Source organism: Paenibacillus sp. GM2FR (assembly GCF_002803325.1).
Taxonomy (GTDB): domain Bacteria; phylum Bacillota; class Bacilli; order Paenibacillales; family Paenibacillaceae; genus Paenibacillus_AQ; species Paenibacillus_AQ lautus.
In genome coordinates, this window is record NZ_MKZM01000010.1 from 461,373 (window position 1) to 519,043 (window position 57,671).

General features: G+C 50.4%; 43 protein-coding genes (2 of these 43 cut by a window edge). 31 read left to right on the forward strand and 12 right to left on the reverse strand.

The window, feature by feature from the left end:
- The 4 genes from PAEVO_RS27140 to PAEVO_RS27155 form a co-directional block, all read left to right on the forward strand.
- Positions 1 to 987, forward strand: partial view of a sensor histidine kinase gene (locus PAEVO_RS27140; protein ID WP_100540607.1) — the 3' portion only. It extends 147 nt beyond the left edge of the window; 987 of the gene's 1,134 nt are visible here — the last part of the coding sequence; the start codon falls outside the window, past its left edge; the stop codon is at positions 985 to 987.
- On the forward strand, positions 984 to 1,586 hold the full coding sequence (locus PAEVO_RS27145; protein ID WP_100540608.1) for a response regulator transcription factor: 603 nt from the start codon (positions 984 to 986) through the stop codon (positions 1,584 to 1,586). The genes PAEVO_RS27140 and PAEVO_RS27145 overlap by 4 nt, the downstream gene beginning before the upstream one ends.
- 368 nt (positions 1,587 to 1,954) lie before the next feature.
- Entirely contained in the window at positions 1,955 to 3,175 is a 1,221-nt protein-coding gene (locus tag PAEVO_RS27150; protein ID WP_100540609.1) for a cation:proton antiporter, read from the forward strand.
- Positions 3,176 to 3,256: 81 nt separating this feature from the next.
- Positions 3,257 to 3,745 carry a cation:proton antiporter regulatory subunit gene (locus PAEVO_RS27155; RefSeq protein WP_071221197.1) on the forward strand — a complete coding sequence of 163 codons (489 nt, stop codon included), beginning with the start codon at positions 3,257 to 3,259 and terminating at the stop codon, positions 3,743 to 3,745.
- A 181-nt stretch (positions 3,746 to 3,926) separates the two neighbouring features.
- On the opposite strand, the gene PAEVO_RS27160 is transcribed toward PAEVO_RS27155, so the two are convergent.
- Positions 3,927 to 4,673 (reverse strand): class I SAM-dependent methyltransferase, encoded by a 747-nt coding sequence (locus PAEVO_RS27160; protein ID WP_100540610.1) that lies wholly within the window; start codon positions 4,671 to 4,673, stop codon positions 3,927 to 3,929.
- Positions 4,674 to 5,160: 487 nt separating this feature from the next.
- On the opposite strand from PAEVO_RS27160, the gene PAEVO_RS27165 reads away from it, so the two are divergent.
- The 13 genes from PAEVO_RS27165 to PAEVO_RS27230 all read left to right on the forward strand — a co-directional run bounded on the left by PAEVO_RS27165 (position 5,161) and on the right by PAEVO_RS27230 (position 22,007).
- Positions 5,161 to 6,345, forward strand: a complete 1,185-nt coding sequence (locus tag PAEVO_RS27165; protein WP_100540611.1) for an acyltransferase — start codon at positions 5,161 to 5,163, stop codon at positions 6,343 to 6,345.
- A 154-nt stretch (positions 6,346 to 6,499) separates the two neighbouring features.
- Positions 6,500 to 7,192 carry a response regulator transcription factor gene (locus PAEVO_RS27170; protein WP_100540612.1) on the forward strand — a complete coding sequence of 231 codons (693 nt, stop codon included), beginning with the start codon at positions 6,500 to 6,502 and terminating at the stop codon, positions 7,190 to 7,192.
- Positions 7,193 to 7,213: 21 nt separating this feature from the next.
- Entirely contained in the window at positions 7,214 to 8,431 is a 1,218-nt protein-coding gene (locus PAEVO_RS27175; protein WP_100540613.1) for a sensor histidine kinase, read from the forward strand.
- Positions 8,432 to 8,683: 252 nt separating this feature from the next.
- Positions 8,684 to 9,004, forward strand: a complete 321-nt coding sequence (locus PAEVO_RS27180) for a hypothetical protein (RefSeq protein WP_100540614.1) — start codon at positions 8,684 to 8,686, stop codon at positions 9,002 to 9,004.
- Between the two features lie 186 nt (positions 9,005 to 9,190).
- Entirely contained in the window at positions 9,191 to 11,458 is a 2,268-nt protein-coding gene (locus tag PAEVO_RS27185) for an outer membrane protein assembly factor BamB family protein (protein WP_243390975.1), read from the forward strand.
- Between the two features lie 160 nt (positions 11,459 to 11,618).
- Positions 11,619 to 11,861, forward strand: coding sequence for a hypothetical protein (locus PAEVO_RS27190; RefSeq protein WP_243390951.1), 243 nt, complete (start codon positions 11,619 to 11,621; stop codon positions 11,859 to 11,861).
- A gap of 180 nt (positions 11,862 to 12,041) precedes the next feature.
- The gene (locus PAEVO_RS27195) at positions 12,042 to 14,000 is read left to right on the forward strand and encodes a copper amine oxidase N-terminal domain-containing protein (RefSeq protein WP_100540616.1); all 1,959 of its coding nucleotides are present in this window, start codon (positions 12,042 to 12,044) and stop codon (positions 13,998 to 14,000) included.
- 219 nt (positions 14,001 to 14,219) lie between these two features.
- Positions 14,220 to 16,529 (forward strand): helix-turn-helix domain-containing protein, encoded by a 2,310-nt coding sequence (locus PAEVO_RS27200; protein ID WP_100540617.1) that lies wholly within the window; start codon positions 14,220 to 14,222, stop codon positions 16,527 to 16,529.
- 190 nt (positions 16,530 to 16,719) lie between these two features.
- Positions 16,720 to 17,640, forward strand: coding sequence for an ABC transporter permease (locus tag PAEVO_RS27205; protein ID WP_100540618.1), 921 nt, complete (start codon positions 16,720 to 16,722; stop codon positions 17,638 to 17,640).
- Between the two features lie 12 nt (positions 17,641 to 17,652).
- On the forward strand, positions 17,653 to 18,513 hold the full coding sequence (locus tag PAEVO_RS27210; RefSeq protein ID WP_100540619.1) for a carbohydrate ABC transporter permease: 861 nt from the start codon (positions 17,653 to 17,655) through the stop codon (positions 18,511 to 18,513).
- A gap of 59 nt (positions 18,514 to 18,572) precedes the next feature.
- Positions 18,573 to 20,123, forward strand: a complete 1,551-nt coding sequence (locus PAEVO_RS27215; RefSeq protein ID WP_100540620.1) for an ABC transporter substrate-binding protein — start codon at positions 18,573 to 18,575, stop codon at positions 20,121 to 20,123.
- Positions 20,124 to 20,151: 28 nt separating this feature from the next.
- A complete protein-coding gene (locus PAEVO_RS27220) occupies positions 20,152 to 21,207 on the forward strand; it encodes an amidohydrolase family protein (protein WP_100540621.1) in 1,056 nt (351 codons plus the stop codon).
- A 428-nt stretch (positions 21,208 to 21,635) separates the two neighbouring features.
- The gene (locus PAEVO_RS27230) at positions 21,636 to 22,007 is read left to right on the forward strand and encodes a Rieske (2Fe-2S) protein (RefSeq protein WP_100540623.1); all 372 of its coding nucleotides are present in this window, start codon (positions 21,636 to 21,638) and stop codon (positions 22,005 to 22,007) included.
- A 585-nt stretch (positions 22,008 to 22,592) separates the two neighbouring features.
- Here the strand turns inward: PAEVO_RS27230 and chrA are convergent.
- Genes chrA through chrS form a run of 3 tightly spaced genes read right to left on the reverse strand, consistent with a single transcriptional unit; the run spans position 22,593 to position 24,239 of the window.
- Positions 22,593 to 23,135: a chromate efflux transporter ChrA gene (gene chrA / locus PAEVO_RS27235; RefSeq protein WP_100540624.1), complete on the reverse strand. Its 543-nt coding sequence runs from the start codon at positions 23,133 to 23,135 to the stop codon at positions 22,593 to 22,595.
- The gene (gene chrB / locus PAEVO_RS27240) at positions 23,135 to 23,704 is read right to left on the reverse strand and encodes a chromate efflux transporter ChrB (RefSeq protein ID WP_100540850.1); all 570 of its coding nucleotides are present in this window, start codon (positions 23,702 to 23,704) and stop codon (positions 23,135 to 23,137) included. Before chrB ends, chrA begins: the two co-directional genes overlap by 1 nt.
- Before the next feature lie 52 nt (positions 23,705 to 23,756).
- Positions 23,757 to 24,239, reverse strand: coding sequence for a chromate efflux transcriptional regulator ChrS (chrS, locus tag PAEVO_RS27245; RefSeq protein ID WP_100540625.1), 483 nt, complete (start codon positions 24,237 to 24,239; stop codon positions 23,757 to 23,759).
- 501 nt (positions 24,240 to 24,740) lie between these two features.
- Between chrS and PAEVO_RS27250 the strand changes: the two genes are divergently transcribed.
- From PAEVO_RS27250 to PAEVO_RS27275, 6 genes are all read left to right on the forward strand, one after another.
- Entirely contained in the window at positions 24,741 to 25,784 is a 1,044-nt protein-coding gene (locus tag PAEVO_RS27250; RefSeq protein WP_100540626.1) for a CapA family protein, read from the forward strand.
- Positions 25,785 to 26,264: 480 nt separating this feature from the next.
- Entirely contained in the window at positions 26,265 to 32,351 is a 6,087-nt protein-coding gene (locus tag PAEVO_RS27255) for a phosphodiester glycosidase family protein (protein ID WP_100540851.1), read from the forward strand.
- A 172-nt stretch (positions 32,352 to 32,523) separates the two neighbouring features.
- Positions 32,524 to 32,850, forward strand: coding sequence for an antibiotic biosynthesis monooxygenase family protein (locus PAEVO_RS27260; RefSeq protein WP_100540627.1), 327 nt, complete (start codon positions 32,524 to 32,526; stop codon positions 32,848 to 32,850).
- A 39-nt stretch (positions 32,851 to 32,889) separates the two neighbouring features.
- Entirely contained in the window at positions 32,890 to 33,885 is a 996-nt protein-coding gene (locus PAEVO_RS27265) for a Gfo/Idh/MocA family protein (protein ID WP_100540628.1), read from the forward strand.
- A gap of 333 nt (positions 33,886 to 34,218) precedes the next feature.
- The gene (locus PAEVO_RS27270) at positions 34,219 to 37,158 is read left to right on the forward strand and encodes a family 10 glycosylhydrolase (protein ID WP_100540629.1); all 2,940 of its coding nucleotides are present in this window, start codon (positions 34,219 to 34,221) and stop codon (positions 37,156 to 37,158) included.
- A 207-nt stretch (positions 37,159 to 37,365) separates the two neighbouring features.
- On the forward strand, positions 37,366 to 38,004 hold the full coding sequence (locus PAEVO_RS27275) for a TVP38/TMEM64 family protein (RefSeq protein ID WP_100540630.1): 639 nt from the start codon (positions 37,366 to 37,368) through the stop codon (positions 38,002 to 38,004).
- Here the strand turns inward: PAEVO_RS27275 and PAEVO_RS27280 are convergent.
- Positions 37,999 to 39,672: a PH domain-containing protein gene (locus PAEVO_RS27280; protein WP_100540631.1), complete on the reverse strand. Its 1,674-nt coding sequence runs from the start codon at positions 39,670 to 39,672 to the stop codon at positions 37,999 to 38,001. The genes PAEVO_RS27275 and PAEVO_RS27280 overlap by 6 nt on opposite strands.
- Positions 39,665 to 40,147, reverse strand: coding sequence for a PH domain-containing protein (locus PAEVO_RS27285; protein WP_076322918.1), 483 nt, complete (start codon positions 40,145 to 40,147; stop codon positions 39,665 to 39,667). Before PAEVO_RS27285 ends, PAEVO_RS27280 begins: the two co-directional genes overlap by 8 nt.
- Positions 40,148 to 40,388: 241 nt before the next feature.
- On the opposite strand from PAEVO_RS27285, the gene PAEVO_RS27290 reads away from it, so the two are divergent.
- Together PAEVO_RS27290 and PAEVO_RS27295 are read left to right on the forward strand one after the other, a co-directional pair.
- Entirely contained in the window at positions 40,389 to 41,339 is a 951-nt protein-coding gene (locus PAEVO_RS27290; RefSeq protein ID WP_100540632.1) for a helix-turn-helix transcriptional regulator, read from the forward strand.
- Positions 41,340 to 41,393: 54 nt separating this feature from the next.
- Positions 41,394 to 41,903: a GyrI-like domain-containing protein gene (locus PAEVO_RS27295; RefSeq protein WP_100540633.1), complete on the forward strand. Its 510-nt coding sequence runs from the start codon at positions 41,394 to 41,396 to the stop codon at positions 41,901 to 41,903.
- Between the two features lie 140 nt (positions 41,904 to 42,043).
- On the opposite strand, the gene cpaA is transcribed toward PAEVO_RS27295, so the two are convergent.
- The 5 genes from cpaA to PAEVO_RS27320 all read right to left on the reverse strand — a co-directional run bounded on the left by cpaA (position 42,044) and on the right by PAEVO_RS27320 (position 46,995).
- On the reverse strand, positions 42,044 to 42,529 hold the full coding sequence (gene cpaA / locus PAEVO_RS27300; protein WP_100540634.1) for a capreomycin N-acetyltransferase CpaA: 486 nt from the start codon (positions 42,527 to 42,529) through the stop codon (positions 42,044 to 42,046).
- A 150-nt stretch (positions 42,530 to 42,679) separates the two neighbouring features.
- Complete coding sequence (locus tag PAEVO_RS27305; protein ID WP_100540635.1) at positions 42,680 to 43,504, reverse strand: carbohydrate ABC transporter permease; 825 nt, start codon at positions 43,502 to 43,504, stop codon at positions 42,680 to 42,682.
- A gap of 1 nt (position 43,505) precedes the next feature.
- Positions 43,506 to 44,459 (reverse strand): carbohydrate ABC transporter permease, encoded by a 954-nt coding sequence (locus PAEVO_RS27310; protein ID WP_100540636.1) that lies wholly within the window; start codon positions 44,457 to 44,459, stop codon positions 43,506 to 43,508.
- Between the two features lie 91 nt (positions 44,460 to 44,550).
- A complete protein-coding gene (locus PAEVO_RS27315) occupies positions 44,551 to 45,861 on the reverse strand; it encodes an ABC transporter substrate-binding protein (RefSeq protein ID WP_100540637.1) in 1,311 nt (436 codons plus the stop codon).
- Between the two features lie 201 nt (positions 45,862 to 46,062).
- Positions 46,063 to 46,995: an AraC family transcriptional regulator gene (locus PAEVO_RS27320; RefSeq protein WP_100540638.1), complete on the reverse strand. Its 933-nt coding sequence runs from the start codon at positions 46,993 to 46,995 to the stop codon at positions 46,063 to 46,065.
- Between the two features lie 182 nt (positions 46,996 to 47,177).
- On the opposite strand from PAEVO_RS27320, the gene PAEVO_RS27325 reads away from it, so the two are divergent.
- Complete coding sequence (locus PAEVO_RS27325) at positions 47,178 to 48,380, forward strand: acyltransferase family protein (protein ID WP_100540639.1); 1,203 nt, start codon at positions 47,178 to 47,180, stop codon at positions 48,378 to 48,380.
- 136 nt (positions 48,381 to 48,516) lie between these two features.
- Here the strand turns inward: PAEVO_RS27325 and PAEVO_RS27330 are convergent, their stop codons facing one another.
- Positions 48,517 to 50,784, reverse strand: coding sequence for a helix-turn-helix domain-containing protein (locus tag PAEVO_RS27330; RefSeq protein ID WP_100540640.1), 2,268 nt, complete (start codon positions 50,782 to 50,784; stop codon positions 48,517 to 48,519).
- A gap of 362 nt (positions 50,785 to 51,146) precedes the next feature.
- Between PAEVO_RS27330 and PAEVO_RS27335 the strand changes: the two genes are divergently transcribed.
- The 5 genes from PAEVO_RS27335 to PAEVO_RS27355 all read left to right on the forward strand — a co-directional run.
- Entirely contained in the window at positions 51,147 to 52,037 is an 891-nt protein-coding gene (locus PAEVO_RS27335; RefSeq protein ID WP_243390952.1) for an ABC transporter permease, read from the forward strand.
- 16 nt (positions 52,038 to 52,053) lie between these two features.
- Positions 52,054 to 52,935: a carbohydrate ABC transporter permease gene (locus PAEVO_RS27340; RefSeq protein WP_100540642.1), complete on the forward strand. Its 882-nt coding sequence runs from the start codon at positions 52,054 to 52,056 to the stop codon at positions 52,933 to 52,935.
- Positions 52,936 to 52,968: 33 nt separating this feature from the next.
- Entirely contained in the window at positions 52,969 to 54,588 is a 1,620-nt protein-coding gene (locus tag PAEVO_RS27345; RefSeq protein WP_100540643.1) for an extracellular solute-binding protein, read from the forward strand.
- A gap of 165 nt (positions 54,589 to 54,753) precedes the next feature.
- Complete coding sequence (locus PAEVO_RS27350) at positions 54,754 to 54,963, forward strand: hypothetical protein (RefSeq protein ID WP_100540644.1); 210 nt, start codon at positions 54,754 to 54,756, stop codon at positions 54,961 to 54,963.
- A 233-nt stretch (positions 54,964 to 55,196) separates the two neighbouring features.
- Positions 55,197 to 57,671, forward strand: partial view of a choice-of-anchor I family protein gene (locus PAEVO_RS27355; RefSeq protein WP_100540645.1) — the 5' portion only. It continues 2,640 nt past the right edge of the window; only the first 2,475 of its 5,115 coding nucleotides appear in the window; the start codon lies at positions 55,197 to 55,199; its stop codon lies off the right edge, out of view.

Here is a 57,671-nt window from a genome sequence, read left to right on the forward strand (position 1 = left end):
TTCGCCTTCTATGTGCTTTCATTTCTGGCCAAAGGCTGGCTCGTCTACTTCTGGACGAGTCTGCAAATTTTAATATCGATAACGATGTCATTGGTATTCGGGTATATCTATTTCTCGTTGTTCCTCGCATTTTTCATCGGGAACATCAAGAATAAAGCCGGGTTTATCACGCTGTACTCCATCCATCTGGTCACGACCATCATTACGGTCAATTATGGATTGTTAACGCGGAATCCGTTCTTTATCACGCAGCTCCCATTTATGCTTGTCAGTGTAGTCGGGGTGATTCTGCTGCCCGTGACGAACTATAACCGGAATAAGAATGATCAGCTGCAGGGTCAGCTGGAGGATGCCAACAAACGGATTTCGGAACTAGTGAAGCTGGAGGAACGTCAGCGGATAGCCCGCGATTTGCATGATACACTCGGACAGAAGCTGTCTCTCATCGGCCTCAAAAGTGATTTGGCCGGTAAATTGATGACGCAAGATACGGAAAGAGCTCAGGCCGAGATCAACGATGTGCGCCAGACGGCCAGAACGGCACTCCAGGAAGTGCGTGAGATGGTGACACGGATGCGGGGGACCCGGCTCACGGATGAAATTTTCCGCATTCAGCAAATTCTAAAGGCTGCCCAGATTGAATTGAACTTTGAGGGAACGTTGGAGCCGGAAAATCTGTCGTTAATGAATGAAAATGTGATCAGCATGTGCCTGAAAGAGGCCGTGAATAACATAGTGAAACATAGCAATGCTACGGCGTGCTCCATTGTGATCGAATCCACGGAAACAGATCTGGTTGCGAGGGTGAAGGACAATGGAACAGGGTTCGTGACCGATGCGAGAAACCGCGGAAATGGACTGCGGGGAATGAGAGAGCGGCTTGAATTCGTAAACGGAAGCATGGAGCTCACTTCCGGCGAGGGGACTACGCTGGTCCTTCGTGTACCTAATGTGCTCAGAATGCCGGATAAGGAGGCGGGAATATGATCCGAATTGTCATAGCCGAAGATCAGCGATTGCTGCTTGGAGCCCTGGCCTCACTGCTTGATCTGGAAGAAGATATGCAAGTGGTCGGGACGGCAGGGAACGGGAAGGATGCCGTACAGCTTGTCAAACTTCATAAACCGGATATCTGTATCATGGATATTGAGATGCCGATGATGAACGGACTTGAGGCTGCCGAAGCATTAAAGGGCTTTGGCTGCAAGGTAATGATCTTGACGACCTTTGCCCGGCCGGGGTATTTCGAGCGTGCCGTGAAGGCCGGCGCCAACGCCTACCTGCTTAAGGACAGCCCAAGCGAGGAACTGGCTGCATCCATTCGGAGCATTATGGCAGGCAGACGAATATACGCCTCCGAGCTGGTGGATGAAGCGTATTCCGGTGAAGAGAATCCGCTGACGGAGCGGGAAAAGGAAGTGCTGGGCCTGATAGCGGACGGCAAGAATACGAAGGAAATTGCCAACCAGCTGTTTATTACGACAGGTACCGTGCGGAATTATATTTCCGTTATTCTTGATAAGCTTGGCGTCAGCAACCGGATCGAAGCGATCACGCGTTTTAAAGAAAAAGGTTGGTTTAAATAATCATTTGAAAATAGCCGGAAGCCCCGTGGTTGCAGCCACCGGGCTTCTTTTTCGTGTGAAATAAGAGAAAGGTGATAGTCCAGAAGGCCGTTTGATTCGCGCAATATATGGATTTTTTTACCTGGTATTGTATTCATTATAATGCATAAATATTCATCTTCTTTCGTGTGGTAAAGAATTTGGATATAATTTATATTTTTTGGAAACCATAAAATCGATAATAAAATTAAGCCTGTACTTCATGTGTATAATTTAGCATGCAATGGGTGTTCAAACAAGAATATTGCCGTTGCTTTGTAAATGTATGCATTTTTATGTATAATAGAAATGATTGCCAGAAGTCAAATTTGAGGAGGAGGAGGTCTTCTATGGACCATATGATGTTTGAGGTTGGAACTGCTCTGATTCTGGTTGCTATAGCCTCCATAATTGCAGGAAAGCTCAAGTTCTCGATTATACCGTTCTTGATTGTACTCGGGATGCTTGTAGGTCCGCATGCACCAACGATAGGAATTCTAGACTTTAAATTTATTGAGAGCCAGGGAATCATAGATTTTCTGGGACAGATCGGTATTCTATTCCTGCTCTTTTACCTTGGTCTTGAATTCTCCGTTCAGAAATTAATCAAGTCCGGGCGAAACATCGTGGTAGGCGGAACCGTATATGTCATATTGAACTTTGCCCTGGGCCTGGCTTACGGATTTGTGATCAACATGCCGCTGTACGAGACGTTAATCATAGCAGGGATGTTGTCAGTTTCCTCTACTGCGATTGTGGCCAAAGTACTGGTGGATCTGCGGCGCACCGGTAATGCGGAGACGGAGCTAATACTCGGCATGATTTTGTTCGATGATATATTCCTTGCGGTGTTCTTATCGATTATGTCCGGACTGCTGTTGGGCGGGGCCACATCGGTAGGGGCAACGATTATCTCCGTGTGTATATCCATTGGTTATATGCTGTTGTTCTTTGTTATTGCGAGAAAAGGTCCACCTATACTTAACAAATTGCTGAATATAACGTCCAGCGAAATTTTCATTATCGTTGTTTTCTCATCGATGTTCTTTATTGCTGGATTTTCTGAGACGCTGCACGTAGCTGAAGCGATTGGCGCGCTGCTGTTCGGACTAGCCTTATCCGAGACGGATCATAGCGAACGGATCGAACAGCTGGTCATTCCTTTCCGTGATTTCTTTGGCGCGATCTTCTTCTTCAGCTTCGGTCTCGGCATCGACCCGACCACGCTGGGGAATGCGTTATGGCTGGCACTCGGTGCTGTGGGACTGACCATTATTGGTAATCTTGTAGCAGGCATGATCGCGGGACGCAAGGCCGGACTGTCGCATAAGTCGTCGCTTAACATCGGATTGACTATCATGGCACGCGGGGAGTTTACGATCATCGTTGCGAATCTGGGACTCGCTGGCGGACTGTCCGCCGTGCTGAAACCATTCTCGGCGCTTTATGTTCTGATTCTTGCGATCCTCGGGCCTCTTCTAGCCAAGGAATCAAAACGTGTCTACCGTGGAGTGAATAAAATATTCAAATGGAGCGAACCTGTGGAGAAAGTAAAAAAAAGGAAAGTGTAAGGATGCCGGGATGATTTACTTTCTTCCAACTAATCTATATAATCTAGAGATTGAATTAACCCCAGAACGGAGGATTTTCACATGAGTATTATTCGCGAATCTGATCTGCCGGGTATCGGGAAGAAGTTCCTTATTCAGGCGAGATCAGGGGATAAGCTGGTTATTGTTATTCATGACGATGGCCGTAGAGAGCTGTACCATTTTGAAGATGACGATCCTGAGGAGACCATCTCCCAGATTACATTAGAGGATGATGAGGCTAGACAAATCGCCGGCATCATCGGAGGCATGACGTATAAGCCGAAAGCGCTGGAGACCATCGAGGTGACACTTGAAGACCTGATCATCGAATGGGCTCGCATCGAGCCGCATTACAAATGCGTGGGACAATCCATTGCAGGGCTTCAGGTTCGTCAACGTACAGGTGCTAATGTATTAGCGATTGTGAACAAGAAAGAGCAGAAAATCAATCCGGGTCCGGACGACATCCTGACAGCGGGATCGACGCTGGTACTAGCGGGCGAACGTAAGCAGATCAAGCAGCTGAAAGAACTGCTGGTCAACGGTTAATAGCGCTCCTTGGTCGATGAGATGATAACCATACCGAAAGCAAGCTCCTCCTTTTGCGAGGGACTTGCTTTTTTATGTGCTGGGAAACCTCTCTAAAAAAAGCGCCAAGGGCTTCGACCCTTGTGCGCTTTTTCTGTTTACCAGCGGAATGCTGCGGGTTATGGATTTCCAGAGGAGCCGGTTATTTCCGTGCCACTATCATAAACCGTGCGGAATTCGTTCGGATTCCGCGATCTGTGCGATGGTCTCTGATGAACTGCTGCAGGATGCGAAAATCCGATTCCTCCTGTCCAAACCCGGGGATGATGGGCGTGTGCTTGAGCAGAAAGATGAGATCCTCTTCACGCTCATAGTATTCGACCGCATCGTACTCGGCATATTGGATATCGCGGAACCCGGCAAGCCGAAGTTCCTTCATATATTGATCCTTTAAGGCACCGTCTTCACGGGAGGATTGTCCTCTGCCAAAGGCTTGAGCCAGATTGGCTTTATCACATTCGCGAACCTGCTGTGTCAAAAACACGCCATCCTCTGCTAATACTCTTGCCGCCTCTGATGCACGGAAAGGGGAGTGTCTGCATGAGATCAAATTGAAAAACGCCTCCGGGAATTGAAGCGCCTCTGCATCCATCTGCATAAAGCGTACATTGGAAGCCGATACGTTCCGTTCATTCCGCCGGGCTGTCTCGATCATCGCATGCGAAAGATCGATTCCAACCAGCGATGCTGCTTTGTCAGCGATGGATAACAAGCTTTCTCCGCCGCCCGTTCCGATATCGAGCACAACGTCGGATGGTTGGCATAATTTGCCGACCTGATCGTAAAAATCCCACTTTACACCTTCCGAGATACATCGGACCTGGCTGAAGTCCCACCCGTTTGAGGCTCCTACGATATCATAAAACTGCTTGTATTCCTGTGAATTCATTTATATTGTCCACCTTCCACATTAGATAAAATGGGATGCTGTAAACAGATTGACCCTCATTCGTTCGAAGCCAAAATGGCGACGAGTTATAACTTGGACATGGCCCGGTCCTCTATGAACCCGAGCCTAGCTACTTCGAATGATACGGATCAAGTGCAACATCCAATTCCCCCCAATTCGGAAAAGATTATTATTTTTAAGAGATAAGAAAGTATAAACTTCAGAGGCTTACCATCCTTATCTCGCAAGAAAAACTTCCGCTATACGCGGTTTGTCTTCTGAGAAAGTACGTCGATAGATGTTTTTCTTATTGTAAGTCCAAGGATTCTTTATGATCAAGGAGAATTTTATTAGGAGGAAGGACCATAATCTTAAGCAAATGATAAGAATTTGGAAGTATGGCGTTAAGAACTGTCTACTATACTAGATGAATCTGTTTCGCGAAGAACGAGAATAATCGGATTTTAAAAGATGAGAGGGTACTGCCATGAACAAAATAAACGCTTTACCAAGGGAACGTCTTCCCGAGCTGCAATTGGTACGCGCATTCGCCATCATCGGCGTGCTGTCCGTTCACTCCACATCGTATGCCGTATCTGCGATGACGGACTCCAAATACTTTTTTTTGTACAATTTCATGAACATCTTCATGAAATACGGAACGCCGACATTTATATTTTTGAGCAGTCTGGTACTCTTCTATAATTACTATGACCGTCCCACGACAAAGAAGCTGATCGGCGGATTTTACAAAAAAAGACTGCTGTATATTATCATTCCGTATACGCTGTTCTCCGTGTTCTACTTCGCACTCCTGCACTATTTATATTATCAGGGCAGGCCGTTCGGCGAGACGATGGAGAGCTTTGTTCAAAAGCTGTTGACTGGCAAAGCGTACACGCATCTATATTTCGTATTTATCAGCATTCAGTTTTATGTGCTGTTTCCGCTTGTATTGTGGCTGTTCAAGAAGGTCCCCCAGCTTGCAAAATGGGCGATACCGATTGGACTGGTGATCCAGTGGACGTTTATACTGATGAATAAGTACTACTGGCAGGTACCGAATAAAGGGAGCTGGGCATTGTCCTACATTGCCTATTTCATGCTGGGCGCCTTTATCGGCATCTATTACCCGAAACTGAAGGCCTGGCTTGTGATCAGCCGTGCCAACGCACAGCCTTACCGCATCGCTGCTTGGACGATGCTGTGGATGGCATGGGCCGCTGCCGGTCTCGGCCATGTTTACATTTATTACAACAACCGCCTTCACGGAACCGGATATAATTCAACGCTGTATGAGCTGCTGTGGAATATGCATACTTACTTTGGGACGCTTGTCCTGCTCCAGTTCGCCATTTTGTTCTACCGGGCCGGAGTACGCGGATGGACGCCGGCGCTGGAGAGACTGGGGGCCGTGTCCTTCGGGATTTATCTTATTCATCCATTCTTTCTGCTCGTCTACCGTCAATTCCCGCTAACCACGGGGAACTCGATGCTGACCCATCTATGGTATGCAGGCGGTTTTGCGGCAGCCTTAGGATGTTCATGGATCGTCGTGGAATTGACGGTTCGATATATACCGGGTTCATGGGTGATATTCGGTAATATTCCGAAGGCGAAGAGATCGGTTAAACCAACCGATACGCCGGCTGTGCCGCTTTCCGGTTCATAGTCTATGGCGATAGCCAACAAGGATGTATACCTGACGAGGGCATGGCCGTGGCGAAGAAAAACCAAAACAGCAGCAACGCACAGTCTGCACATCCATGGTGCAAGACGACGTAAAAAGCGTTATGCTGACTGCCGCTTTTAATCAAGGAGGAGCCATGTCTGGAGTTACGATATTGATGGTTGATGATGAAACCGAAATTTTGAAACTGATGGAGATTTACGTCAGGAATGAGGGCTATACGCTCCTCACCGCATCTTATGGCCTGGAAGCGCTGGAGATTCTAAAAAAACATAAAGTGGATTTGATCATCCTCGATGTCATGATGCCGAAGATGGATGGCATTGAGGCATGCATGAGAATCCGGGAGGAGAACAACACGCCGATCATTATGCTGTCCGCCAAGAGTCAGGAGATTGACAAGATCGCCGGGCTCAGCATCGGCGCGGATGATTATGTGACCAAGCCGTTCAGCCCGCTGGAATTGATCGCTAGGATCAAATCACAGCTCCGCCGATACAAACAGCTGAACAGCAGCTCGGTGAGGGATGAGAACGAAATTCAGATTGATGAGCTGATTATAAATGTCGCTTCCCACCGGGTAACGGTGGCAGGCGTTGAGATTAAGCTGACGCCGCGCGAATTTGACCTGCTGCATATGCTGGCCATCAATCGCGGACTCGTGCTTAGCATGGACAAGATTTATACCGAGGTGTGGAATGAACCGTTCATGGAATCGAAAAATACGGTCATGGTACATATTCGCAAGCTGCGCGAGAAGATCGAGAAGGATCCGCAGCAGCCGGAATATATTAAGACAGTGTGGGGGATCGGCTACAAAATAGAGTAAACTTAAGCAGAGGTGACTAACTTGAAAGTAATGAAGCTTCATAGCATCCGCCTGAAGATGCTGCTTATGCTGCTTACCAGCATCGGCATCACGGCAGCCCTGCTTATCATACTCTATGCGTTAAGTACGCTGATACTCTCTATTCCGGCAATCAAGCCGCCGCTAGTCTGGATCATTAACCATATTGGCTCGGATCCGGTTATGCTGGTTGCGGGCATCCTTCTCTTTTTTGTCAGCTATTATATGAGCACGAAGTGGTTTGTCCTTGATCTGCAGAAAATCCAGACCGGTCTTCAGGACATCACGGCGGGACGATTCGATTCCAGAATCGAGCTCAAATCCCAAGACGAATTAGGCGTCGTCGCTTCCAGCATAAACCGCATGACCGAACAGTTGAACGTTTATCTGGAGGAAATCAGGAACGGGCTTCGCGAGATTGCCAAGGGGAATTTCGACACCGACATCCCGGTTCAGTCAGGCAGCCAGTTGGGTGAGGTGGCTGAGAGCATCAACCAGATGAGCAGGCAGCTTCACCAATCCATTCTGGAGGAGCGCAACGCGGAGAAAACAAAGAATGATCTGATTACGGGAGTTTCCCATGACTTGCGGACGCCGCTTACATCGATACTGGGTTTTCTGGAGGTGATCGAGGAAGACCGGTACCAGGATGAAGTGGAGCTGCGATATTACGTGAATATCGCTTATGAGAAAGCGCAAAATCTGAAGAAGCTGATTGATGATTTATTCGAGTACACACGGATTAATAACGGGCTTCCGCTGGATATCCGGGAGATCGATATGGCTCAGTTCATGAGACAGCTGATCGAGGAATTCGTTCCCGCCCTGGAGAAATCCGGGATGGAATGCAAGCTTGCGGCAGAGGAAGACCTCGTTATTCGGGCAGACGGCGCCCAGCTCGTCCGGGCTTACGAGAATTTGATAACCAATGCGATCCGTTACGGTGAGTCGGGCAAAAGGATCGACATCGCCGTCCGCAGCGATGGCAATCAGGTGAGCATCAGCTTCACCAACTATGGCGATCCGATTCCCGAGCGGGATTTGCCGTTCATCTTTGACCGCTTCTACCGTGTGGAGGCTTCCCGTTCGAAGCAGACAGGGGGCACCGGCTTGGGATTGGCCATTACGAAGAGCATTGTCGAAGTCCAGGGCGGCGAAATCCGGGTGCGGAGCGATCGGCAGAGGACGATTTTTGAAACCCGATTTCCTAAAGTCGTATAGTGGCTGCTTCTTCAAGTTTGCCGCGCGGTGGTTTTTCTACCTTTGCATAGCAGCAGAGGATATCCAAGCGAACGCTCCCTCGAAGGGGGCGTTTTTTTATATGATTCTAAGACGGAAGTCCCGCCTGCTTCTGCGTGGTCCATATGGAATTGTTCAGCTTTATTTAAGCATTCGTTAAGAACTTGGACCATGGATTGATAAGATGTGTTCCTTATACTTTCCTTTAGGAACGTACATAAGGAGGCAGTCGGGATGGAATCCATACAACATGTGAAACGGAGCATTAGGATTACGATGGCATGGCCGGCAATCATTGTGATGGTTGGTGTCATATTGCTATCGGGATGCGCAGAGCTCAAGATGTCCGTCGAAGATCCGCGGATTGAGAATCGATCCATTGGCGGGACGGCAACAGCAATCCATAGAAGCACGTCGATGGCTCCAGCATCCTTTCTGGGGGAGTTATGGGGGGAAATAGCAAACGGGGTGACAAACCGCACCAGAAAAATGACAGGCAGGCAAACGGAGGGCCATACCCTATCCGAAGCAAGTTGGCGTATGGAGGTTCGATAATACAGGGAAGACGGCTGATTGTGAAGTTGTAGCAGAAATTATTTTAACGAGAACTTTTCGTGAATGTAGACGACCATAAAGAGATTTAGGATAGGCTCCTTTCCTGGAAGGGAGTTTTTTTGTTTTGATTTTGGAACAGATTGCCTTATAATAGCGTTTACATTATATATGCTTGTATGGGAGAGGATGGTTTCTGTGAGTTTACGCGTATCGATCCGAAAGCGACTATTTATCGGAATAACGGCAGCCGTCTGTATTTCACTTGTTGGGATTCCGGCTCAGCAGACGCAGGAGAGCGCTCGTACCGTATTCGCCGATGCTGCCGGAGCCGGGGGCTTTACATCCGGTCAACGCGTCATGCTTCAGCAAAAGGCAGCTTTTTTCCCTAATGCGCTTAATAAGAACAGCAATCCGACAAATCTCAAGGTCAGTTATTATGGGGCCAAGGGAGAATCGCTCCGACTTCACTCCGTGAAGGGGGAAATGGCGTTAATCAAATCCGATTCCCGGGGAGACCTGTGGCTCCCGACATGGTATGTTTCCAAGGAAGCTGCCCAAGTGAAACCAATTTCCCCGCTCTCGCTTCAACTGCGCAGCAGCGGCAGTATATATCTTGCTCCCGGAAGCACAGTGAAATGGCCGATATCCCAAACCGGAACGTCACTCATCGCCGTAGCCCAGTGGAAGGACTGGTACGGCGTCATGATTAGTCCTGCCAAGTGGAAGGAAGATTACCGGATCTACCGTTCGGCCATGATGTGGGTACGGGGCAAGGACACGACCGCCAAGAAGGCGATGCCTGACGGGCTTCTCGATGGAAATTCGGAAGTAACGACCGATGCGGTACGCAACTTGACGGAGTTTCTTTTCAAGAAAGGCACCCCTTCTTCTTATGTGAAAAAGCTGCTTGGCGAACCGCAGGCGAGGGAGACATCGCGGAATCAGGAGATGAGCTCCAATAAACCGATGATACTCGGGGAGACCTGGAGATATGAGCAGCGGGATGCCCATTATACCGTGACGTTCTCTCCGTCCGGAAAGCTGACGGCCAGCGAATGGACGATTCCGGGGACCGATTCCTTTGAGCGGAGTTACAGTCCTGGCGATGATTACGAGTTTACCTATCGTTTTGCCGCCGTACCGCCGCTGAAGTCTCTAGAAGCCGAGCCCGACTGGCGAAATCAGGGCAATCTGAATTTCACCTTCCTGCTTGAGGCAAACGACGAGGTTTTGCTCCTCAAGGGGGATGATGGTGGATATAGCGGAATGCATGATAACTCTTCCTTGTATGCGATAGACCGCGGCAACGGTAAGAAGCTGTGGCAGGAGGATGCGGGATTTGGCTGGTATACGGCTGTCACGGACAAGGAGCGGGAGCATGTTACCCTGTACTCGGCTTATAACCCGGAGGTTAAGGATTATGTAGCCCGCGTGCGGCATATCCGGTTGTCGGATGGACAAGTGTTATGGGAGGTTAAGCCGAAGCATGAATTTGGCCTGACGATGACGGCTGCAGCCGATACGATTATTCTGGATGAAGCTTTGAACATGAACGAAACCAAAAGCGTGCTAAGTGTGCTGGATCAGGAAACCGGAAAGCTGCGTTGGAAAAAAACGTTGTCCGGTGAACATCGCCTGTTGAACCAAGGCACGGATGATCCGTACGTGCTCATCGAGCAGAACGGACAGCTTACCGCTTACGATCCCGTAACCGGCAAAGCGGCATGGGATATTAAAGTCGGGAACAAGTTCATGGACGATCCGTCCCGAGATCCCTATTTTACCGGAGGCTACCGCTACGATCCGGTATCTCCTGCGGATATGACCACAAGATGGGTTCTGCTTGGCAAGGAATGGGTTCTGCTCCATACGGAAACCGGCGAGCGCAAAAGCGTATATCCAGCACGTGAGATGGAACGGTTCGAGGTGCTGAATGAGCGGTATCTATTGGTGCAGCGTGCACTGAATGGGGAGTATTTCAGCGGGGCTACCGCTTACGAAAGCGTATTGTATGACAGCCTGGAAGATAAGGAATTATGGACCGTGAAAGGCAAGGCCGCCCGCGGCGTCATCGAGGGGGAGCGAGTCTATCTTACCTTGAACGGCATTCCGGCAGCTGTAGATAAAGAGAGCGGCAGCATTATATGGAAGATGGAGACTACTGCCAAAGCCAGTGACGATCTGTCCCATTTGGTCGGCAGCAGCTATGGAATCCTGGATCAGTACCTGCTTCTGAGTTGGGGAAGCGATCTTGTGGTGTTGAACAAGGAGGACGGCAGAAGCTTGGGAAGATTGCATAACGTGATCACCGGAAACGTCGATTTGCGAGAGTTATATGCCAGAAACGGTGCGCTGAACGTAACGGATCATGAAGTGCTCGTCGGTACGGTGAATGGAGCCTTTATTCGCTATGATACGCAAAGATTGAAGGAACGCCTGGATGAGCTGTTATAGCCTGGCTTTTATCGATAGATGATGAGACCGTATGGATGATGCCGCAAGGGAGGAAGACTTATGGGCAAGAGGCTTAAGATAACAGGGATTCCGGTCATCAGCCTATTGTTGATCCTGTGCATGGGCTGCGGCAGTAAACCGTCGGCCAGTTATGCGTCTTTTGTTAAAGTACAATGATGAAGAGTATATAGGAAAAGGCATCGAGGGTGCGGAGGCTTTTGCAGAGGCGAATTTGACCTTGGCAGGCACCATCCAGAAGCAGCTCGAGCCGGACCAATATCCGGATACGCATTTATCATCGAATGAACTGCTGGTAGGCACGGAAATCTACGTAGTGGATGATGATATGTTGGTGGCTTTGCAGGAAGATCGAAGATTCAAGGTGTTTGAACGCATGGAATAAGTGGATGATGAACGATAAGCGTCCCTGGCGTCTGGAAACAGATGCTGGGGGTGTTTTTTTGTGGATTGCAATCTTGCGAAATTTTGATATTGTTTCATTTCTATTGAATGGTATAATATTCCTGGTTCAAATTAACTAGATTTGAAAGACTTACATTCTGAGAAGAGATGAGGTTCGTTCATGTTCAAGAAAATGTGGGTTCTGCTGTTGGCGGTTTGCGTGATGATCCCGACCGCGGCCGGGGCAGCATATGGCCAGCAGGATAAGGCAAGCTCGAAGATTGCAATGCTATTGCCGGATGGCACACCCTTGATGAAGGATGGCACAGTCTGGGTTGCGTACAGCCGCCTTCCGATCACCCAAATCCCGATTCCGATGGGTGGAGATCTGAAGTTAATCGCAGGCTCCAGCGGATACGGATTCGGCGTTAATAACCAGGGTGGCCTGGTTAAGTGGGGGGAAACGGGATATCAGGTTGTGGCGGGTGTGAATCATGTAAAGCAGGTTGGACAAGGTTACTGGCTGACCACTGACGGCATCGTTCAACGCATGGTTGACTCCAAGCCTCAAGCGGTAAAAGGCTTTGAGGGAATATCCGTTTTTGATGAGAATAAAGGAATTATCGGCGGCGTTACCCAGTCGGGGACAATCTTATACCACAATAGTGCCTATACGCCGGAGCCTGTGACTCTGGGTCAAGCAGTGGACGTGAACGCGATCCGCAAAATCAAGGTTGCCGGCGATTACGCCGCTATTTTATACAATGATGGAAGACTTGTGCTGTTCAGTACACTTCGTGTCAACGGCAGCACGACTTACCTGTCCCAAAACTTGATTAGCGACGGGGCTGACATTTCTTTTGGTAAAGAACAGAAACTGATTTTCGTCAAAAAAGACGGAACGGTGTGGAATGCCAGATTGGATGTGTTCTCGCAAACATTTGAAACGAGCCCGTTGAACGGAATCAGCGGAGTTCAAGAGATCGTGGGAATTGAAGGTTCCAAAAGCTTTTTTGCAAGGTTATCGGATGGTACTTGGACGGAGTATGATCATGGACAGCTATACGATGTGACGGTACCGAGCATTACTACTGTCACTTTAAAGGTATCGAACAGCAAGCCGAAGGTGGGGAGTTCCATCACGCCAACGGTCGAATTTCAGTACGGCAGCGGAGAGAAGCACAAGATTCCGGCGAATATGATCGCTTTGTCCATAGATAAGCCGCATTTAATCAAGGCAACGGATAAAGGCACATACAAAATTATGGGTGTGGGCGAAGCCACGCTGACGGTGGAAGTTGCAGGCAAGAAGCAATCGGTGAAAATCGTTTCAGGACTTGGCAAGCCGCTGGAGAATGCCAAGCAGGAGAAGGGGATCACCTACCTGCCGTTGAAGCCGGTATTCCAAGCCATGGGAGGTTCGATTCAATATCAGGCTTCTTCCAAAACCTTTGACATTACCGTAGGAGAAACCAAGCTTTCCGTTAAGGCAGGAAGCAAGCAGGCGAAGATCAACGGCAAAACCGTGAATATGAAAGGCGCTCCAATCCAGCACAAGGGGGAGACGCTTGTATCTGCCGATCTGTTGACCTCAGCACTGGGTGCAAAACTCAAGTGGGACGCATCCAAGCAGCAAATGACTGTGACGCTGGGTGCGGCACAATTCATTGTAAAGGGCGAGCCGAAGAAAGCAACGAGCAGCGGCAACACCGGAAACTCCGGGAAAAGCAAAATGTCATCGGTCCCTGCGACCGGAAGCATGGCTGGTTGGAGACTGCTAAAAGGCCATGAATATGAAAAATCCTTGCGCATTTATTACCAATACAAGAATGGCATTCTGTCCACCAAAACGGAAGATATCCGCAAAGTGGATTTGAATAAAAAAGTGACTTGGACGGATGATTACGGTCGGAAGCATACCAATACCGTCCGTGAAATCTACTCCTTGTTCACCCTTTCGAATGAATATACCTCTGAATGGCTTCATAAGAAATTCGGTAAGCTTTATGAGGATTGGCTGCTAAGCTCCTTGGTAGATGCTGCTCGCATTGTTGAGCAATATTTGCAAGAGACCGGTCAGATGCCGAGTTATGCGCCCAATGTCACCCTAACGCCGGATGCGGTATTTGAATACGAGTAAGTGCACACGAGCAAGGAAAAAAGACATTCTCGTTTCTGAAAAGGGCCAGGAGATTCCTGGCTCTTTTTGCTATGGACGCAAACATGTCCGGTAAACGTCATTTCAGTACAAATTCCGTGCAAGGAAGGTGCAGCGAATAATATAACTTACATCAAAATATAGTAGACGTAAATGCAAGCCCTGCTGCTTGCAATTTTAAATAACAAAGGGGGGACATTCATGAAGCGAAGGACGCCGCCTAACCGATCACCTGAGCCGGGAGATACCGATTCTCCGCCTCCCAGAAGGAACACCCTGTTTTGGAGGCTGTTCGCCAACTATTTTCTCCTCATTCTCATTCCCGTTATTGTGGCATCGGTTCTTGCCCAGGTGCTGGTCGTTCGCATCATTGAAAAGGATGCCGAGCGTTTCAATCAAGTGATGATGAACCGATTCTCCGAGCAGACGGACACCGAGCTTCAATCCTTAAAGACGAGCATGATTAATATCCTCAGCACCTCCAGATTACGGAGCGTGCTTCTCGCTCCCATGGCTTCTTCGCCGGATAGCCAACTGCTTCCGGAACTGCTTCATTCCCTGCGGGAGCAGCTGCAGCAGCTGGAATCGGATGATCTCGTCGAGAGGGCGTATTATTATTTTGTTCACCAGGATTTGATGATCGATGCCGAAACCTATACGAATAAAGCGTATTATTTCCATTCCCGTTATCCCTTGGATTTGAACCGCCGCCATCAGCTGGAAGCCGAGTTATCCGGCAAAAAAATGATGGATTTCATGGATTCCCCCGACACTTTGACGGCATCCATGAGCTACCCGTTTAATACCGCGGCTCCTGAAGTCTATCTCCTGGTCGAAGTGAAACGAGACAAGCTAGAGGAGCAGATTCATATTCCGGAGAGCTGGGTTACAGGCACAGCGATTGTAGATGATGGAGCCAAAGTGATAGCCCAGACCGGACTGACCGAGCAGGACCAGCTTACCCTGCAGCAGCGAATACGTACGGACGGCGTTGCTTCGCCATTCACGATATCGGACAAGATGGGGCTGTCCTTCATGGCATCCGGCTTCGACGAGTCCTGGCATTATATCAGCATGATCGATTTAGAAACATTGATGAAGCCGGTCTATATGACCCGATGGATCTGCTGGTTGTTCCTCCTATTCTTCCTCATAGTCGGCGCGCTCGCCTCATATTATTTAAGTCGGCGCTTATACCGGCCGATCCGGGAGATTAAGGATGGATTGAAGCTGCATCACGCTCCCAGCGGGAAGGTCGGCCACGAAGGAAACGAGTTTGATGTCATCAAACGCTACTCCCAGTTCATCATGACGGAGAATAAAGAGCTGTTCCAGATGGTGAACGGGATGCTGCCGATCGTGCAGGAGCAGTTTTTTACGAAAATCCTGCTGGGGCAATACCGGGATGCCTTATCGATTGAGTATTACGCCAAGGAGATTGAATTTGCCTACAGCCATAAGGCGGCGAGAACCGTCCTGTGCATTTCGTTCCATTATGATCCAACCGTTTACGATTCGGCATCGGAATCCACCAAGACTTTTTTGCTGACGGAGCTGAAGGACAAGATTCACCGGCTGGCACCCGGCATGATCTGGATCTGCCAAACAAGGCCGGATCTGATGGCTTGCATTGTTGAGCATGGTCCCATCACGGAGGATGATTCGGAAAAAGCAGCGGAGCAGATTCGGGGCATTTTTCTGGAATACGGTGCTTATTATAAAGCGACCATCGGTATCGGAAAGACCGTTCATGCCATCGAAGAGCTGCACCAGTCCTATGAGCTTGCTCTAGCCATGCTGAAGTACCGGGGGCTGCATTCCGCGGTGGAGATTTGCGGCAGTCAGCCTTCCCGGGAGCTGCAGCAGTGGGATCCTTTCTTATCCGTACAAGAGGTCCAGCGGATTCTCAATCAGTACAAAACGAGGGAGTATGACAAGCTGCTTCATTCCGTGCTTGCTCTACTGGAGGAGGGAAAGGGCAAGGATGCCTCCGCCATGCAGATGAAATATCTGCTTGCCGATGTGCTCAACACCTGGATTCGGGCCGTGGAATCGGAGCGCAATGAACTCAACGTTCCGTATTACTCGGGTCTGTTCGAACGGATGAATCGCTGCATGACATGGGACGAGCTGACGTGCTGCTTCGTGGACATTCATGGTTTTCTGTTCCGGAAGCCGGCTTCCAGCAGCCGGAGTCAACAGTTTATGGAGATTGTGGAATACATTCATGAGCATTATGATCAAGAGCTGTCGATTGAGCATTTTGCCGGCATGATGAATATGTCCATCGGGCATTTCAGCCGTACCTTCAAGGAGGAGGTCGGTGAGAAGTACGTGGAATATATCGCGAAGTACCGGCTGATGAAGGCAAAGCAATTTTTGCTTGAAACGGATTTGAAAATAGACGAAATCGCCGAAAAGGTCGGGTATTGGGGCCGAAATTCTTTGATTCGGGCTTTCCGCCGATATGAAGGCATTACCCCAGCCAAATACCGGAGTTTTCATCAGTAGGAAAAAAGAGACTGCATTATTTTCTGAAGTCTCTTTTTTTGCATGGAACAGGCCGAAAGCCTTGCGGCGCAGGCATTGCAAAACATGCGTCTCAAGGAAAAGATGTTTGCTTTACGCGAGGAAGGCACGGCTCGTATAGTGGGGACAACAACAAACGAATGTAAATGCTTTCAATCGGAGGTGGGGATTATTGGCGCAGCTATCACGGATCGGCTATGTTCTGAGAAAGCATAAAGCGTTGTACTTGCTGATGCTGCCCGGCATTTTGTATTACTTGATATTCAAGTACGCGCCGATGTACGGCATCATCATCGCCTTCCAGGACTATTCGATCGGCCGAGGCATTTTGGGAAGCAAGTTTGTCGGATTCAAGCATTTGATTGAATTTTTCTATGTCACCCCCGATGCATGGAAGCTGATTCGCAACACGATCATGCTGAATGTGTACGATCTTCTGTTTCATTTTCCGGCGCCGATCATTCTGGCGATCCTGTTCCATGAACTGAAGAGCAAATGGTTCAAACGGTTTGTGCAAAACATCAGCTATATGCCGCATTTCCTGTCTACCGTCGTGATTGCGGGCATTCTCGTTACCTTCCTCTCTCCCACAACAGGCGTGGTGAACCATCTGCTCGTCAAGCTGTTCGGCATCGAGCCGATCATGTTTCTGGGCATGCCGGAGTGGTTCCGGACGGTGTATGTGGGCTCCGAAATATGGCAGAAGGTGGGGTGGGGCACCATTCTCTATCTGGCTGCGATTGCTGGAATCGATCCGACGCTGTACGAAGCGGCCAAGATGGATGGGGCGAACCGATGGCAGCAGGTCCGGCATATTACGTTCATCGGCATGGTGCCGGTCATGATTATCCTGTTCGTGCTGTCGCTCGGTAATTTCATGGAGGCGAGCTTCGAGAAAATACTCTTGATCTACAACACGATGAATTACGAAACCTCGGATGTTATCAACACCTTTGTGTACCGGCGGGGCATCCTCGATGCCGATTTCAGCTTCGCCACCGCGGTGGGCCTATTCCAGTCGGCGATTGGCTTCATTCTGGTCGTTGCGGCCAATCGGATCGTACGCAAATATTCGGAGACCAGCCTGTGGTAAGGGAGGTGCGCGATGAAAAAGCAGGAAAGCTTCGCCTCAAAGCTGTTTGACGTATTCAATGTATTGTTCATGATGGTGCTGATCATGGTGATGGCCTATCCGATGGTGTACGTATTCTCGGCTTCCATCAGCAATAATGCCATGGTCGCAAGCGGCGCCGTGCTGCTGTGGCCAAAAAAGATTACGCTGATCGCATACGAACAGCTTATCTATAACCCCGATCTCTGGATGAGTTACTGGAATACAATCCGGTACACATTCCTGCATACGGTGCTGACGCTGATTGCGACCTCCGCGATGGCGTACCCGCTTGCGAAGCGGTGGCTGCCCGGCCGGAGAGTGATTTTGCTGATGGCGGCATTCACGCTTCTGTTCAGCGGCGGCATGATCCCGACCTTTCTGATCGTTCAGAAGCTGGGGATGCTGGACACGATCTGGGCAATTGTCCTTCCGTCGCTGATCAGCACATGGTATTTGTTCATTATGCGGACATTCTTCGAGGCGCTGCCGGAGGAGCTTGAGGACGCGGCTGCCATCGATGGTTGCGGATCCATACAGATTCTGGTGCGGATCGTGCTGCCGCTATCCGTACCGGTGATGGTCACGATCGGCCTGTTCACGGCCGTGAATCAATGGAACTCTTTTTTCAGCGCTTTGATCTATCTGAATGACCGGGAGATGTACCCGCTGCAAATCATGATGCGCAACATCCTGATCGCTGGTACGAATGTGCAGGGCGAGGGCGACCTGACGCATCTGGAGACGTTGAAATATGCCATGATCATGATCGGTACGCTGCCGATCCTATGCGTTTATCCGTTTATCCAAAAATATTTTGTACAGGGCACGATGATTGGCGGCATTAAAGGATAGTCATGGATTTCAAGTAAATCCATCTCTATACGTTGTGATGATAAAAAGGAGGTTAGGGAATGCGGCGAAAGGGGTTCAGAACAGCGCTTGCCATGATCCTGCTCTGCGCGATGCTGGTTACGGGATGCACCAGCGGGGGCAAGGACGATTCGGGGACGTTAAGTCCTGACAAACCGGTTACTTTTTCATGGCTCGTATACGACCGGGTGGAGGGCAAGGTTCGGGATGACTGGGAGATTTTCAAAGAGATCGAGGCTAAGACGGGCGTCAAAGTGAAGTTCCAGATCGTAAGCCAGGAAGGGCTTGAGGAGAAAAGGCAGATCATGATTGCCACGAATACGGCTACGGATTTTATCCAGGTGCCGACGCAGGACGGCAGGGAGCATGGGCCGGAGAAGGTGTTTCTGAATCTTAATGATTATTTGGATCGGGCACCGAATCTTAAAGCATTTTACGAAAAATATCCTGAAGCCAAGGCGCTGGCAACCGGCACGGACGGAGGCTTGTATACCGTACCTGTCCTGGAAGGGGATGCGGAGGGCAAGGGCTTCAACTTTATCTGGTATGCCCGCAAGGACATTATGGATCAGCACGGGATACAGGCCCCGACCACCGTGGATGAATTTTATCAATATCTGAAAACGTTGAAAGAAAAGGTGCCGGACTCCTATCCGCTCATATCGAACGCGATCGTTGGCGATACGGGGCTGTATACGACCTTCGGGCGTATCTTCACGGGCATCAGCGGCTTCTATAATCTGGATCCGACCACCGACCAATACGCATTCGCCCCATACCATGAAAACTATCAGGATATGCTGGTCTATCTGAATAAACTGTATGCGGAAAAATTGCTGGATCCGGAATTCTCGCTGCTGACGCAAGCGCAGTGGGAGGAGCGGATATTAACGGGCAAATCCCTGGTGACGTTTTTCTGGAAGGCCGATCTGGAGTCGCTTGTCGCGAAGGCGAGGGGGGCTGGTACGGCCGAGTATGAGCTGGATGCGATTCCTTCCTTTGCCGCCGAAGGGATCAAGAACTATCAGTTCTCCCGTCCGGTCGTTGGCACCGTCGGTCGAGCGATCTCGGCTAAAGTCAAGGATAAGGAACGCGCCGTCCAATTCCTCGATTATTTGGTCAGCGAAGAGGGAACGAATTATCTGTCCCTAGGAATCGAAGGCAAAACGTATACGATGGAGGACGGCAAAGCGGTATATAACAAGGAGTTTGGCGAGTCTCCGTTTAATGCGCTGCGCAAGGACTGGGGCGTATGGTATGACCTGATTACGCTGAATAACGCCAAATCCCGTGAGGTGTGGGAGCGCGGATTGAGTGAGAAGAGCAAGGATATTAACGCCCGATATGAGCAGTACATCGTGCCGGCACCGAAACAGATCGTCAAGACGGAAGAGGAGCTGGAGCTCGAGAAATCGAAGCTGAACAATCTGAACAAATTCCTTGAACAGAAGGTGACGGAGTTCGTAACTGGCAAAACCCCGATTAATGATTCCACCTATCAGCAGTTTATTGACCAGGCCAAGAAACTCGGCTCCGATGAACTCCTTACCATGTACAACACCGCCTATACTCGCACATACGGCGGCAAGTAATCCGCGATGGAGATGGAGGAATCAGGCAATGGACGATATGAAAATTATCGATGTTGACGTTCATAACGAGCAGGACGACAGGGCGCTGCTTCCATATCTGCAGGAGCCCTGGCGCTCCCGGGTAGCGGCATCTGGCATCGGATATGCAGGATCAGGGTATTACTCGCCGATCGGCGTGATGAAAAAAGACTCGATCCCTCCGGGGGGAGGAAAAGCCGGCTCCGATCCCGATTATATGATCAAGCAGCTGATCGAAGGCTACAATCTGGACTACGCCGTGTTGACGGGCGTCGTCTACAATATCTCCTCCACGCATGATCCGGATTATGCGGCAGCGATATGCTCGGCTTATAACGATTATCTGATTGCTGAGTGGCTCGGCAAACATAAAGCGTTCAAAGGCGCAATGGCGGTAGCCACCCAGGACCCGCTGCTGGCGGCACGCGAGATCGACCGGATCGGCGGCCATCCGGATATCGTGGAAGTGATGATCTCCAGTGCGGCGCGTTCGCCGCTGGGTCAGCGCCACTATCACCCGATCTATGAAGCAGCGGAGCGAAACGGCCTTCCGCTCGCAATCCACCCGGGAGCGGAAGGCGGCGGGAGCTCGACGGCTCCCACCGCGGCCGGCTACCCGACCCGCTACATTGAGTGGCACACCTGCCTCTCCCAAATGTTCATGGCGCATCTGGTGAGCATGGTCTGCGAAGGCGTGTTCGTGAAGTATCCGAACCTTAAGGTCGTTTTGGTTGAAGGCGGAGTGGCTTGGCTGCCGGCCCTGATGTGGCGGCTGGACAAAAACTACAAGGCACTGCGCGCAACGGTGCCCTGGCTGACGAGAATGCCAAGCGAGTACATCCGGGATCACTGCTACTTATCGACGCAGCCGATTGAGGAGCCCGACAATCCGCAGCATCTCATCGATCTGTTCAACATGATCGACGCAGAGAACATGCTGCTCTATTCCAGCGACTATCCGCATTGGGACTTCGACTCGCCGGGCCATGTCCTGCGGGGCCTGAAACCGGAAGCTCGGCGGAAGATCTTTTATGAGAATGCGAGGCAGCTGTACCGGTTGGATTGAGGGAATGGGTGATGGATGGATGAATGGATAAATGGATGAATGGATGAATGGATAAATGGATGAATGGATAAATGGATGAACGGTATCCGTATGAACCTAGCACGAATAATTGAAGCTGGGGCTATGGGCAAACCAAAGTCAGACCAAAGACGAACCAAAGACGAACCAAAGACAAACGAAAGATAAACCAAAGATAAACCAAAGGCGAAAGAAGGGCGAGCCAAAGACAAACGAAAGACAAACGAAAGTCGAAAACATAGTCAAAAACAAAGTTGAAAGAAAGTCGAAATCAAAGTCGAAAGAAAGTAGAAAACAAAGTCGAAACAAAGTTGAACCAAAGTCAAAGCAAAGTCAAAGCAAAGTCAAAGCAAAGTCAAAGCAAAGTCAAACCCTACAAAGCTGGGCGCATAGGCAAGGAGGTGGCATGTATGGCGGTACATTACGTGCTGGCGGAGGAGGACGTTCCGGAGGGCGGGCACGCGGTCGTGAACATTGAGGGGCGCGAAATCGGCATCTATCGGATCAACGGCGAGTATCATGCGATTCTGAACTACTGTCCGCATCAGGGAGCGCCGATCTGCGCAGGACTGGTCTCCGGCACGACGCTTCCTTCGGAGGTGTATGATTACGAATACGGCCGGGCGGGCGAGATCGTCCGCTGTCCCTGGCATGGCTGGGAGTTCGACCTGCAGACCGGCAAGTCGCTGTTCAGCGACCGCATCCGGGTGAAGAAGTATAAGGTGGAGGTCCAAGAGGGCAAGATCGGGGTGGTGATGGGGAGGAAGCAGGCGGGGAGTTGAAGGGATGTAATTAATGGGGCTGCAGGTAACATTACTAGCCATGGGCACTCAAGTCACTTGTGTCAGCTTTTAACGGACCCTAGATCCGTTATTTAAGATCATAACTCGATTTTTTACAATGTACCGGACTCCAGATCCGCTATTGTGCGAATTATGGGTGCAAATACCGATTAAAACAGCAAATAAGGTACTCTGGGTCCGCTAAAGTTACCAAAGGGGCTGTTTTGTATGAAATAAGGTATTCTGGGTCCGCTAAAGTTACCGAAGGGGCTGTTTCGTATGAAATAAGGTTACTCTGTGTCCGTTAGAAAGTCCTTTCGACCATAGAGCAAGAGGACTTTCGGGACAAATTAAATGATATGACGATCATATTTTTGGACGTCCGGTTCACATGTGATTTCTGCTGATTGCCCCGTTGGTCTAATCGGGGGATAAGTACGATGCGTGGTGCGTAGTCCGGGGTATGCTTGGATGGCTCTTGATTAGAAAAAAGAGCGAGTATTGATGGGCAAGTGCCCCTCAAACTCGCTCTTTTAGTTACAGCGACTTGCCCGAACGGGTTATAGTTGTTTTCTACAATCCCCCTCACACCACCTGCGACAACACCAATCCCCCGTAAGCAAACGCGGCCAGGATCACCAGCGCCGGGTGGATCTTACGGATGTTCATGGCCCAGAAGGCGACAGCGGCGATACCGAGAGACTGCAGGAGGCCGATGGAGATGACGGAGCTTTTGCCGATCTGCCAGGTCAAGGTCAGCATCATGATCGCGATGACCGGCTGAACCAGCAGGGTCATGCCTTTGACCACCGGCGACGTGCGGTATTTCTGCAGCAGATTCAGCAGCCAGATGAGCGCTACCGCGGAAGGGATGACCGTAGCAGCGAGGGCGAGGGTCATGCCCATCCAGCCGGATACGTCGTACCCGACAAAAGCGGCGATTTTGGTGGCAATCGGCCCGGGAAGCGCGTTGCCAAGTGCAAGCATGTTGGAGAATTCCGGGTCGGTCAGCCAGCCGTGATTCGTGACGATTTCCTTATACATGAGCGGGATCGAAGCAGGGCCGCCGCCATAGCCGAGCACGTTGGAGACAAAAAAGCTGATCAGCAGCTGAAGCCATTCTTCCATTAGGCGGCCCCCTCCTTATCCCGTCTTTGTTTTTTGAGTTTGGCTACGGTTTTGAAATGTACGGTGCCATAGGCAAGGAACAGCATAATGACGAGGGCCGGATGGATCTGGATGCTTTCCAGCAGGAGAAACGACACTACAAAAAATCCGATCCCGGCGTAAATGCCAAGTCCCTTCACGGCCTTCTCGCCGAATTCGTAAGCCATCGTGCCCAGCATGACCGCAATGACCGGCGTAACGCCGGCAATCATGCCCGCCACGATTTTGGAACTGCTGAGGAACGTCACCGCCGACAACAGCGCGATCATCGCGATGCAGGTCGGGAGGATATGCGCAAGAACCGCGACCACCGCGCCTAGCACCCCTTTTTCCCGGTAACCGAGATAGGCGGCCATCTTCGTAGCGATCGGACCCGGGAGCGCATTGGCCAGAGCCAACACCTCTCCGAATTCATCGTCGCTGAGCCAGCCGTAACGAACGACGGCCTCATGCCGGAGCAGCGGAATGACGGAGGGACCGCCGCCATAACCAAGTATGCCGGTTCGGAACATGCCGAACGTTAATTCCATGTATGGATTGCTATTTTTATCATCCAAGGGTAGGAGTCCTTTCTGTCGAAAATCAGAGTCTGATGCCCATTCGGCTTTTATAGCGCTTGATTAGAATCTGTGTGTCCACGCTGGTTGTGCCCGGAAGCGGGTAAAGCTTTTCGTTTAAAAACATTTCCATTTCCTTATGATCGGCAAACAAGCCGTGCATATGCAGTTTGCTGGGACCGGTCATATGATACAGGCTGGTGACATATGGCTCGTTCTCCAGTGTGTCCGCCACTTGCTGCAAATATTTGGGCTCAACCTCCACATTGAAAAAAGCGGACACCGAAATCCCCACTTTCTCCGGATTAATGACGGCCGCGAAGCGCTCAATGACGCCGTCATCAATCAGGGCATTGACCCTGGCCTGCGCGGCCACGCGGGACAAACCGATCTCCTTGGCCAAATCCGTGTACGAGATTCGCCCGTTTTTTCCGAGAATCGCAATGATTTTACGGTCCGTATCATCAATCATGGGGGTTGAGTTCTCGCCCGCAGCGTGAATATTCATGGATTGCAGCTCCTTTAGTTTTACTTATATGTAAGACTAACCGCGTGTGAATATTACAAAACGTAATTAAAATTAAAGATACACTTACGATACGTTTAAATATATAAGCTCTTTACATTGTTTTCAATATGATTTGCAAAATTTGAAACTTTTTCTTCGCATTTTAAGTCTAAGACTATGGATAGAAAAAGATAGATTTGAATGATTTGGATGTTGACATGCCTCAATGGAGAAGGCGGAATGATTCTGGAGAAGCGAAGCGGTCCCCTTTGACCCTGGATTTTCACCACTTGTAATCCGTTTGAAAATAATCTTGGGGCAACAGGGATCGGAAGAATAATCCGCATGCGTAGTGCTGAAAGGGCTACTGGTTAGAAACCATTACATAATTCTATTAAATGGTTTCTTTTATATAATTACCCTTTTATATCAATTTATGATAGGATAAACGAGGTGAATAACTAGCTTCTCAGGATTTTTATTTGGAAAGGCGGCATGGATATGAAAAGATTATTTTGCCTCATTCTGGTTATCGTTATGCTGATCCCGGCCAGCATCGTTTCGGCAGCAGGGACAACCGCTCAAGCCAACAAGTCGAAGGAAAAACCGATAAATCTCGTGTTTGCAGGTGACATTTTGTTAGACGGATATGTGGGAAGCCAGATCGATAGATTCGGTAACCTATATCCTTTTAAGAAGGTAGCCCCCATCTTGAAAAAGGCGGATATGGCGTTTGCCAATCTGGAGACGCCGGTCTCCATTCGTGGCAAGGCTGCGGATAAAACCTTTGCTTTCCGTTCGAAGCCGGACACGCTCAAGGGCCTGGTATACGCGGGAATCGACGGCGTCACGCTGGCGAACAACCACATCCTGGACTATGGCCAGCAGGCCATGCTGGACACGATCACGCATCTGAAACGCCAGAAGATCGGGTATACGGGTGCCGGGCGAAATATAGACGAGGCCTTCGAGCCTTACGTGCAGAACATTAACGGGAAGAAAGTCGCGGTGCTGGGCGTCAGCCGGGTGCTGTCGGGCAATTCCTGGATTGCGGGCAAGAACCACCCGGGTGCTGCCTCCGCCTACACGATGGAGCCTATGCTGACCCATATTAAGAAGTCGTCCAAAACCAACGATTATACGATCGTATACATCCATTGGAACCAGGAATTCGCCGACTATCCGGAAGAATATGCGCGCACGATGGCCAAGAAGATGATTGACGCCGGGGCCGACATCATTATCGGATCGCACAGCCATACGTTGATGGGCATCGAATATTACAAGAACAAGCCGATTTATTATTCGCTTGGCAACTTTGTGTTCAACCGCTCCACCCGGGGCGGAGACAAAACCTTGCTGTCGATGATGGTGCATGTCGAGATTCAGGGCTCCAAGATCACGAGCCGAATTACGCCGGTGAAGATTCTTCAAGGTCAGCCGAATCTGATGGACAAGAAGTATAATAAAGAGATCATCGCGAAACTGAACAAACTCTCCTACAATGCAAAAATTGATGCCAACGGCAACGTCAGCAAAAAATAATAGGGAATCTTGAAAACAACTGCGGCTATAAGCTGCGGTTGTTTTTTTATGCGCTTTTTGGAAGCTCGCCGTAAAAATAAGTCGGAAACTGGCGGCGAGGCGTTTGTTTTCATTCCCCGCATTCGACAAAAGCTCCGCTTACGCCGCCCATCCGGAAATTCCTGCCGAAAAAAATAAAATAAAATTTTACAAAATGTATTGTAATTTAAAATAAAATTTCAATATGATGAAGGGAAGAAGACGGGTTAATTTCGTTCGTCGGAAGCGGTGAATACGAATCGGCAGCATACTTTTTTGCAGCCCTTCCAGCTAATGACTGAATGTAAAGCCGATACCGGCAGAGTTAACTCGGTCTTAACACAGATTGGAGGTGGAGTTAACAAGCGAGCGCTATACTCCCGAGTAGGTCTTTCGTTCATGAGCGGACTTACAACCGAGAGGAACCAGAGTCCAAGCATAGAGAAGGAGGAATTCATGTACATGTTAAGGAGCAAAAAGAGAATATCATCGCTGCTCAGCGGTGTGATGTTTCTATCGCTGCTGTTTCCCGCAGGACAAGCTGCTGCTGCCGACCCAGTGGCTGCCGCTGCATCGGTCATTGATATGCGGCAGATGAAGATCGGGCCGGGGGCTACATACACGTGGGCGAATATGCAAAAAGGCAGCGGCGAGCAGAAGGTCCATATGGTGGAATTTGATCCATCGCAGGGAAATCTGGAGCTTCAGCCGGGTCTCACCGATGGCAAGGTATACGGCATGCAGGGAGTCAGCAAAATGGCGTCGGATGCCGACAAGGCAGGCAATCGCGTCATCGCGGCGGTGAACGGAGATTTCTACGATATGTCCACCGGAATTCCGCTCGGATTGTTCATGGGGGACGGAGAGCTGTTGACGGATCCGCCCAGCGGCCGGAACGCCTTTGGCATTAAACAGGACGGGACCAGCCTGTACGGCAGTCCGAAATTGACGAAAAATGTGACGGTAGGCGGAACGGTCAGCAGCCTGTCCTCCATCAACCGTCTAAGAGGGACGGACGCACTTGTTCTTTATACCGAAAAATTCAATGCCACCACGATGACCAATAATCTGGGAGACGAAGTGATTCTGGATATCGTGAGCGGCAGGGTCGCCAGCGGGGAGACCTTGACGATGAAAGTGGTCTCTGTTGTTAAGGATCAGGGGAATTTGCCGATCGGCCAAGGTCAAGTGGTATTGTCCGCTTCGGGCTCGCAGCGGAGCAAGCTTGCCGGGCTGAAGGCAGGGGATGAAGTGACGGCTGGTTTTCAGCTGGATAACGAGTGGCAGGACGTCACGATGGCGATTGGCGGCACCGTGATGCTGGTCAAGGATGGCGTCGTGCAGCAGCATACCGATCCGGCTGTACACCCGAGAACGGTGGTGGGCACCAAAGCGGACGGCTCCGTCGTGCTGTTCGAGGTCGATGGCCGCCAGCCGGGGTTCAGTGAAGGGCTTAACTACATCGAGCTTGGCGAAATGCTGCAGGAGCTTGGCGTAGTGAACGCACTGAATCTGGACGGAGGCGGTTCGGCTACCTTCGTTGCCCGTCTGCCGGGAGAAACGGAGCGCAAGGTGCTCAACTCGCCGTCGGACGGCGGGGAACGCAAGACGGCCAACGGCATTTTGCTGGTGAACAAGGCACCTGAAGGAGCGGCGAATAAACTTGTTGTGGCGCCCACACTGGAAAGAGTGCTGACTGGTTCATCCGCTACCTTCAAAACGGCGGCCGTGGATCAAAATCTGCATCCGGCGAAAATGACGGAGGCCGCGGTTTGGAGCGTTGATCCAGCCTATGGGACAATCGACGCCAGCGGGACGTTTAAGGCAGGCAACCAATCTGGATTGACCGATGTATCCGTACAATCCGGTAATTTGACAGGTAAAGCCTCATTGGAAATCGTCGATGAGCTGACTGAGCTCAAGTTCTCGGACGCGGTGAAGACCTTCTCTTCCGGCTCGACCGAGACGCTCAAGGTCACGGCGCTTCGCAATGGTCAAGTGGTACAGGCCGACAATAGCCGTTTGGAGTGGCGTACCGAAGGCGATATCGGGACGATTGACGGAAACGGGACGTTTACCGCCACGGACAAGCAGGACGTCAGCGGCAAAATCTTCGTGAAGTACGGTCAAATTGAGACTTCAATCGATGTGAACGTCGGGCTTCCGCCGGTGATGCTCGAGGATTTCGAGAACGGCCTTAGCCGTTATAAACCAAGCGCCGGAGCGCAGTACAAGTCGACCAAGGTATCTATTGAAACCGATGAGACCTATATTCGATCCGGGAATGGCGCTTTGAAGCTGGAGTATGATTTTACAGGAATGACGGGTACCTCCGGCGCTTATCTGCAGACGAACGGTACGGCGGACAATATCGAAATTCCGGGTTATCCGGAGAAAATCAGCATGTGGGTCTACGGGGATGGCAATGCTCACTGGCTCCGTGCCCAGATTCGTGACAGCAAGGGAGCGATCCCGCTCGATTTTACCGATCAGACGATCGGCGTCGATTTCAAGGGATGGAAGTATCTCGAAGCGTCCGTGCCCAAAGGAAGAACGCTTCCGCTGGTGATGGACATGCCGGTTCGTTACATGGAAACCCAGGCGGCGAAAAAAGACGCTGGTGCCATTTACGTGGACGAAATTCGTGCATTGTACGGTCCGGCCAATGACGATATCGATCCGCCGATCTTAAAGAAATTCTCTCCGGCTAACGGTACGGAGATTACAGAGAACACGCCGACCATTACCGTGTATGCCGAGGATGCAGGCTATGATCCTGTGGCACACCCGGGAACCACCTTAATTGATCCGGACAAAATCCGGTTCTATCTGGACGGCAGTCCGGTGCAGCATACCCTGTATCCGCCGGAAGGACGAATCCATTACACGCCAAGCGTTCCGCTCGCTGATGGCGTTCATCAAGCAAAAGTCACCGTTCGTGATTTGTCGGGCAACCAAACGACCAAGGAATGGAACTTCAACGTAAATACCGGTTCAGCCAAGGTGGTGTACGATACGCCGAATACGATCTATGTTGGCGGCAGTTACACGCTGGATATCGGCGGTGTGAAGACATCCCAAATCCGCAGCGGCCATGTCGATTTCCAATTCGATCCCACCAAAGTGGAGAATCTGGAGCTCATACCGGGGGACAAGCTGAGCCCATCCCAGGTTAGTGCGAACATTGACGCTACAACAGGAGTGGTGAAAGTGACTTGGAAGGACATCCATACCGCATCCCTGCAGGATACGGATTGGATCGGCCAAATCCGGTACGACGTGAAAAAGAACGCAACCGGCAGCAGCATCATATCGCTCACGTCCGGAGCGGTATCCTTCACCGATACGGGCAGTACCGAATTCTCGTTCTACGGTCTTCCGATCGAATCGCAGATCGCAACGCATTATGCGCTGAGCTGGAATGAGGAAGGAGCGGTACAGGGATACGAAACCGTGTTTGAAGTGACCGATGCCCAAGGTCAGCCTGTGGAAGGCGTCCAGATCATGGCTGACGCTGCAGCGGTTGGCACAACGGATGCAGTGGGTATCCTGAAGACGGGGGCGCTGACGTCCCAGGTCAAGACGTATACGGTGCAGGCCGTCAAAGGCAATCAATATAGCCCGGCATTGGAGTTTAAGGTTTCGCCGCTGGCTGGAAGTCCTACTCCGTTCAACATCAGCGTGGGCATGGGAGAAGATCCGACCACGTCGCGGATGCTGAACTGGCACACGGACCCGGCGACGGATGAGACCGTCGTGGAACTGGTCAAGCGGTCCGAATTAACGGATTTCGATGCGCCGAACGTCCAGAAATTCAATGGTGCCAGCGAGTTGTACCATACCTTGGATCTCGGCACCGTCCGTGTCCATAAAGCGACAGCGGCCGGACTTGAGCCGGGCACAGAGTATGTGTACAGAGTCGGTGACGGCCAAGGCCATTACAGTGCACAAGGCTCCTTTAAAACAACGGAGCTTGCGGGAGACACAACGAAATTTTTGTATTTTGCCGATTCCCAGGCTTCCACCTCGAAAGAGTTCGAGCTGTGGGGGAATACAATCGACAAGGCGGCAGCCGAGCATCCGGACGCCGAATTCATGGTCCATGCCGGGGATATGGTGGACAAGGGATTCCTGGAGGAGCAGTGGAACTATTGGTTCGATGAAGCCCAGAAGCATTTCCTGAATACGACGTTAGTGTCGGCCATCGGCAACCATGAAGTGATGGGGAATAAGGAAAACGGGGACTTCCTGGCTCACTTTAATCAGCCGGGCAATGGCTTGGACAGCCTGAAGGGAACGAACTTCTCTTTTGATTACAAGGACGTTCATTTCATTATGCTGAACAGCGAGTATCAGCTGGAGGAGCAGAAGAAGTGGCTCCAGCAGGATCTGGCTAACAATACGAAGGAATGGACCATCGCGATGTTCCACCGCGGGCCTTATGGAAGTATCTATGATTCCGCCGAGGTACGCAGTCTGTGGGCGCCGGTGCTGGAGAAATTTGGCGTGGATCTCGTGTTAAACGGACATGATCATATATATATTCGTTCTTACCCGATGATGAACAACCAGATTGCCGCGGACGGGAAGGGCACAACCTACGTCGTAGCGGGATCGTCAGGGCCTAAATTCTACTCTCACACGGAGCGAGGCTGGCATGAGGTGGTCGACGATGAACCAACTCAGATGTATGCTTCTGTGGAAGTGGAAGGAGACGAGCTTTATTATGTAACCAAAACCGTTGACGGACGCGTCGTGGATGAGTTTACGCTGGCGAAGTCGGATACGAAGCCGGAACCGCAGCGGATTGAAGTAACTCCAAACCAACTGACGCTAGCTGTAGGCGAGAGCCAAAAATTGGTGGCTCTAGTGAAGCCGCGCAGGGCTGAACGAACTGTTGTGTGGTCCGTATACAGTTCCGAACCGTCGAATGATGTCGTCAACGTATCCGCAGACGGCGTCGTGACGGCTCAAGGTCTGGGCAGCGCGGTCGTAAGAGCGACCAGCACGGCAGCGCCGGATGTTTATGCAGACGTGAAGATTACGGTAGATCGAATTCCGAACGGCAGCATCGAATCGATACGCTTAAGCGGCAAATCCGAGCTGAAGATCGGGGATACGGATAACACGGTTACGGAGGCCGTTTATACCGACGGCAGCCGCATCCGTTTAATCGAAGGTGTTACCTATGCGAGCAGTAAGCCGGACGTAGCTTCCATTGATGAACAGGGCTCGGTACGAGCTTTGGCAGAAGGGGCGACCGTTATTTCGGCAACCTACGAAGGGTTCAAGTCGGAATATGATTTGAAGGTGACCGCCTGGGGCGGGGGGAATCCCGATCCGGGACCGGAGCCGCCGGTAGACCCGCCCGTGCAGCCGCCGGTAACACCACCAGTTACACCACCAGTAACGCCGCCGGTAACGCCGCCGTCAGGCAGTGTCACGTTATCCGTGAGCGAGCTGGCTGCCAAGCTCTCGAACGGGCAAGTTGTCATAACGATGGATGGAAGCTTTACGGATATTACGCTGCCAGGGAATGCAGCAGACATCCTCAAGGATGGTTCGATCCACCTTGAAGCGAAGAATTTGTCCCTAACGATCCCGGCCGAAGTGCTTCGCCAACTGGGCGCCCTTGCAGATGCAGGGCAGCTTGAGAAGAGCACGATGAAACTGAGTGCCGAAACGTTATCGGATGCGGAGAAGAAGGAGCTTATCGAGCAAGCTGCCCGCGCTTCCGGTGCGAAGCTGACTTCAGCGGGAGCCATGCTGAAGTTCCAGCTTCAATTAACGACAGCGGATGGCAAAGTCCACAGCTTAACGGAATTCGATCATCCGATCACGCTGGAACTGCCATTATCTAATGCAGCTAACGGCAAAAGAATTGCCATATACTATTTGTCCGACAATGGTGAGCTGGAGTATATTGGCGGTGTAAACAAAGACGGCCGCATGGCCGCGGGAATCCGCCATTTCAGCGCTTACGGTTTGCTGGATTACGAGAAAACCTTTGCCGATGTGCCATCTTCATTCTGGGCCGCGGAAGTGATTGCCGATTTGGCCGCGAAGCAGCTCATCGAAGGCGTAAGCGCGGACCGCTTCGCACCGGCTCAGCAAGTGACCCGGGCCGAATTTGCGGCGATGCTGGTTCGTCTGCTTGATCTTCAGGCAGAGAGCTCTGCGCCGTTCGCCGATGTAGCTTCAAGCAAATGGTACGCAGAGGCTGTGGCCGCAGCTGCCGAGTCAGGCATCGTGAATGGAACTAGCAAAGACCGTTTTGATCCGGACGCCCCGATTAAACGTCAGGAAATGACGGCGATGCTGGTGCGCGCTTATGCCCACGCAATGAAACAGCAGCAGGAGAACATCAGCGCGGGCAGCGATTTTGCCGACCTTGCTTCATCCCCGGACTGGGTTCGGGTAGCGGTAGAAACTGCGCATGCCCTCGGTTTTGTTCAGGGCCATACACCGAGCCGCTTTGAACCGGAAGGCCTGACCACGCGTGCGGAAAGCGCGCAGGTCATCTATAATCTGTTGCACAAACTGAAGTAAAGGCTAGAAGGCAGAATACCGCTTCTCTTCTCCTGTAGATGATCACAGAGGAGAGAGGCGGTTTCTTTTTTAGGTTAAAGAATGACGAAAGTTCGATATAATGATTACATGGTCAATGAGTGAATGTAAATCGAAGTAATGGCTAATCTGGTAACCGGAAAGAGGGAAGAAGATGACGGAATACGCGAATACGCCGAAGCCGCCTTATTATGCCTGCATTTTTGTATCAAAGCGCACAGAGGGTGACCGGGGTTATGGGGCGATGTCCGAAAAAATGGCAGAGCTTGCGGCGCAGCAGCCCGGCTATTTGGGCGTGGAGTCAGCTCGGGACGAAGGCCTGGGAATTACGGTATCATACTGGGACTCCCTGGAGGCCATTCGTTTATGGAAGGAGAATGCCGCTCATCAGGTAGCGCAGGAACGGGGCAAGAACGAGTGGTATGAAAGCTTTGGGTTGCGAATTTGCAAGGTGGAGAGGGACAGCTTCTACAAGCTTTAGGCAAGGCCAATCAAGGAAGAGGATGAGGAGGAGTAAATGATGATGCAGAATCCGGGTAAGATCAGATGGGGAATTATGGGGACGGGCTGGATTGCGGAGCAGTTTGCAGCCGATCTGGCGTATGTGGAGAATGCTCAGTTTGTGGCCGTGGGCTCACGTACGGCAAGCAGTGCAGGTGAGTTTGCGTCGAAATATGATATACCGCGGGCTTATGGCAGTTACGAGGAGCTCGTAGGGGATCCCGACGTCGACGTTGTGTACATAGCGACTCCGCATCCGCTGCACCGGGAGCATGCCTTACTGTGTCTTCATGCCGGCAAAGCCGTCCTGTGCGAGAAACCCATCACGATTAACGGGGATGAACTGGAGGAAGTAGTGGCGGCTGCACGGGAGCAGAAGCTGTTCCTGATGGAGGCTATGTGGACGCGTTTCCTTCCGCCGATCCGGCAGGTGCGCGAATGGCTGAACGAAGGGCTTATCGGCGATGTTCGGCTGCTGAAGGCCGATTTTGGGTTTCGGAGCGGCTGGAATCCGCAGGGCCGTTTGCTGAACCTGGAACTTGGCGGCGGCGCGCTGCTGGATGCGGGTATTTATCCGGTGTCGTTTGCCTCCATGATTTTTGGAACCGAGCCGGAGAAGATATGGAGTACCGCGCATATCGGCGAGACGGGCGTAGATGAGCAGTTCTCGGTTATTCTGTCTTATGAATCCGGCAAGACCGCTTCGTTAAACGGGGCGATCCGGCTGGGACTGACGAATGAAGCTTATATTTATGGCACCAACGGGTATATTCACATTCCTTCTTTCCTGAATGCAACCTCCGCTTCGCTTCATGTAGATGGCGAGGAACCGCTGGTTGTTACAGATGACCGTCAGGAAAAAGGGTATAGCTTCGAGGCTTACGAAGTGGGACGTTGCCTGCTGGAAGGACGGCTCGAGAGCGATGTGATGCCGCTGGACGAGTCGCTTGCGATTATGAGGCTGCTGGATCAAATCCGGGGGCAGTGGGGATTGAGGTATCCTTCGGAAGGTTAAGCCGTGAAGCTGATAATCGGACTTCTTGATACGTGAACTGAATGAATGAAGAAGCCAATACGGGGGATTGTCCCGTGTTGGCTTCTTTTTTGTGATTCCCTACGTCATGGACAGCTGAAATTCCTGCCTGATTTATAAAATTATATTTTATTAAAACTATTGAAATTTGAAATAAAATTTCAATATGATAGAGATAGAGATGAACATGTGTGTAAGACCATCACGATCATCTATTCTAGCAGATCGATAGGAGGTGAGCGGCAGCCGATTTCGCTTGGAATTGGACTTCAGTTTGGATAGCAAGCACTCATACTAAAGGGAGTGAATTCGTGAATGATAATCAAAAGGCGTGTCTATCGTAGCAGCAAGTCGATTCTATCCATGACGCTGGCGTTAGCCGTGATGTTCAGCTCGGCGGTTTCCGCTTGGGGTAATTCATTTGATGCGTACGCAAGCACCGGAGAGCCAGGGGCTGTCGTCATCGAAGATTTTGAATCGATAACAAATTTGTCCGCGTCTTCCGCAAGGGGAAAGGCCCAACTGGATGTAGTAGGGAGGCCGGAGCCAATCTATTACGGTCATCATGCTGTAGCTCTAACTTATGATTTTGTGGGCAGCGAATCCGGCACCTCGGCGGCTTACCTCAACTTCAAAGACCCGGACGGTTCTACCGGCAGAAGCGTTTCTGGTTCACCGACTGCACTCGGTTTGTGGGTTTACGGCGATGGCGGGAACCACTGGCTCCGGGCCCAGCTTCAGGATTCTTCCGGCGGCAAGCATGCCGTGGATTTAACGTCGACCTCCGGATTTAGCTGGAAGGGCTGGAAATACGTCAAATTTAACGTTCCCTCTACCATCAAGGCTCCTCTCAAAGTGAATCAAATCTATATCACCGAATTAAAGGATACGAATAAAAACAAAGGTACCGTATACTTCGACAGGCTGTCCGCATTCTATACGGCTTCCCAGGTGTACGGGCTCGACATTGGCGGGCTGGCGCCCATGGGCGTTGGAGAAACGGTGAAACCCCAAGTATATGCAACCTATGAAGGACATACGGAACCTGCATTATTAACAACCGGCGTGAAACTCACCAGCAGTGACGATAACATCGCTACTGTCACGGGCGCTACATACGACACCATTGAAGCATTGGCGCCGGGAACGGTAACCATAACGGCGGAATACGGAGATGCACCAAAATCTCAGTATGAGCTTCATATTACGCAGGATGCGCCAGCCCCTGAAGAATTGCTGTTATCCGGGCCGCTTCATATGGAAACCAGTCTTACCGGCAGCATGAGAACCAGTGTGGTTTACTCCGTATACGGAAACCAGACGGACCCTGTATGGCTTACTGAAGGAATTAGCTATGTAAGTGATCAGCCGGGCGTTGTATCGGTAGACCAAGCCGGTCAATTGACCGCAGTTTCCGCAGGAACGGCAGACATTACGGCTTCGTACCGCGGAATAACCGCACAGCATGCCATTACGGTGACGGATCCGGTTCCTGTTCTGCAGAGCATCGAACTTCAAGGTCTTACAGCGGTTACGGTTGGAGACTCCTTCGAGACGGCGGTGTCCGCAACCTACTCCTGGATGGAAGAGCCGGTGATCATAACGGAAGGCGTTACGTTTACCAGCAGTCATCCGGATGTAGCCGCTGTTGATGATAAAGGAGTGGTATCCGGCTTGAAGATAGGTTCCGCTAGAGTAACAGCCACATTCCAAGGAAAGACCAGTTCCCTCTACATCACGGTGAATAAAGCTTCTGAGCATCCAAAAGCCGAGCTGAGAGCGGCCTGGATTGCAACCGTCGACAATATTGACTGGCCAGCCAAAGGAGTCACCGATCCGGATCAGCAGAAACAGCAGTTTATCAGCCTGCTTGATCAGCTGGAGGATGCGGGGATGAACGCGGTCATTATGCAGATCAAGCCGACGGCGGATGCATTCTACCCGTCCAATTACGGGCCATGGTCCGAATGGCTGACGGGAGTTCAGGGTAAGGATCCGGGGTACGATCCGCTGGCATTCCTGCTGGAGGAAGTCCATAAGCGGAACATGGAGTTTCATGCCTGGTTTAATCCATACCGCATCAGTCTTCAAGGGGACGTTAACAAACTTGTAGCCACCCACCCGGCGAGGCAGCATCCGGAGTGGGTCGAAGAATATGGCGGCAAGCTGTATTTCAACCCAGGGATACCGGAGGCACAGCAGTTTATTATCGACGGCATCATGGAGGTCGTTCGGAATTACGACATCGACGCCGTGCATTTTGACGATTACTTCTACCCGTATCCCGTAACCGGCGTGGATTTCCCGGATACGGATACCTTTAACCAATACAAAGGCTCCTTTACGAATAAGGGAGACTGGAGAAGAAATAACGTCAATCAATTCATTCAGAACGTGAACAAAGCCATCAAGGCAGAGAAGAGCTACGTGAAATTCGGCATCAGCCCGTTTGGTATCTGGAAGAATAAATCCAGCGATCCGACCGGCTCTGAAACCAATGGCCTAGAGAGTTACAATGCCATCTATGCCGACTCGAAGAAATGGGTTGAAGAAGAGTGGATCGATTATATCACGCCTCAGATTTATTGGAATATCGGTTATTCCGCTGCCGCTTACGATAAGCTGATCGATTGGTGGAGCGGGATCGTGTCCGGCAAGAACGTTCATCTATACAGCGGACAAGCCGTATACAAAATCGGGTCGAATACCGATTGGTCCAACCCCGAAGAGATGCCAAACCAGATCCATTACAACCGCAACTTTGAGGAAGTCCGGGGCAGCATGTACTTCAGCTCCAAATGGTTTAAGGATAATGCGCTCGGGTTTACGGACAGACTGAAGAACGATCTATATCGATATCCGGCCTTGATCCCGGCGATGCCTTGGATCGATTCGGAAGCGCCGAATGCGCCCAAGAAGCCAAAGGCTGATCACGAGCAGGATGGCGTGAAGCTAAGCTGGAGGTCGACGGATGATGAGACGTATTATGCGGTTTATCGTTTTGATGGCAGAGGAACCGGCAGTGTTCAAGATCCGTCGCATTTGTTAGGGACTCTCCGAAAAACCGCCGGTACGACGCAGGCCTTTGTTGATCATACCGTCGTAAAGGGACAAACCTACACTTATGTTGTGACGGCCGTCGATCGTCTGCATAACGAGAGTACCGCAAGCAAACCGGTCACGGTGAAAGTGAAACAAAGCGGTAAGCCTGGAAAGCCCCCGGTGAATCCACCGGGGAAACCGAGCAAACCGTGAGTTTTACATGATAGCGATAGGATATAATCCGTACCGGTTAACGGCGGGTCTTCTTCCCTAGCAAGATGTCGCTTTAGAGAACGGACGGTCCGCTTCAAGAAAAAAGGGACATCCCCGGCTTATTGCCTTGGGATGTCCCTTTTGCTGCTTGTTCCAATGGACATGCTGCATGGTACAATAGGTGCATTATGACCTGGAGTGTGGTGCATGTTCAAGAAATTAGGAATGGCATTGGTTTACGCCGCCGTAGGTGGTCTTGTTTACTTTTATGGCGATGTCATATTGGTATGGATTCGATCGACAGACAGTATCATGCTGATGATGCTCATGGCCGTCGTCATGGCCCTGTTTCCGGTGATCCCTTATCCGGTGGTTGGAGGCGTTATCGGTGCCGCCCTGGGGCCGGTCATCGGCGGAATTGTCACTTGGGTCGGCTCCACCGCCGCTTCCATCCTTATGTTTATGTTCATCCGATACGGCTATCAGGAATGGGGCGACCGGGTGCTTTACCGTTATAACAGGCTGGGAAAAGTGACAACGATGTTCGAACAGAACGCCTTTTTGACCATCCTGTTTACCCGGTTGATCCCGTTTATTCCTTCCATTGTCATCAATGTGTACGCGGCTCTGAGCAAGGTAACGTTCGCATCATACAGCATCGCGTCCGCGTTAGGCAAAATCCCAGCCATGCTGCTGTTCTCGATGGTGGGGGATCATCTCATGACTGACCCTTCCCACATCATCATCACCATCGGCGTATATGGCGTATTTCTTGTGATAACCCTTATGGTTTACCGATTGTCGGGCTTTGGTCGTTCAGGAAGAACGGAGACCGAACGTTTATAAGTGTTCAATTGATGAGGCGGGACCACTCCGTTCAGCAGATGCGGAGTTCTCGCCCTTTTTCTTTTGGAACCAAGCCCGAACAGCCTCGATCTCTCGCTGATCCATTCCGCTTAAACTTTCGTTGATCTCGCTGAATATCATCTTCACTTGAAGGGATAGAAGCCCTCTTCTTCGCTGTCTGCGGGTACCGCTAACCTCCATGGCGATAATCTGCGGCCTGCGTATATACCTGGTGGACATAGCAATGAAACGGCTGCGGATCGTTAGCTGTTTGTCTGTTACATTAAGTCCGGAATCCCGGTGCGAGAGGAGTCCCCAAGCTAACGAGAGCGGAAGCAGCAGAAGCGATAACAAACCGAGCTTGTCAAAATACCAAATGCATGGGGCACTAACTACCGCGGCAAAAGCCAGCTTCCACCGCAGGTACATCCATTTTGCGCGGGGCGGCGGCGAAGCGGTAATGGCCTGAGCGCTGAATTGAGGCGTAACCCGATTCAGCAGTGCCGGAATATCGCCAGTCTTCAGTAGAGGATGAAGCATGAAATGCTTGTCGGACTCGGACGTTAGCACATGAACCTTCACTTCAGCGTAACCGAACCAGCGCCGGAATACGCCTTCTTTAACGGTAATGGCCAGCACGCGTTCGGGAGAGAAGAGCAGTCTTTTTCTCTCCAGCAGACCGCAGCTGACTGAGATTTGTTTCCCGATGCGTTCGACGGTAAATCCCGCATATTTGATCGTGTAGAGCACGGCGGAGAGCAGCCAGGATACGATGAGCGCCACAGCAGCAATGCTGATCCAACTGCCGGGCAGCAGCTTCCCTGCCGACTGAAACAGCGACTGGTACATCCGATCCGGGAGCAGGTCATCGGCAAAAGATAAAATACCGCCCACAAAGGCTAAAGCCAGCGACAGGTTGGGTGAGGAAAGCGCGGCAATGAGCAGGCGTCCGGAGGATAGCTGCAGCAGCGTGCTGCGTTCCTCTTCTGCCGTGATTGCAGCGCTTGTATTCTTTCTGCCAACGACGCCCGAATCGGAGTCCTTCAAAAGATCGCTTCCGTATACCATGTTATGATTCGACGGTTGAACGGATTCGTAATTCTCCCGGGTTTCCGGCGGTTGAACAGATGGCCCCTCCGTCTGAACGGGAAGGCTCTGATCGGATGGGTCGGGGCTTTCATGGGCTTGGTGAACCTCACGCTGCGTCTGCCTTGTTCGGGTTTGCTCGCGCAGCCAGCGCTGCAGTCGTTCGCCTTCGCTATTGGTGATGGCAGGCAGTATGCCCCCGCCTTCCGTTTTGCCCGGCGTTTCGATTCGGACCTGGGTAAGCCCCAATATACGCTGCAGCAAGGGCTGCTCCATATTCATGGAATGAATGCGGCCCGTATAGATGGATAGTTCCTCACGGAACAGAACGCCGCGACGGATGAGGATTTTGTCTTCTTCCAGCGTATAGACGAAGCGTTTCCACTTCAGATACCCGTACAGAAGCAGAAGCGAGACCAGGATAACGATGGCGGCGGACAGCCAGTACCAGGGGATGTCGCGCAGCGATTTTCCGTTAAGGAATTTGATGGATACCAGAGCGGCGATAGGAATGAGTGACTTTACACTGCCTACGAGCGGGAACAGGATGAACAGGCGGTGAAGTCTTGTCGGTTTATTCATCGTGATCCACCACTTTGGCCAGCTCGCCGATCTGTTTCTTCAGTTCCTCTGCTTCTTCCAGCTTGAGCGCCTGGATGACATGTGTCGTTGCGGCGGTAACGACCTTAACCTTGGCTAAGCCATATTTACGAAGGAGCGGTCCCCGTTCCAGCTCGACATGCTGTACCCGCGTCATCGGGACAAGAGTGTCACTGAGCCAGATCCAGCCGGAGCGAAGCTCCAATTCTTCCTCGCTTACCTTGAAGCCGAATTGTTTGTAGGTGAAAGAGGGCACGGCCCAAGTAAACCAGGCTCCGAGTACCAGAAGTCCGATGGTGATCCAGCCCGGAATCAGAGTCCACCCGAATATAGCAGCCATAATTAGATAGGCTGCTGCAGCGAGTAGAATAACCCCATCCGTAATGAAACCCGTTATGCGCGAGATCGTTACGGAGTCCGGGTGACACCTGCGCATGGCGTCAAGTCGATTGTCCATATGTATGTTCCTCCTTGATGTTACAGATTCGTACATTTTGCCTCTTTTATGTATGTCTACGTTTCTTGGGGATGGATCGTTTCATCCCGTCCTTTGGCTTGATTGCCGTGCCTATCATTGTAGCATAACAGGCTAACGAGCATCTGAACCTGACCTAACGGTTGCATGAACACATGCCGAATCTGTTAAGCTTGAGTTAAGGAAGAACATAAGATGATCGAGAACGAAAGGATCGCATGCAATGAAAATAGACCGGCTATTAGCCATAACCGTCCTGCTTCTGAACCGGGGGAGACTGAGCGCCAAAGAGTTGGCTGATCGGTTTGAAGTATCGAGCAAAACCATATATCGCGATATGGATACGCTATGCCTAGCCGGGATTCCGATTGTTGCCCACCAGGGAATATCCGGCGGATTTGAAATTATGGAGCATTATATGATCGACAAGTACTGGCTGTCCGCCGAGGAGATGAGTGCGCTGGTTACAGCCGTCAAAGGGATGAGCAGCGCACTGGATGATCAGCAGATGGGCATCCTGCTTGAGAAGGTAAAAGCGCTGCTGCATAGGGTAGAGCAGGGGCTTGACGATGAATATCGGAGGGAACCTGTGATCATGGACTTTCAGCCTTGGGGACAGCGTCAAGGACTGAAACCCGCTGTGAGCTTGCTCAAAAAGGCTATTCAAGAAAAGCGCAGGGTCGTGATGGAGTATATCGATGCGGAGGGCAGCGCGGAGCGAAGAACCATTGAACCGGCATCCCTGATTCTGAAGGGCAATATTTGGTATGTACAAGCCTTTTGTCTGGAGCGGGAAGACCATCGCCTCTTCCGGTTGTCGCGCATGCAGGATTTAACGATGCTGAGCGAGACGTATGAGCCAAGGCTATGGCCCGGCGAGGAACGATTGGAATGGGATTCCTCCTGGTCGAGCGCGCTGGAGCAGGAGACGGTGCTGTTATTCGAAGCAGCCGCGCGTCAGCGGGTGGCGGATATGTTTCCGCCGGAACAAGTAACCGTCAACCCGGACGGCTCTTTACGCGTTCACGTGTTATACAAATTAGATGAGTGGTTTTACGGCATGATTCTAAGCTTTGGTAATCAGGTGCTGGTTGAGCAGCCGGGCGAAGCGGCCGAGGAAGTGAAGCGAAGAGCACAATGGATTATGCAGCGCTACGATAACCAGGACAGATAGATGTCCACGTTACCTCTTTAGAATAGAGACATATTCATTTTAAGGAGGATACATATGCGTGATAGCAATCAGAATCAGAGTGAACGATTTATAGAGGTAAGACCCGCCATGTCCATTCAGGGTGTCGGCGTTCGAACGACAAATGAAGCGGAGGCAGGACCGAAAGGTAAGATACCGCAGTTATGGGACCAGTATTTCCAAGGCGGTTTGCAGGCACGGTTATCGGATAAGGATCAAGCCATATATGCTTTGTACACCGATTACGAAAGCGACGCATCCGGGGAATACACCTTGATTATCGGCAACAGGATAGAGGAAGACGTGGCTGCTGCAGCTTCTTCGGAGGAATTGAAGCAGGCGTCCGTCCCAGCAGCCAAGTACATGGTATTCCGGACAAGACGTGGCCCTTTGATGGAAATTGTCCCTGAGGTGTGGTATGAAATTTGGAGTTACTTCCAGCATTCAGCCGAAAAAAGGACGTATACAGGCGATTACGAACGGTATGACATGCGGCAGTTTGATCCTGCCCATACCATGGTGGACGTTTACATCGCTATTGAATAGCGGTTAAGAATCGGCTACAGCTCCATTGCTTGGAGTGGAAACGACTATTCCTCGGGTGATATGACCCAATCCGGGAATTCGCGATATTTGCCAATAATGAACTAGAGGGTGATCCCGCAGCGGGATCACCCTCTTTTTTTTCACAATTCAGAGACCGGCATCTTGACCATCGTTATGAACGTAGTGCCGCGATAATCAAACGATGTTACTTTCGAGAAGCCCAGCTGGGTATACAAGCGAATGGCTCGTTCGTTGAATTTGGCAACGGTCAGCCGATACGATGTGCGATTGTGAATTTCAGCGATGGATGACAGCACGAACGAGAGGAACTCTTTTCCCCGGCCTTGTCCGGTCGATTCCGGTTTCATGCCGAGACCGAAATCCAGCAGATCCTCGTCATATGCACCTAACGGGATCGCAATCGGAATTTGGGCAGATGAGCCTGTGCAGCAAAAGCCGAAGAGCTGCCCTTCCTCATCGAGTATGGCGTAATAGGAACACTCAAGGAGTTCTTTCCGAAACTCCTCATCCGGCTCGCTGTTGTAGAAGTCATAGGGAGGTTCATAGTTCCATTCCATAATTTGATCGGCGAACGATTCGGTCATGGTCGTGATACGAGGAGGCATGATTCTCATCCTTTGGGTTTGTTGATATGGGTTTCTTCCATATCCCTTTATTTCGATTTGGAAACGTAAAAAACCTTCTCTTCCGTGTTCATAGCCGGTAGCAGGACCGAGCCACTATGGAAGAGAAGGCATTCATTCCGAAGGTCCAGTTTATTTAAACCCAGTCAACGCCGATCCCGATTTCATGAAATATTTCTGTCCGAAGAAATAGATCAGGATCATGGGAATCGCCATGATGGTGGAAGCCGCCATCAGTTTCTCCCACTGCGCCCCGTGATCCTGCTGAAAGCTTTGCAGGCCAACGGTGATGGTCCATTTTGCCGAATCGTTCAAATAAATGAGCGGTCCCATGAAATCCACGTACGACCATACAAAAGAAAATAAAGCGACGGTGGCCAGAGCCGGCTTCAGGATCGGCATGATGATCCTCACATAAATTCGCAGCTCCGAAGCCCCATCAATCTTTGCAGCCTCGGACAATTCGGTCGGTACGCCAAGCAGGAACTGCCGAAGCAAAAAGATGAAGAACGGTGCCCCGAAGAATGCGCCGATGGTCAGCGGCATGATCGTATTGACCCAGCCGAGCTTGGTGAAGATGATGTACTGCGGGATCATCTGCACTTGAGCCGGCAGAATCATGGTCGCCACCACGATGGTGAAGATAATGTTTCGGCCCCTCCAAGGAATGCGGGAAATCGAGTAGGCTACCAGCGGTGCAGAGAATAGCTGACCGATGATATTCACTATACAGATCAGAAACGTGTTCATCATATAGCGTGTAAAAGGAATGGCTTGAAGCGCTTCTTTATAATTCGACCATTGGAATGTTTCAGGCAGGATACTCGGCGGAAACATGAGTATTTCTTCCGGCGTCTTCAACGAGGTCATCACCAGCCATACAAATGGGAACAGGAAGATCACTGCGAATAGAATAAGGACCAAGTGCGGTAAGATCACTCGCAATTTGACAGCCATGTTACTCACCTCCGTAATAGACCCAGCGGCCTGACGATTTTAACAGGATGAACGTAATCAGCAATACGATGATAAATAGAATCCAGGCAAGCGCTGAGGCATAACCCATCTTCAGAAAGACAAATGCTTCCTGATACAGATTGACCGCATAGAACAGCAGAGACTGTTCCGGACCGCCCAGAGAGCCGCTTCCATCCACCTTGCCGCCAGCCAAAATGTAAGATTCCGTAAAGATTTGAAAGGCTCCGATTAACCCCATGATGAGCTGAAAAAGAATGATGGGGGACAGGGCGGGAACCGTGATCTTCCAGAACCGGTACCACCAGTTCGCTCCGTCGACTTGAGCCGCTTCATAATATTGTCTCGGCACGCCCTGGAGAGCGGCGAGAAAGATTAATGCGCCTGCACCCGAGCCCCACAGGCTCATCAGGATAAGAGACGGTTTCGTATAACGGGGATCCAGCAGCCACGCCGGATCCGTTAAACCGAGAGTGCGAAGTGCCATGTTAACCAAACCGAAGTCGGGGTTCAGCATCCATGTCCACAACAGAGCGCTTGCGACGATCGGTATGACCGACGGAAGATAGAAGATCGTGCGGTAATAATTGATCCCCTTCACTTTGAAATTGAGCATTACGGCAATCAGCAAAGAGACGGCCAGCGTGATCGGCACGGATATGAACGCCATGAAAAAGGTGTTGCCGAGCGACTTATAGAAGCGGTCATCCGCAAAGATCTGCTCGTAATTCTGTAGCCCCACCCATTTGGGAGGGCTGAATAAATCGTATTCGGTCAGACTCAGGTAGAGCGAACCGAAGAACGGATAGACCGTAAAAGCCAGAAAGCCGATAATCCAAGGAGAGGCGAACGCCAGGCCAAGATATACATAATGACGCTCCTTCCTGGACCAGCCTGATACGGGCTTCTGTTGATTCGCTGCTGTAGAGACTCTCATCTTCGCGCTTTTCCTTCCGCTTTAAGTTTTTTTAGTATGCAGCCCTGTCCGATACATCGCTGTATTGGACAGAGCCTGCTTCGTTCAGTCATCATTTCACCAGCGGCTGAATCTTGGCCTTCACCTTGTTCAAGCCTTCCTCCATGCTGACGGTGCCTCGGAGAATCGCGTCATATTGTGCGCTGAATTCCGTCATGTACTCGTTCGCGTAGGAAGAAGCCGGGAAGGACTTCAGGTTTTCGCTTGCCGAGTAGTCCAGAAATTCCTTGAACCCTGGCACATCCTCATAGAGTGGATTGGAGAAGGCAGAGTTTCTCGTTGGGAGATTCCCGAGGGCAGCCGTGAATTCGGCCATTTGCTCCGGCTCGGTCATCCATTTGATGAACTTCCAGGACGCGTCCGGGTTTTTGACGCCCTTCGGAATATAGAATACGCTGGTAGACACATTTCCGGAGTTTTTCAATTCCGGGTTGTTCTCATCATAAGGAATCGGCGCAATGCCATAATTCAGATCAGGCGCGTATTGTTTGATGAAGGTGGGCAGCCACTCTCCGTCAATCGTCATCGCATACTTGCCCGAGAAGAACGGATTCTGTGCCGACATGTATTGGCCGAGCCCGGATGAGAATCGGTCCAGATTATCGGAACCGTATTGATCCCAGATTTCCTTCGAGAGCTTAATGGCCGATTGGATCCCCGGATGGTCCGGCGTCACCTGCTGGGTTGCTTCATCATAAAACGATCCGTTAAAGGCATAGCTGAACGTATACGCATCCATTCCGGGCCACAATCCGAGCCGCTGGAGGCGCCCGCCATCCTCCACGATGCTCAGCTTCTTGATATATTCTTTTAGCTCGCTTATCGTTTCCGGTGGACCGTCATAGCCGGCTTCCTGCAAAATATCCTTGTTGTAGAACAGCATGGATACGTGCATGGCCGTCGGGATCGCATACGTCTTCCCTTCATGCTGGGAAGAGCTTAAGGCAGCGGGCACGAAGTCCTTAAGATCCACGCCGTCCTCCGCTATATAATCATCAAGCGGCATCATGGCGCCGCGCAGCCCCCACGGCACGACATTTTGTCCGAATTGAGATGCGATGTCCGGAGGATTGCCCCCCGTAATCGCGGTAAGCTGTTTCTGATAGTCGCTTTGGGATAGACCCTTCACTTGAATGTCGGGATTGGCCGAGTTCCACTTGGCAATCAATCGTTCCAGCGCTTCCGCTTCCGGTCCGGTCCAGCCGTACCAGAAGTCGAGTGTTACGGCATCCTGCGCAGGCGGGTTTTCGGATGGCTTGTCACCATCACTGCCAGATTGCGGCGGATTGCCGCCTGTGCATCCTGTTACGATAGAGATCAATAGAATAAGGCTCCAGATCAAAGATTTCTTCTTCCTCTTCATTCCTCTTCCTCCCCTTGAGCATTCGTGTACAATCGTGTAACGCAATCGAAGTTCTATCAATTTCCCTCCCCAAAACAGTTGACTAAACAACCGGCCCTGATCCAGTTATTTGTAAGAATTATGGATATCGTAGCATGTAAAAATATCATTTCATTTCACTATCGTGTTCAAAAATAGGATTATCGTATGGTAATGAACGTTCTATTTGATCGCTTGTTTACGAAAGTCGGTGGGAGAGATGCCCGTGTACTTTTTAAAGATTCTGCAGAAGTAGGAGAGTTCATTAAAACCGGTGGAGTAGCAAACATCCGTCACGGATAACTCCGGCTGCTTCAGCATCATCATGGCTTGTAGAATCCGCAGGTCGGTGAGATACCGGTTGAACGTTTTGCCTGTCCATTCTTTGAAGAGGATGCAGAACGTGGACCTTGATAAATTCGATAGGGTGCATAGATCATTCAGATTCATATCTTCCTGATAGTGGTTATGGATGTGATCAACGACTCTCGTCATGATTCCCCGGTATTTCTCGGATTTCTCGAATCCTTCCCGGAGCAGTTCACCGTTGACCTGCCGTACCAGAATCGAGAGGAGGACAAGGAGCTTCGCTTTGAGCGAGATTTGAAAAAAAGGGGTTCGTCTCTCGTATTCGATCAGCATGTCCTTCAAGACATTCTGGACCGTTACGTCGGTAACGCTGTCCAGCGTTATTTTGGACTGGGCGTTCATTTCCTGGCGCAGAAAGTATTCCAGAAACCCCACATCGAAAAAAGCATGATCTGCTGGCATTTCCTGAAATCTCTCGTTCACGAAAGCTGGCATAAATTCGCATCCGTAAATCTCGATGTCTTCATCGGGTGAAATGCTGACGCTGTGCAAGGTAAACGGTGGTATAACAAAAATATCACCCTTGGAGATCTCGTACGCCTGTTGATTAACGGTGTGTTGGAATGTTCCTTTCGCCACATACCAAATTTGAAAATAATCATGACAATGCGTCCATAAGCTCTGTTGATAGGTCAATTTATACATTTTGCACGGAAGACCTTCCAACATTTCCATCTTTGAGTTAAAATAAACGACACCTGATCCAGTTAGTTCTTCAATATCAACCTGACTCCAATAAATACTCAATGTTTTACCCTCCCCTATTGAATTTCTTCAGATTAAGAAAACGCTTTCATTTCCTGAGTCAGCGATTTTCTTAAAGATGATTATCCCTGAAAAACGAATCGTGTACAGCATTCCTCTTCCTGCCCTGTGAAATATGTTTCGCATTCGCAAACATCCTATTTCTAGGGGAACGTGGGGTTGTTATGAAAATTGTATATTTGGATGGCTTGAGAGGTTTAGCTGCCTTGATTGTGGTCGTATCTCATTTTTTCCAGGTGTTTGCACCGTCGGTTTTTGAGGGGAGGAAGGAGATCGAGCATTTCGCTTTGGAGGAGATTGCCGCGCGCACACCGTTCAATCTGCTGTTTAACGGCAACTTCTCTGTCTGTCTGTTTTTTGTGTTGAGCGGATATGTGCTCAGCTATCGATTTTTTCAAACCGGAGACAGGCTCATCATTTATTCGTCTGCCATTCGCCGCTATTTTCGTTTGGCCGTACCCGCCTTGGTATCCGTCTTCCTTGCTTATCTGATCATCGTGTTGGATCTCGGAGCCTACGACAAAATACGTGGAATGACGTTATCTTCGATGCCCGATCCGTTTATGGCTGACGCCAATCTGCTAATCATGCTGAAGGAAAGCTTGGTTCATACCTTTTTCACGTATGGATCGCAATACAATCCCGTGCTCTGGACGATGACATACGAGCTGTTTGGATCGTTTCTGATTTTTGTTTTTCTAGTCACTTGTGGCCGTCATGGGATTCGTTATGCCGTTTATGCCGTCCTTATCTGCGTATTCATCGATTCCTATTACCTGGGATTTATATTGGGGATGCTGTTAAGCGATTTAAAGAATAGCGGGAGGGACTGGCTGGCTTATATCCGTCGGCCCTGGATTCATATTCTGCTTCTCTGTATCGGTATTTACGCAGGCTCCTATCCCTATGTCGCACCGCAAGGAACGATATATTCGCTTCTTCAATGGGGGGCTTCCGATTTCGACTTTTTTGTGTTCTATCATGTTATCGGATCATTCCTGATCCTGGGGGTCCTGTTGAATTCGAACCGAATGCAGTCGATATTCAGCCGCAGGTTTTTTGCTTATTTGGGAAAAGTCTCTTTTTCGTTGTACCTTGTGCACTTTACCGTTATTTGTTCCCTAGGGAGCTTTATATTTCTGTATCTCAATCAATTCCTGAACTATGGGTTGAACGTACTGTTTACCACCATCATTACGTTCTTGGTTATCGCTGTTATTGCCCATGGGTTCTACAGGTTCGTGGATGCCCGGATCCTGATCCTGCTGGCACGCTGGAGCAAGCGGTTGTTCCCTGCAGAGAATTTAAGGGGACATCGGGGACATCGTGGGCAAGTACAAACGGAAAAGACAATGAAGGCTGATTAGAGCGAAACAGATCCGTTTGTTTACCGTCAGCGTGTGAGCGAAATAAAACGAAAAAACCTTCTCTTCCGCCTGGAGGGCCGGGGATATGCCCGGGCCTTCCAGGAAAGAGAAGGTTTTCTTATGTCACAGCCGCAGTTCATGATCCGCTCGCATGGGTCTGCACCACATGCTGCCGGCGGTACGCGCCCGGCGTCATGCCAGTAGCCTTCTTAAACGTCCGGTTGAAGGAGGTGATGTTGAGATACCCGACGCGTTGGCTGATCTCATTGACGGTTAAGTCCGTGCACGCCAGTAGTTCCTTCGCTTTGTTCATACGGATGCCGAGCAGATGTTCACTGAAGTTAAGACCGGTCTTCTCCTTGATATAGACGGAGAGGTAGGCACTCGACAGGTTTAGCTTGGCTGACAAATAGTCGAGAGACAGATCATCGGCATACTGGTTATGGATAATGTTCATGAACATGGCGATGAGCGGCTCTTCGCCGGTATCCTTTTTCTTGCGAATGAGGGCGCAGGAGGCTTCAACGAGCTGACGGAATACCCCCTGGTAATCAGATAAACAATGGCATTCTGCCAATCTTGCGCTCCATTTCTTCAAGGATTGGACGGAAGTTTTATCAACCTGGGCCATCTCCATATAACTTAGAATCTTGGAAGCGACCGAATCGGCAAAGAAACGAAATTGCGCAAAGCCCGCCTCCTTACGCTGCATCGCTTCGAGCGCCTGATCGATGATCTGCAGGGAGCGGCTGTCGCTGCCGGATTGCAGCGCGTCCAGCAGTCCTTTTTCCTGTGACGGGCTCAGGTTGACGGTGGTTGGAAGCACCCGCTGCTTGGTTACCATCTGTGATTCCTCCATGAGTTGTGCCTGCGCGGTCAGTCCTTTGACTTGATGGTAGGCTTGATTGAATTCGGACGAATGGCTCACCTGGGAACTGACTGCAATCGTGACCAGGAACAATTCCTTTTCTTCATTTAACATGTCCTTGATTTCCAGCAGCAGTTCCTCCAGGCGGGCAGCCTCCTCCCGTTTGAAGATGGATACGATCTCATTTTTTTCGATCTGGAACGTATGGGATCCCGGGTAGCGTTCAGCCGTGATCAGATGAATATGCTCCAGCATATGGCGGACAGCCTGATCGGTCTGGAGGGGGAGCTCATAAACCGGATTCATCCGGAAACGGATGTGATACAGAACCACGATGAAACTTCCGTCATCCGACAGGAAATCCTCCCACTCGCTAATATCGGTATTGATGCTCTTCAGCTGACTGATATAAGAGTAACTGGTTAGAACGGATTTATGCTTGTTCATGCGATCCCGTATTTCTTCCTTTTCCCTGAACAGCTCCTGGATCCGGTTCTGAATCAGATCGTATTCCGTGATGCTTCCGGGTTCCGGCATCGATGAACTGCTGGCTCTGTTCAGAACGGTGGTTAGAATCTGCTTTACCGGCTTGTGCAATCTGCGGCTGAGGAAATAGGAAGCGGCGAGAGCCACGCCAAGCGACAGGCAGAAGATGAGCAGCAAACCGCCGGTTAACCGGCTCAACTGAGAATAGACATGGCTATAAGGTACGGCCGAGACATAAGCCAGTCCGTCGGATCCGGCTTCCGCAAAATAGTAGGTTCCATCCTTCAGCACCGCTTTTTGTCCAGCTTCAAACGTCGGAAGCTGATCTTGATTAATGGAGTTCGATGCGTACAATACTTTTCCTTCAGCGTTCAGAATCGCCAGGGCACGATCGTCCGACTCGCCGAAGAAGGATTGAGCGGCCTTATCGATATCAATGAGAGCAATGATCTCATAGCGGCTGTTCGGTTGTTTATAGATATAGGGCATCAGTTTTTTCTCGGACCAATCGTTGTTTATCCGGTAGGTTGCTGCAGGGAGAAGTTTGAAGGATTCATGATGGTCGGTATAGTTTTTCCAGAATGTATAGGGATACTCAGCGCTCATGTAGGATCGGCCCAACATATAGGAAGCATCGCCGCTACCGGATTTGCTGAGGACAAAATCAAACTCCCGGAGATAAATCAGGGTGTCCTCCAGAAAGAACAGAGGATTATAGATATCGCTCCGCATCTGCATCATCACATCACGTGCCTTCAAGTAATTGACTTCGTTTCCGGCCTGGTGGCGAAGCTGATTATTGAAGCCGATTAATTCGGATTGATTGTATATATCGAACATTAATACCTGCAGTCTGCTGAATTGGTTGTTGAACCGCTCTGCCGTATCGTGAACCGCCTGCTGGCTGGTATCGATGATTTCTTTCTGCAGGCTGGTCTTAAAAAGCTGGAAGATGACCGTATAGAAAAATCCGAATAACACGATGATGGCTAGAAAGCTCAGAAAAATCTTAAAGAATACACTGCGGCTTTTATGTCTGATCCAATTCACAGCCTTCCCCCCTTTGTATTTTTCTGACGTCCAAGGTTTCACAACATTATATAGGACAAGTGTTAAGGATTGTGCCCGATTCGTGTTAATCGTTCGTAAAAAATGGATAGTCAATATTTTAGATTTTAAGCATTGCTTTAGGAAAATGGCGCTTTCGCCCATCCATCCAATGAAAGGCAAGACATCATTAAAATGGTCAATACCCCTTATGCGTTCGGGTCGTTTATGATGCAAACGTGGACCTTGGGACACACGAAGATGCATAGACGAAAGAGAGGGGATTGCCGATTTTGCAACGTCAGCTAAGCAATGTGGAAGCGCATTCAAAAATTCAAAAGAAAAGTGTCTGGCGGAGATCAATGATGCAGATGCGCAGAAACTGGCAGCTATACGCTTTATTTGCACCGGTTCTGTTATACTTCATTGTATTTCATTATGTACCCATGTATGGCGTCCAAATTGCATTTAAGGATTTTATGGCTAACAAAGGGATCGTGGATAGCCCATGGGTGGGCTTCAAACATTTTGAGCGCTTTTTTGACAGCTTTTATTTTTGGCGCATTATTAAAAATACGATGGGTATCGGGTTATATGAGTTGGCGGTCGGATTTCCGATTCCGATTATTCTGGCCTTGATGATCAATGAAGCCAGATCGGGCCGGTTTCGCCGATTCGTACAAACGGTAACTTATGCACCTCATTTCTTGTCCACGGTCGTCGTCGTTGGCATGATCATGATGTTCCTGTCGCCAGTAAGCGGCCTAGTCAATTACATTATCACCTCCTTCGGCGGAGAGCCGATTGCATTCATGACGGAGCCCTCCTGGTTCAAGAGCATCTACGTATGGTCTGGCGTATGGCAGGGCATGGGCTGGAGCTCCATTATCTATTTGGCGGCGCTCGCCGGGATCGATCCGCAGCTGCATGAGGCGGCCAAGGTGGATGGTGCGGGCTGGCTCCGGCGAATCTGGCATATTAATCTGCCGGGGATCGCGCCCACGATGACGATTCTGCTCATTCTGAACATCGGTTCCGTTCTTGGCGTCGGTTTCGAGAAGATCTTCCTGATGCAAAATTCACTCAATATGGAAGCGTCCGACGTCATCGCCACGAACGTATACCGGAGCGGTATATTGGGTGCCCAGTACAGCTTTTCGGCTGCGGTCGGCCTGTTTAACTCCATCGTTAACTTTATCATGCTGATTACCGTAAACCGGATTGCCCGAAAAGTCAGCGAGAACAGCCTATGGTAAGGAGGAATGATGGCATATGCCGCAAAGCCGCAGTGAACGAATAGCCGGCGTATTTATTTACATTATACTATCTTTTATTACGCTCCTTGTACTGTATCCTTTATTTTTTGTTCTGATTGCTTCCATCAGCGCTCCGGAAACGGTGATGCGGGGGGAAGTATGGTTATGGCCGAAGGAATTGTCGTTTGTCGGTTACGAACGATTATTTGCCAATTCGGATCTTATGCAGGGATTCCTGAACACGCTGCTTTATACCACGACGGGAACCGCGCTGAATGTGCTGATGACGATCGCAGCTGCTTATCCGCTTTCCAGAGCCGATTTCAACGGTCGCGGCATTTTCACGGCAATTATTGTATTCACCATGTTCTTCAGCGGGGGGATGATCCCCAATTACTTGCTGGTGAAGGAACTGGGGATGCTGGATACGATTTGGGCCATCATTATCCCTTCGGCCGTATCCGTGTGGAACATCATCATCATGCGGACCTTCTTTCAAAGCTCCATTCCGAAGGAGATGCAGGAGGCGGCGTTTATTGACGGAGCTTCCAACATGCGGGTGCTTTGGCGCATTGTCCTGCCGTTATCCGGTCCGATACTGGCCGTGATGGTGCTGTTCTACGCCGTGGGCCACTGGAACTCGTATTTTAGTGCGCTGATCTATTTGTCAGATCGTGCGAATTATCCGATGCAGCTGTTCCTGCGTGAAATTTTGGTTCAGGGACAAATGCAGGAGATGGTGGATATCAGTGATGATTCACTGGCACGAAGTCTAATGGATGCGGAAGCGATCAAATATGCGGCGGTCATTGTGACGAATCTGCCGATGCTGCTGTTGTATCCGTTCCTGCAAAAGTATTTTGTGAAGGGTGTTATGATTGGTGCAATTAAAGGTTGATTACGGATATTTTATGAGGAGGAAATGAAATTTATGGTGATGAGAAAATGGGCTTCACTTACATTGGCAGCCGTGCTGGCAGCCGGATTGCTGGCAGGCTGTGGTAGTAAAAGCGGGGAAGGTGCAACGGATAAGGGGGAAACGCCTCAGGCTAATTTTAACGAAACCGGGATGCCGATTGTGAACGAGCCCCTCAACCTGACATTCTTCACGGGCAAGTCGCCATCGAACGGAAGCAAATTCGAGGACACCCTCGTATGGAAAACCTATCAAGAGATGTCGAATGTGAATGTAACATGGAACCTCATTCCATTCGATACACTGACCGAGAAACGGAACCTGGCGCTGGCAGGCGGTGATTATCCGGATGTATTCTACTCGGCAAGGGTGAGCTCCGCAGAATTGACCCGCTATGGGGGGCAAGGGGTATTTATACCGCTGAACGATCTGATCGATCAATATGCACCGAATTTCAAAAAAATGATGGAACAGTACCCGGATATTCGAAAAGGGCTTACGATGCCGGACGGCAATATTTATTCCCTGCCTTCTTTCTACGATCCTGAGCTGCTCTCCATGTTGATTGGTACACCGATATGGATTAATCAGGAATGGCTGGATCAGCTCGGGATGAAAGAACCGCAGACGACCGAAGAATTCTATGCGTATTTGAAGGCCGTCAAGGAAACCGATCTGAACGGTAACGGACAGCATGATGAGATTCCATTCGCTTCAACAGGCATTACCGGGATCATCGATCACTTGAAAGGCTCTTGGGGACTTGGTACAAGTGGACTTGGCCATAAATTGGTGGACATAGATCCAGACACAGGGAAACTGCGCTTCACAAAGGCTTTGCCGGAGTACAAGGAAATGCTGCAGTTCGTGAACAAGCTGCATCAGGAAGGACTGCTCGATAAAGAAATATTCACGATTGAAGGCGGAGCATTGAATGCGAAAGGGCAGGAGGGCCTGCTCGGCTCCACGATTGTGCCGAATCCGGAGATGGTGATGGGACGCAAAGAATACATCGGGCTAGGGGCGCTTAAGGGACCGCACGGAGATCAGCTCTATTCTCACGTCAAAGTGCCGATGGTTCACGTGGGTGCATTTGCGATTACCGATAAGAACCCGAATCCGGAAGCCACGATCCGCTGGATGGATTATTTCTATGGGGATGAAGGAGCCCAGTTCTATTTCATGGGTAAAGAAGGCGAGACTTATACGAAAAACGCTGACGGTCAGCTCGAATATGTGAAAGAGATTACGGAGAATCCAAACGGATTAACGCAGGATCAGGCGTTGGCCAAAAATTTCACTTGGCTCGGGGGCAGCTATCCGGGCTTTGTGCGGGAGCAATGGTTCAAAGCCTCGGAGACACGCCCTAACGCAATGGCCGCTGCCGAAAAAGCAAAGCCGTATGCTGTAAAAGAGATTCTTTACAATTTTAACTTTACATTGGAAGAGACGGACGTCATGTCCTCGATCGGTAAAGATATTGAGGATTACGTTAAGGAAATGGAAGCGAAATTCGTGAACGGCTCGGCCTCGTTCAGCCAATGGGATGAGTATGTGAATACACTCAACAAGATGGGACTGGACCGATACATGGAGGTTTACCAGGCCGCTTATGAGCGTTACCAGGCGGAGTAAACAGATATAAGAAAGTCAAAAGACGCGGTGCGGGGATGATCCCGTATCGCGTTTTTTAATCACTCCAAGTCATTGGTGAAATATCCCAAAATGAGTGATAAGATCATATTAAATGACAACCAATTTTGGGGAATTACATCACTGAGAGGAGGGAGTGTCAAACGGGTGAGAATCGCGTTTATCGTATTGGGTGTCTTTAAAGGGTTAACTCATTGGTTTTTGAAGCCGAGACGGAGATATACTTCCAATAACAAGGTTGAATGGATGGTTGAGCGGTTGATTCAGGGCTTTTTGATCATGTGGGCCATCCTGTTCATACGTTGGGTTATTTTGATCAGCATAGCAACAATGAGGCATTTTGGAATCATTGATTAAAGGCGATGAGGATGCTGGTACTTGTTCTGATAAGTGGAGTATCACAATACATATGAAGGTGATTTCAAGGTTGGCAGGCAGCTAGTATACAGCTGCCGCTTATAGAAGCCCGGCATGGCTGTCGCGGCTTTTTTGCTGTTTGGCGTCCATTTTACACAAACCGCGAGCTTTATTGAGGATGCGTTAACACTTCTTCCTTACACTTGAAATTAAATAAGGATAGAAGAGGGGATATGGAGTTGAAGCATAAAAGCATGAAAGTAGTCTCGCTGTTGATGGCGGCGGAAATCACGATGGCCTCCCTATTTTCGGCAGGCACCGTGATGGCTGAAGAGGGACAAGAGATACTTCAGACGGCCAGCATGGAGACAGCATCGCAAGACACAGCTATCGCTGCCGTTGATTTCGGCATTACCGATAAGATCCTTCCGGATGCGCATGCAGAAGAAACATATACAGTAACCGTTGATGTATATGGCGGACAAGCACCGTATACCTTCTCGGCAACGGGTTTACCGGCAGGCTTGGATATTACATCCGATACAGGATCCATTACGGGCACGCCTGCTGCTGGACAAGAGGGCGAATATACGGTTGAGGTAACGGTACAAGATAGTGCAGCCGTACCTGCAACGGCTCAGTCACTTGTGAAATTGCAAGTATTGGGAAAACGCACTGATCCGGTGGCTGACAAGCTGGCCATGAAAATGATCGGGCATTATTCCGTAGGTACCTCCAATAAGGATGGCGGCGTTGCGGAAATTGTAAAATACAACAAAGATAACGGGAAGCTCTATCTAGTCAATGGTTCAACCCAGCCGGCAAGTCTCGAAATCGTGTCTCTTGACGCTGACGGCAGCTTGCTGAAGGATAAGCAGATCGATGTGGAAGCGTTGGCAAGCACGGGCGGTTTTCTGTATGGGGACCTCACCAGCGTGGATATCAACACCAAGACGAAGCAGGTTGTGGTCGCTGTGCAGGAGCAGGATCATGCAAAAGCAGGCAAGGTTCTGGTACTCGACTATGACGGTGGCTTGATCAGATCTTATGAAACCGGCATTCAGCCGGATATGGTCAAGTATACGTCCGATGGCCGTTATATCCTGACAGCGGATGAAGGCGAGCCTCGTACGGAGATCGCTCCTGATCCAGAAGGAAGCATTACGATTATCGACACCTTATCAGGCGAAGTAAGTCATTTGAAGTTTGATGACCCGTCGATCATTGACGATCAGGTGCATATTCGCGGACCTGTGGAAGCGGACGGGCAAATTCGCAGCACCGGAACTAAGGGTGATGCTGTTCATGATCTGGAGCCCGAATACATCTCCTTGTCCGAGGACGAGTTGACGGCTTACGTTGCTTTGCAGGAGAATAATGCAGTCGCCGTGGTCGATATCGCCGCGAAGCGTATTCAATCGGTCAAGGGACTCGGGTATAAGGACTTCAATCAACCGGAGAATCAGCTCGACCTTCTGAAGGACGGACAAATCAAGTTTGAGAACGTTCCTTTTTACGGAATGTATATGCCGGACGGAATCGCGACCTACAGCGTGAACGGACAGCAGTATATTCTGTCTGCGAACGAAGGCGATGCAACAGGCTGGGATGAGCGAAGCAATGAAAGTAACGTTGGCAAAATGAAGCCTAATCTGGATCCGTTGTCTCCGGCTGCTCAATTTCTAGCAGACAAGGGAACCGCCTACGACAAGGTTGAAGTTGCCAGCGATATGGGCAATGAGGGACTGTATCTGTACGGAGGTCGTTCATTCTCCATATGGGATGCAGCCGACATGTCCCAGGTGTACGACAGTGGCAGTGATTTTGAGAAGATTACGGCCGAGCGCTTACCGAATCATTTCAATGCCAGCAATGATAAAACCGATCTGGACAGCCGCAGCGCCAAGAAAGGTCCAGAACCCGAATATGTGACGGTAGGTAAGGTAGGACAGAAGACGCTGGCTTTTGTCGGCTTAGAACGCATTGGCGGGGTTATGACGTATGATGTAACGAATCCATCCGACCCTGCGTTTCTGAACTACATCAATACACGGGATTTTAACGGCGGAATTGAGTCGGATTCCGGGCCGGAGGGATTGGACTTTATTCCGGCCGCGGACAGCAAGACAGGACGGCCGCTGCTGCTGGTCGCTAATGAGGTCAGTGGGACGGTGGCCCTGCTGGAGCTCCAGGTAACCAAAATTACGCTGGACAAGACATCGCTGAAACTGAGTCCAGGCGGCGCACAGGAACTATTGCAGGCAATCGTGGAGCCGATCCAAGGCGGCTCAACCGAGCTGACTTGGAGTTCCTCCAATGAAATGGTGGCTTCCGTGGATCCAACCGGTCTGGTCACGCCAGTCTCCGCAGGTGAGGCCGTGATCACCGTCTTGAGCAAGGATGGTTATGGGTCGGCGGTAGTACAGGTTAAGGTAACGGATGGTTCGTCGGAAGGAGAGCCATGGAAATTAACGGTTATGCATACCAACGATACGCATGCACATCTGGCTGAAGTGGCCAGAAGGGCTGCATTGGTTAAACAGGTCCGCAGCGAGGGCGGAAACAGCCTGCTGCTGGATGCAGGGGATGTCTTCTCAGGCGATCTGTATTTTACCAAATGGTTTGGATTGGCCGATCTGGCCTTCATGAACTATATGGGTTATGACGCGATGACGTTCGGTAATCACGAATTCGATCAAGGCACCAAG

Excerpts from the sequence above, each read along its gene's own strand:
- PAEVO_RS27145 (WP_100540608.1), top strand. The coding sequence starts at position 984 with ATGATCCGAATTGTCATAGCCGAAGATCAGCGATTGCTGCTTGGAGCC.
- PAEVO_RS27150 (WP_100540609.1), top strand. The coding sequence starts at position 1,955 with ATGGACCATATGATGTTTGAGGTTGGAACTGCTCTGATTCTGGTTGCT.
- PAEVO_RS27155 (WP_071221197.1), top strand. The coding sequence starts at position 3,257 with ATGAGTATTATTCGCGAATCTGATCTGCCGGGTATCGGGAAGAAGTTC.
- PAEVO_RS27160 (WP_100540610.1), bottom strand. The coding sequence starts at position 4,673 with ATGAATTCACAGGAATACAAGCAGTTTTATGATATCGTAGGAGCCTCA.
- PAEVO_RS27165 (WP_100540611.1), top strand. The coding sequence starts at position 5,161 with ATGAACAAAATAAACGCTTTACCAAGGGAACGTCTTCCCGAGCTGCAA.
- PAEVO_RS27170 (WP_100540612.1), top strand. The coding sequence starts at position 6,500 with ATGTCTGGAGTTACGATATTGATGGTTGATGATGAAACCGAAATTTTG.
- PAEVO_RS27180 (WP_100540614.1), top strand. The coding sequence starts at position 8,684 with ATGGAATCCATACAACATGTGAAACGGAGCATTAGGATTACGATGGCA.
- PAEVO_RS27185 (WP_243390975.1), top strand. The coding sequence starts at position 9,191 with ATGGTTTCTGTGAGTTTACGCGTATCGATCCGAAAGCGACTATTTATC.
- PAEVO_RS27195 (WP_100540616.1), top strand. The coding sequence starts at position 12,042 with ATGTTCAAGAAAATGTGGGTTCTGCTGTTGGCGGTTTGCGTGATGATC.
- PAEVO_RS27200 (WP_100540617.1), top strand. The coding sequence starts at position 14,220 with ATGAAGCGAAGGACGCCGCCTAACCGATCACCTGAGCCGGGAGATACC.
- PAEVO_RS27210 (WP_100540619.1), top strand. The coding sequence starts at position 17,653 with ATGAAAAAGCAGGAAAGCTTCGCCTCAAAGCTGTTTGACGTATTCAAT.
- PAEVO_RS27215 (WP_100540620.1), top strand. The coding sequence starts at position 18,573 with ATGCGGCGAAAGGGGTTCAGAACAGCGCTTGCCATGATCCTGCTCTGC.
- PAEVO_RS27220 (WP_100540621.1), top strand. The coding sequence starts at position 20,152 with ATGGACGATATGAAAATTATCGATGTTGACGTTCATAACGAGCAGGAC.
- PAEVO_RS27230 (WP_100540623.1), top strand. The coding sequence starts at position 21,636 with ATGGCGGTACATTACGTGCTGGCGGAGGAGGACGTTCCGGAGGGCGGG.
- chrA (WP_100540624.1), bottom strand. The coding sequence starts at position 23,135 with ATGGAAGAATGGCTTCAGCTGCTGATCAGCTTTTTTGTCTCCAACGTG.
- chrB (WP_100540850.1), bottom strand. The coding sequence starts at position 23,704 with ATGGAATTAACGTTCGGCATGTTCCGAACCGGCATACTTGGTTATGGC.
- chrS (WP_100540625.1), bottom strand. The coding sequence starts at position 24,239 with ATGAATATTCACGCTGCGGGCGAGAACTCAACCCCCATGATTGATGAT.
- PAEVO_RS27250 (WP_100540626.1), top strand. The coding sequence starts at position 24,741 with ATGAAAAGATTATTTTGCCTCATTCTGGTTATCGTTATGCTGATCCCG.
- PAEVO_RS27255 (WP_100540851.1), top strand. The coding sequence starts at position 26,265 with ATGTTAAGGAGCAAAAAGAGAATATCATCGCTGCTCAGCGGTGTGATG.
- PAEVO_RS27260 (WP_100540627.1), top strand. The coding sequence starts at position 32,524 with ATGACGGAATACGCGAATACGCCGAAGCCGCCTTATTATGCCTGCATT.
- PAEVO_RS27265 (WP_100540628.1), top strand. The coding sequence starts at position 32,890 with ATGATGCAGAATCCGGGTAAGATCAGATGGGGAATTATGGGGACGGGC.
- PAEVO_RS27270 (WP_100540629.1), top strand. The coding sequence starts at position 34,219 with ATGATAATCAAAAGGCGTGTCTATCGTAGCAGCAAGTCGATTCTATCC.
- PAEVO_RS27275 (WP_100540630.1), top strand. The coding sequence starts at position 37,366 with ATGTTCAAGAAATTAGGAATGGCATTGGTTTACGCCGCCGTAGGTGGT.
- PAEVO_RS27280 (WP_100540631.1), bottom strand. The coding sequence starts at position 39,672 with ATGAATAAACCGACAAGACTTCACCGCCTGTTCATCCTGTTCCCGCTC.
- PAEVO_RS27285 (WP_076322918.1), bottom strand. The coding sequence starts at position 40,147 with ATGGACAATCGACTTGACGCCATGCGCAGGTGTCACCCGGACTCCGTA.
- PAEVO_RS27290 (WP_100540632.1), top strand. The coding sequence starts at position 40,389 with ATGAAAATAGACCGGCTATTAGCCATAACCGTCCTGCTTCTGAACCGG.
- PAEVO_RS27295 (WP_100540633.1), top strand. The coding sequence starts at position 41,394 with ATGCGTGATAGCAATCAGAATCAGAGTGAACGATTTATAGAGGTAAGA.
- cpaA (WP_100540634.1), bottom strand. The coding sequence starts at position 42,529 with ATGCCTCCTCGTATCACGACCATGACCGAATCGTTCGCCGATCAAATT.
- PAEVO_RS27305 (WP_100540635.1), bottom strand. The coding sequence starts at position 43,504 with ATGGCTGTCAAATTGCGAGTGATCTTACCGCACTTGGTCCTTATTCTA.
- PAEVO_RS27310 (WP_100540636.1), bottom strand. The coding sequence starts at position 44,459 with ATGAGAGTCTCTACAGCAGCGAATCAACAGAAGCCCGTATCAGGCTGG.
- PAEVO_RS27315 (WP_100540637.1), bottom strand. The coding sequence starts at position 45,861 with ATGAAGAGGAAGAAGAAATCTTTGATCTGGAGCCTTATTCTATTGATC.
- PAEVO_RS27325 (WP_100540639.1), top strand. The coding sequence starts at position 47,178 with ATGAAAATTGTATATTTGGATGGCTTGAGAGGTTTAGCTGCCTTGATT.
- PAEVO_RS27335 (WP_243390952.1), top strand. The coding sequence starts at position 51,147 with ATGCAGATGCGCAGAAACTGGCAGCTATACGCTTTATTTGCACCGGTT.
- PAEVO_RS27340 (WP_100540642.1), top strand. The coding sequence starts at position 52,054 with ATGCCGCAAAGCCGCAGTGAACGAATAGCCGGCGTATTTATTTACATT.
- PAEVO_RS27345 (WP_100540643.1), top strand. The coding sequence starts at position 52,969 with ATGGTGATGAGAAAATGGGCTTCACTTACATTGGCAGCCGTGCTGGCA.